Annotated in this window: 48 protein-coding genes and 2 tRNA genes (2 of these 50 running past the window's edge); 26 read left to right on the top strand and 24 right to left on the bottom strand. The window is 66.4% G+C overall.

All coding sequences use genetic code 11. From position 1 onward, the window contains the following. Nucleotides 1–1,141 carry the 3' portion of an acyltransferase family protein gene (locus QMF22_RS01890; protein WP_283449803.1) on the top strand. It extends 14 nt beyond the left edge of the window, so only the last 1,141 of its 1,155 coding nucleotides appear in the window; the start codon falls outside the window, past its left edge; the stop codon is at nt 1,139–1,141. Between the two features lie 6 nt (nt 1,142–1,147). Here the strand turns inward: QMF22_RS01890 and QMF22_RS01885 are convergent, their stop codons facing one another. Further along, entirely contained in the window at nt 1,148–1,618 is a 471-nt protein-coding gene (locus tag QMF22_RS01885; RefSeq protein ID WP_283449801.1) for a RidA family protein, read from the bottom strand. Nucleotides 1,619–1,620: 2 nt separating this feature from the next. After that, nucleotides 1,621–1,788, bottom strand: a complete 168-nt coding sequence (sp36, locus tag QMF22_RS01880; RefSeq protein ID WP_167395121.1) for a Sp36 family protein — start codon at nt 1,786–1,788, stop codon at nt 1,621–1,623. Between the two features lie 71 nt (nt 1,789–1,859). Here sp36 and QMF22_RS01875 point away from each other — a divergent pair, with 71 nt between their 5' ends. From QMF22_RS01875 to QMF22_RS01800, 16 genes are all read left to right on the top strand, one after another. Next, nucleotides 1,860–4,442, top strand: coding sequence for a transglycosylase domain-containing protein (locus QMF22_RS01875; RefSeq protein ID WP_283449798.1), 2,583 nt, complete (start codon nt 1,860–1,862; stop codon nt 4,440–4,442). Next, the gene (locus QMF22_RS01870; RefSeq protein ID WP_283449795.1) at nt 4,439–5,431 is read left to right on the top strand and encodes a metallophosphoesterase; all 993 of its coding nucleotides are present in this window, start codon (nt 4,439–4,441) and stop codon (nt 5,429–5,431) included. The genes QMF22_RS01875 and QMF22_RS01870 overlap by 4 nt, the downstream gene beginning before the upstream one ends. Before the next feature lie 63 nt (nt 5,432–5,494). After that, nucleotides 5,495–5,568, top strand: a tRNA-Pro gene (locus QMF22_RS01865). A 134-nt stretch (nt 5,569–5,702) separates the two neighbouring features. Next, nucleotides 5,703–7,196: a DHA2 family efflux MFS transporter permease subunit gene (locus QMF22_RS01860; RefSeq protein ID WP_283449793.1), complete on the top strand. Its 1,494-nt coding sequence runs from the start codon at nt 5,703–5,705 to the stop codon at nt 7,194–7,196. 30 nt (nt 7,197–7,226) lie between these two features. Beyond that, nucleotides 7,227–7,700 carry a VanZ family protein gene (locus QMF22_RS01855; protein WP_283449791.1) on the top strand — a complete coding sequence of 158 codons (474 nt, stop codon included), beginning with the start codon at nt 7,227–7,229 and terminating at the stop codon, nt 7,698–7,700. A gap of 46 nt (nt 7,701–7,746) precedes the next feature. Next, nucleotides 7,747–8,625 carry a hypothetical protein gene (locus tag QMF22_RS01850; protein WP_283449788.1) on the top strand — a complete coding sequence of 293 codons (879 nt, stop codon included), beginning with the start codon at nt 7,747–7,749 and terminating at the stop codon, nt 8,623–8,625. Nucleotides 8,626–8,672: 47 nt separating this feature from the next. Next, nucleotides 8,673–9,767: an acyltransferase family protein gene (locus tag QMF22_RS01845; protein ID WP_283449787.1), complete on the top strand. Its 1,095-nt coding sequence runs from the start codon at nt 8,673–8,675 to the stop codon at nt 9,765–9,767. Further along, the gene (locus QMF22_RS01840; protein ID WP_283449784.1) at nt 9,764–10,330 is read left to right on the top strand and encodes a YdcF family protein; all 567 of its coding nucleotides are present in this window, start codon (nt 9,764–9,766) and stop codon (nt 10,328–10,330) included. Before QMF22_RS01845 ends, QMF22_RS01840 begins: the two co-directional genes overlap by 4 nt. 143 nt (nt 10,331–10,473) lie before the next feature. After that, nucleotides 10,474–11,913 carry an O-antigen ligase family protein gene (locus tag QMF22_RS01835; RefSeq protein ID WP_283449782.1) on the top strand — a complete coding sequence of 480 codons (1,440 nt, stop codon included), beginning with the start codon at nt 10,474–10,476 and terminating at the stop codon, nt 11,911–11,913. Nucleotides 11,914–12,012: 99 nt separating this feature from the next. Continuing rightward, nucleotides 12,013–13,050: a glycosyltransferase gene (locus QMF22_RS01830; RefSeq protein WP_283449780.1), complete on the top strand. Its 1,038-nt coding sequence runs from the start codon at nt 12,013–12,015 to the stop codon at nt 13,048–13,050. Further along, nucleotides 13,047–15,974 carry an oligosaccharide flippase family protein gene (locus QMF22_RS01825; RefSeq protein ID WP_283449778.1) on the top strand — a complete coding sequence of 976 codons (2,928 nt, stop codon included), beginning with the start codon at nt 13,047–13,049 and terminating at the stop codon, nt 15,972–15,974. The genes QMF22_RS01830 and QMF22_RS01825 overlap by 4 nt, the downstream gene beginning before the upstream one ends. Beyond that, nucleotides 15,971–17,200, top strand: coding sequence for a glycosyltransferase (locus QMF22_RS01820; RefSeq protein ID WP_283449776.1), 1,230 nt, complete (start codon nt 15,971–15,973; stop codon nt 17,198–17,200). Before QMF22_RS01825 ends, QMF22_RS01820 begins: the two co-directional genes overlap by 4 nt. Further along, nucleotides 17,197–18,246 (top strand): polysaccharide pyruvyl transferase family protein, encoded by a 1,050-nt coding sequence (locus tag QMF22_RS01815; RefSeq protein ID WP_283449774.1) that lies wholly within the window; start codon nt 17,197–17,199, stop codon nt 18,244–18,246. The genes QMF22_RS01820 and QMF22_RS01815 overlap by 4 nt, the downstream gene beginning before the upstream one ends. Then, entirely contained in the window at nt 18,243–19,289 is a 1,047-nt protein-coding gene (locus tag QMF22_RS01810; protein ID WP_283449772.1) for a glycosyltransferase family 2 protein, read from the top strand. Before QMF22_RS01815 ends, QMF22_RS01810 begins: the two co-directional genes overlap by 4 nt. Nucleotides 19,290–19,475: 186 nt before the next feature. Then, the gene (locus tag QMF22_RS01805; RefSeq protein WP_283449770.1) at nt 19,476–21,242 is read left to right on the top strand and encodes a right-handed parallel beta-helix repeat-containing protein; all 1,767 of its coding nucleotides are present in this window, start codon (nt 19,476–19,478) and stop codon (nt 21,240–21,242) included. 521 nt (nt 21,243–21,763) lie between these two features. Further along, complete coding sequence (locus tag QMF22_RS01800) at nt 21,764–23,686, top strand: right-handed parallel beta-helix repeat-containing protein (protein ID WP_283449768.1); 1,923 nt, start codon at nt 21,764–21,766, stop codon at nt 23,684–23,686. Here QMF22_RS01800 and QMF22_RS01795 read toward each other — a convergent pair. From QMF22_RS01795 to QMF22_RS01765, 7 genes are all read right to left on the bottom strand, one after another. Continuing rightward, the gene (locus QMF22_RS01795; protein ID WP_283449766.1) at nt 23,681–24,991 is read right to left on the bottom strand and encodes a glycosyltransferase family 4 protein; all 1,311 of its coding nucleotides are present in this window, start codon (nt 24,989–24,991) and stop codon (nt 23,681–23,683) included. The two genes, QMF22_RS01800 and QMF22_RS01795, sit on opposite strands and share 6 nt — an antisense overlap. Continuing rightward, a complete protein-coding gene (locus tag QMF22_RS01790) occupies nt 24,988–26,082 on the bottom strand; it encodes a hypothetical protein (RefSeq protein WP_283449764.1) in 1,095 nt (364 codons plus the stop codon). The genes QMF22_RS01795 and QMF22_RS01790 overlap by 4 nt, the downstream gene beginning before the upstream one ends. Then, entirely contained in the window at nt 26,079–27,065 is a 987-nt protein-coding gene (locus QMF22_RS01785) for a glycosyltransferase (protein ID WP_283449762.1), read from the bottom strand. Before QMF22_RS01785 ends, QMF22_RS01790 begins: the two co-directional genes overlap by 4 nt. Nucleotides 27,066–27,151: 86 nt before the next feature. Then, nucleotides 27,152–28,627, bottom strand: coding sequence for a tyrosine-protein kinase domain-containing protein (locus tag QMF22_RS01780; RefSeq protein WP_283449760.1), 1,476 nt, complete (start codon nt 28,625–28,627; stop codon nt 27,152–27,154). Nucleotides 28,628–28,732: 105 nt separating this feature from the next. Continuing rightward, nucleotides 28,733–29,650 (bottom strand): alpha/beta hydrolase, encoded by a 918-nt coding sequence (locus QMF22_RS01775; protein ID WP_283449758.1) that lies wholly within the window; start codon nt 29,648–29,650, stop codon nt 28,733–28,735. Next, the gene (locus QMF22_RS01770) at nt 29,647–30,702 is read right to left on the bottom strand and encodes an acyltransferase family protein (protein ID WP_283449755.1); all 1,056 of its coding nucleotides are present in this window, start codon (nt 30,700–30,702) and stop codon (nt 29,647–29,649) included. The genes QMF22_RS01775 and QMF22_RS01770 overlap by 4 nt, the downstream gene beginning before the upstream one ends. 215 nt (nt 30,703–30,917) lie before the next feature. Then, entirely contained in the window at nt 30,918–31,685 is a 768-nt protein-coding gene (locus QMF22_RS01765) for an HAD-IIB family hydrolase (RefSeq protein WP_283449753.1), read from the bottom strand. 83 nt (nt 31,686–31,768) lie between these two features. Here QMF22_RS01765 and QMF22_RS01760 point away from each other — a divergent pair, with 83 nt between their 5' ends. Continuing rightward, the gene (locus tag QMF22_RS01760; RefSeq protein WP_283449751.1) at nt 31,769–32,395 is read left to right on the top strand and encodes a flavin reductase family protein; all 627 of its coding nucleotides are present in this window, start codon (nt 31,769–31,771) and stop codon (nt 32,393–32,395) included. A gap of 108 nt (nt 32,396–32,503) precedes the next feature. Here the strand turns inward: QMF22_RS01760 and QMF22_RS01755 are convergent, their stop codons facing one another. The 7 genes from QMF22_RS01755 to QMF22_RS01725 all read right to left on the bottom strand — a co-directional run bounded on the left by QMF22_RS01755 (nt 32,504) and on the right by QMF22_RS01725 (nt 41,262). Next, entirely contained in the window at nt 32,504–34,714 is a 2,211-nt protein-coding gene (locus tag QMF22_RS01755; RefSeq protein ID WP_283449749.1) for an acyltransferase family protein, read from the bottom strand. Between the two features lie 112 nt (nt 34,715–34,826). Continuing rightward, nucleotides 34,827–35,897: a Gfo/Idh/MocA family protein gene (locus QMF22_RS01750; RefSeq protein WP_283449747.1), complete on the bottom strand. Its 1,071-nt coding sequence runs from the start codon at nt 35,895–35,897 to the stop codon at nt 34,827–34,829. Further along, nucleotides 35,894–36,868: a Gfo/Idh/MocA family protein gene (locus QMF22_RS01745; RefSeq protein ID WP_283449745.1), complete on the bottom strand. Its 975-nt coding sequence runs from the start codon at nt 36,866–36,868 to the stop codon at nt 35,894–35,896. The genes QMF22_RS01750 and QMF22_RS01745 overlap by 4 nt, the downstream gene beginning before the upstream one ends. 30 nt (nt 36,869–36,898) lie before the next feature. Next, the gene (locus QMF22_RS01740) at nt 36,899–37,741 is read right to left on the bottom strand and encodes a carbohydrate ABC transporter permease (protein WP_283449743.1); all 843 of its coding nucleotides are present in this window, start codon (nt 37,739–37,741) and stop codon (nt 36,899–36,901) included. Next, the gene (locus tag QMF22_RS01735; protein ID WP_283449740.1) at nt 37,734–38,693 is read right to left on the bottom strand and encodes a carbohydrate ABC transporter permease; all 960 of its coding nucleotides are present in this window, start codon (nt 38,691–38,693) and stop codon (nt 37,734–37,736) included. The genes QMF22_RS01740 and QMF22_RS01735 overlap by 8 nt, the downstream gene beginning before the upstream one ends. Continuing rightward, a complete protein-coding gene (locus tag QMF22_RS01730) occupies nt 38,690–39,967 on the bottom strand; it encodes an ABC transporter substrate-binding protein (protein WP_283449738.1) in 1,278 nt (425 codons plus the stop codon). The genes QMF22_RS01735 and QMF22_RS01730 overlap by 4 nt, the downstream gene beginning before the upstream one ends. After that, nucleotides 39,964–41,262 (bottom strand): ROK family transcriptional regulator, encoded by a 1,299-nt coding sequence (locus QMF22_RS01725; protein ID WP_283449736.1) that lies wholly within the window; start codon nt 41,260–41,262, stop codon nt 39,964–39,966. Before QMF22_RS01725 ends, QMF22_RS01730 begins: the two co-directional genes overlap by 4 nt. Before the next feature lie 175 nt (nt 41,263–41,437). On the opposite strand from QMF22_RS01725, the gene QMF22_RS01720 reads away from it, so the two are divergent. From QMF22_RS01720 to QMF22_RS01710, 3 genes are all read left to right on the top strand, one after another. Next, on the top strand, nt 41,438–42,382 hold the full coding sequence (locus QMF22_RS01720) for an ROK family protein (RefSeq protein ID WP_283449734.1): 945 nt from the start codon (nt 41,438–41,440) through the stop codon (nt 42,380–42,382). Then, nucleotides 42,379–43,164 carry a DeoR/GlpR family DNA-binding transcription regulator gene (locus QMF22_RS01715; RefSeq protein WP_283449732.1) on the top strand — a complete coding sequence of 262 codons (786 nt, stop codon included), beginning with the start codon at nt 42,379–42,381 and terminating at the stop codon, nt 43,162–43,164. The genes QMF22_RS01720 and QMF22_RS01715 overlap by 4 nt, the downstream gene beginning before the upstream one ends. Before the next feature lie 70 nt (nt 43,165–43,234). Next, the gene (locus tag QMF22_RS01710; protein ID WP_283449730.1) at nt 43,235–44,554 is read left to right on the top strand and encodes an N-acetylglucosamine-6-phosphate deacetylase; all 1,320 of its coding nucleotides are present in this window, start codon (nt 43,235–43,237) and stop codon (nt 44,552–44,554) included. 94 nt (nt 44,555–44,648) lie between these two features. Here the strand turns inward: QMF22_RS01710 and QMF22_RS01705 are convergent, their stop codons facing one another. From QMF22_RS01705 to QMF22_RS01675, 7 genes are all read right to left on the bottom strand, one after another. Then, nucleotides 44,649–45,434 (bottom strand): glucosamine-6-phosphate deaminase, encoded by a 786-nt coding sequence (locus QMF22_RS01705; protein ID WP_283449728.1) that lies wholly within the window; start codon nt 45,432–45,434, stop codon nt 44,649–44,651. A gap of 59 nt (nt 45,435–45,493) precedes the next feature. Then, entirely contained in the window at nt 45,494–46,546 is a 1,053-nt protein-coding gene (locus tag QMF22_RS01700) for a YeiH family protein (RefSeq protein WP_283449725.1), read from the bottom strand. A 125-nt stretch (nt 46,547–46,671) separates the two neighbouring features. Then, a complete protein-coding gene (locus tag QMF22_RS01695) occupies nt 46,672–47,982 on the bottom strand; it encodes a UDP-glucose dehydrogenase family protein (protein WP_283449723.1) in 1,311 nt (436 codons plus the stop codon). 214 nt (nt 47,983–48,196) lie between these two features. After that, nucleotides 48,197–49,084 (bottom strand): aminodeoxychorismate lyase, encoded by an 888-nt coding sequence (locus tag QMF22_RS01690; RefSeq protein ID WP_283449721.1) that lies wholly within the window; start codon nt 49,082–49,084, stop codon nt 48,197–48,199. 202 nt (nt 49,085–49,286) lie between these two features. Beyond that, nucleotides 49,287–50,207, bottom strand: coding sequence for an anti-sigma factor (locus QMF22_RS01685; RefSeq protein ID WP_283449720.1), 921 nt, complete (start codon nt 50,205–50,207; stop codon nt 49,287–49,289). Beyond that, nucleotides 50,204–50,788, bottom strand: coding sequence for a sigma-70 family RNA polymerase sigma factor (locus tag QMF22_RS01680; protein ID WP_283449718.1), 585 nt, complete (start codon nt 50,786–50,788; stop codon nt 50,204–50,206). The genes QMF22_RS01685 and QMF22_RS01680 overlap by 4 nt, the downstream gene beginning before the upstream one ends. Nucleotides 50,789–51,234: 446 nt before the next feature. Then, nucleotides 51,235–51,864, bottom strand: coding sequence for a DNA-directed RNA polymerase subunit beta (locus QMF22_RS01675; RefSeq protein ID WP_283449716.1), 630 nt, complete (start codon nt 51,862–51,864; stop codon nt 51,235–51,237). A 95-nt stretch (nt 51,865–51,959) separates the two neighbouring features. Here QMF22_RS01675 and QMF22_RS01670 point away from each other — a divergent pair. Beyond that, nucleotides 51,960–52,032: transfer RNA gene (locus tag QMF22_RS01670), tRNA-Lys, on the top strand. Nucleotides 52,033–52,097: 65 nt separating this feature from the next. Here QMF22_RS01670 and QMF22_RS01665 read toward each other — a convergent pair. Next, the gene (locus tag QMF22_RS01665) at nt 52,098–52,637 is read right to left on the bottom strand and encodes a pyridoxine/pyridoxamine 5'-phosphate oxidase (RefSeq protein ID WP_283449714.1); all 540 of its coding nucleotides are present in this window, start codon (nt 52,635–52,637) and stop codon (nt 52,098–52,100) included. A 265-nt stretch (nt 52,638–52,902) separates the two neighbouring features. Here QMF22_RS01665 and QMF22_RS01660 point away from each other — a divergent pair, with 265 nt between their 5' ends. The 4 genes from QMF22_RS01660 to QMF22_RS01645 all read left to right on the top strand — a co-directional run. After that, on the top strand, nt 52,903–53,385 hold the full coding sequence (locus QMF22_RS01660) for a hypothetical protein (protein ID WP_283449712.1): 483 nt from the start codon (nt 52,903–52,905) through the stop codon (nt 53,383–53,385). Between the two features lie 100 nt (nt 53,386–53,485). Then, nucleotides 53,486–53,974 carry a hypothetical protein gene (locus QMF22_RS01655; protein ID WP_283449710.1) on the top strand — a complete coding sequence of 163 codons (489 nt, stop codon included), beginning with the start codon at nt 53,486–53,488 and terminating at the stop codon, nt 53,972–53,974. 56 nt (nt 53,975–54,030) lie between these two features. Further along, nucleotides 54,031–54,504: a hypothetical protein gene (locus tag QMF22_RS01650; protein WP_283449708.1), complete on the top strand. Its 474-nt coding sequence runs from the start codon at nt 54,031–54,033 to the stop codon at nt 54,502–54,504. Then, nucleotides 54,501–57,671 carry the 5' portion of a LamG-like jellyroll fold domain-containing protein gene (locus tag QMF22_RS01645; protein ID WP_283449706.1) on the top strand. The gene runs 927 nt beyond the window's last position, so the window shows 3,171 of its 4,098 coding nt (coding positions 1–3,171); it begins with the start codon at nt 54,501–54,503; its stop codon lies off the right edge, out of view. Before QMF22_RS01650 ends, QMF22_RS01645 begins: the two co-directional genes overlap by 4 nt.

The raw sequence follows: 57,671 nt of genomic DNA, 5'->3' as shown, positions 1-57,671 counted from the left end.
GACACCCGGGCGCGGTCGCCTCGGCCGGCTGGATGCGCTGCGCGGGGTGGCCGCCGTTGTTGTGCTGGTGCACCACGTGTCGATGACGGTGCCGCAGATCGCCGCAGCCTACGAGTCGAGCGCCGACCTGACCGTGTTCTCCGTTGGCTGGTGGGCCACCCTGTCCCCGCTCAAGGTGTTGCTGGCCGGCCCCGAGTTCGTGCTGGTGTTCTTTGTGCTGAGCGGCTTCGTGCTCGTGAGGTCCCCGTTGGCTGCCCGCTGGAACGGCCCGCGGTACGACTGGGTGGCCTACTACGTGCGCCGCGTCATCCGTTTGGCCGTACCCGTGCTGGTGTCGGTGGGCCTGGCTGTCATCTGGATTGTGCTGGTGCCGCGCGCAGTGGGCACGGCCGGCGGGCCGTGGCTGGCCCGGCAGGACACTCCTGACCTGGGCCTCGGTAACCTGCTGAGGGAGGCCAGTATCATCGGCGAGACCCGGCGCCCGGACATCAACCCGCCGCTGTGGTCCCTGGTCTGGGAAATGTGGTTCTCGCTGCTGCTGCTCTGGGCCGCTTTCTGGTGTGCCCTCGCCAGCCTCGGCTACGTCACAACCACTCAGCCGCTCATGTATCTGCCGCCGTTCGCACTCGGCGCCCTCCTGGCTGCCAACTTTGACGAGCTGCAGCGGTGCAGCGAGCGGCTGGTCGAACGGCTCAGGGGTCGCCTGCTGGGATGGGCTCTGACCGCGCTCGGCCCGTTCCTGCTCGTGGCCTATTGGATGCTGCGTCCGCTGACGAGCGGCGCGTGGAGCGACGTCACCCTGTCGCTGCGGGTGGCCGGCGCGTTCGTAATCGTGGCGACCGTGGCGTTCTGGCCGGCTGCGCAGCGGGTCAGCGACCGAGGGCAGCTGGTACGCCGACTGTTCGCCTGGCTGGGCTCGATCAGCTTCAGCCTCTACCTGGTGCATTTTCCGATCGTGGTGGCGTTCGCACTGCTCGCCGGACCGGGTCGCTGGTGGCTGGGCGCTCTGGTGTCGGTGCCGCTCAGTCTGCTGATGGCGCAAGCGATGACGCGGTGGGTCGAGCGACCGGCGCAAATATATGGAACGCGAGCCGGGGCATCCATTTCAGAGCGGATGCCCCGGCTCGCGCCGCGCACGTAACCGCCGTCAGGCAAACGCGACGACGAACTCCACCTCGACCGGGGCGTCGAGCGGCAGCACCGCCACGCCAACGGCCGAACGCGCATGCCGGCCGATGTCGCCGAAGATCTCCACGAGAACATCGGAGGCTCCGTTGACCACGGTCGGCTGACCGGTGAATGACGGGTCGGAGGCAACGAAGCCGGTGACCTTGACCACCTGGGTGATGCGGTCGAGCGAGCCGATGACGCTCTTGATAGCGGCGAGGCCGTTGAGGGCACAGATGCGGGCATATTCCTGGGCGTCAGCGGCGGGAACGAGGCCCTGACCGTCACCGACCTTGCCGGCGGCGGGCAGCGCGCCGGACACCATGGGCAGCTGGCCGGCGGTATAGACGAACCCGTTGCTGATCACGGCGGGCAGGTAGGCAGCGACCGGCGGCACGACACTCGGCAATTCCAGGCCCAGTTCGGCCAGGCGTGCTTCGATCTTCGACACGATCAGGCCTCTTCCTTGGCGGCGAGCGGGCGCTTCAGGTAGGCCACCAGGCCGCCTTCGGGGCCGGTTACCACCTGCACGAGTTCCCACCCGTCAGAGCCCCAGTTGTTCAAAATGGCGGCCGTGTTGTGGATCATCAACGGCGTTGTGAGGTACTCCCAGGCGGGCATAAGTCTCCTATTGAGGCGGTCGTTCAGATTTGTCGTTTACGCTCAAGTGTATGTCTGCCAAAAATCGAACCGTGAGCGGGGCTCTGGGGGGTTTCCTGGGTTTCGTCGGGATGAGCGCCGTTGCCGGCATTCTCGTGACCGCCGCCGTCGCCCCCGCCGTTGCCCTGTCCGGCATAGCCGCAACGAACACCATCAACGTGTTCGACAATCTGCCCGAGTATCTCTCCATCGATCGGCTGGCGCAGAAGAGCAACATTTACGCCTCGACCAACGCCGAGGATCCGGTGGGCACCCGCGTGCTTCTCGCCTCGTTCTACGAACAGAACCGGGTTGACGTCGCTTCCGACGCGATCAGCCAGTTCGCCAAGGACGCCGCGATTGCCGGTGAGGACCCGCGTTTCATGGAGCACGGCGGGGTCGACATTCAGTCCAGCTTCAATGGCGCTGTGCAAACCCTGGCCGGCGGTGGCACCCGCGGTGGTTCATCGATCACTCAGCAATATGTCAAGAACGTTCTGGTCCAAAAGTGCGAGGTCATGACCGACGCCGATGCGGCGAAGGAGTGCTATACCGACGCGACCCAGACCACGGCCGATCGCAAGCTGCGCGAGATGCGCCTTGCCATCGGCCTGGAGAAGAAATACGAGAAGGCAGACATTCTTCGCGGGTACCTCAACATCGCCGGCTACGGCGGAACGGTCTACGGCATCGAAGCCGCCGCCAACTACTACTTCAACACCACCGCACTCAACCTGACCCTGCCGCAAGCGGCGAGCCTGGTGGCCATCGTGAACAACCCGGTCAAGTTTCAGCTGGACCACCCTGACAGCGAAACCAACGGCGCGGCCAACGGCTACGCCGCCAACAAGGTGCGGCGCGACTACATACTCACCGAGATGCTCAAGTACGACAAGATCAGCCAGGCCGACTATGACGCGGCCGTCGCCACGCCGATCGAGCCTGTCATCACCGTTCCCAGCACGGGCTGCCAGACCGCTGGCGGCAGTGCGTATTTTTGCGACTACGTCACCAAGATTCTCAAGACCGATGTGACGTTCGGCGCGACCGAAGAAGAGCGCCTCGCAAACTTCAAGCGCGGCGGATTCAACGTCTACACCACGCTCGACCTCGACCTTCAGAATGCCGCCGAGACCTCCCTAAACAAGTACGTCCCCAAGACTTATCCCGGCTGGGATGTCGGCGGGGTCGTCTCTAGCGTCAAGGTGGGTACCGGTGAGGTGCTCGCCATGGCGCAAAACAAAGACTACAGCCAGGTGCCACAGCCAGCCGGCAGTGACTTCACCAGCATCAACTACAACACCGACTTCGCTATGGGCGGTTCCGGCGGATTCCAGCCCGGTTCAACATACAAGGTCTTCACGCTCGCCGAATGGCTGAAGGAGGGGCACGCCCTCACCGAGCGGGTCGACTCGCGGGTCAAATCGAACTGGGGAACGTTCCAGGACAGCTGCCTCGGACCACAGAACTATGACGCCCAGGGGTTCAGCCCCCGCAACGACGGTGGCGAGGGCGGCCCCAATGAAACGGCACTGCACTCGACCACCCGGTCGATCAACACCGGCTTCATCGGGATGGCCAAGAAGCTCGACCTGTGCGGCATAAAGAAGACCGCTGAGGCCTTCGACGTGCACGCGGCAGACGGAGGCAAGCTCGGCCAGAATGCGTCGTCGGTCATCGGTACGAACTACATCGCCCCGCTCACCATGGCCGTCGCTTTTGCCGGCATTGCCGACAACGGCATGACCTGCACGCCCATCGCCATCCGAAGCATGGTCGGGTCTGACGGAGCCGAGTTGCCGGTACCGAAATCAACCTGCACCCAGTCCGTCACACCCGAAGTCGCTGCGGGCATGCAGTACGCCATGGCGACCACGACCGTTGGCGGCGGTACTGCCGCTGCGTCCGGCTCCCGCACCTCGCCCAAGGTGCCGATTATCGGCAAGACCGGAACGACCGACTCGGCAAAGGACACCTGGATGAGCGGCGCCAGCACCAAGGTTGCCACCGTGGTCGGAGTGGTCAACGTGAGTGGCTCGTTCAAGAACCAGCGCACCTTCAGCATGAATGGAGTCGGAGCGCAGTACATCCGTCACTACGTCTGGCCTGACGTGATGAGCGTCGCCAACGCCAAGTACGGCGGAGATGCCTTTCCCGAGGCCTCGTCCAACGTCATCAACGCCGTAGCCGTTCCGGTTCCCGACGTGCGCGGCAAATCCATGGCCGAAGCCAAGACCACCCTCGAAGCGGCTGGCTTCTACTTCGTCGACGGCGGCGTAACCAGTTCGGAGCTGCCAGCGGGAACCGTGGCCAGCACGGATCCGGCCGGCGGATCGGCATCCACTCGCGGTGCCACAGTCACGGTGCGCTCGAGCGATGGCACGGGCGTGACCATTCCCGACGTCATCGGCAAAACCGAAACGGATGCCCGCGCTATTCTCAGCGGCGCTCCATACACGTTTACGGTGGCCAAGCTCGAACAGGCCACCGAGGACAAGGCGCAGGACGGCAAGGTCCTGGCGATCCAGCCGGGCGTCGGCGCGGCGGGCCGACCTGGCGATGGCGTGACCATCGTCATTGGAAAATACACCGCCCCAGCCCCCGCCACGGCAGCCCCCGATAAGAAGAACGGATGACCGCGCTCCGTCGCCTGGGCGAGGGCGGTCGGCTCGTCGGCACGTCGCTCGCGGCAGCGGGCGCCATCGGACTGGCCGCCTTCGCCTGGGGCGCGCTCGTGGAGCGCACCCGATTCACCCTGCGAGAGGTGAGCGTGCCGGTGCTCGCTCCGGGGTCGGCGCCCATTCGGGTGCTGCACCTCTCCGATCTGCACATGGCTCCGTGGCAGAAGAACAAGCAGGAGTGGGTGCGCAGCCTCGCCGCGTTGAAGCCTGATCTTGTGGTCGACACCGGCGACAACCTCGGGCATGAAGACGGCGTCACGGGCATCGAATATGCCTTGGCACCGTTTCGGGGTATTCCCGGAGTCTTCGTGAACGGCTCCAATGACTACATCGGACCGCAGTTGAAGAACCCGTTCACCTACTTTGGCGGACCGTCCAGCCGGCGCACTGTGCGCCGCGAGGAGCTCGACACCGATGCCCTCCGCCGGGTGTTCGCCGATCTCGGTTGGACCGACATCAACAACGCCGCCGAGTCCCTCGACCTGAACGGCACTCACGTGGAGTTCTTCGGCGTCGATGACCCGCACATCGGCCGAGACCGGCTCGACCTGATCACACGGGCGATTGACGACCTGCGGGCCAACGATCCGCTCGGCGATGACGTCTGGCCCGACCCGGAAGAAGCCGCGGCCCCGCGGTCCACGCTGACGGTGGGCGTCGCGCACGCGCCGTACCAACGCGTGCTGAACTCCTTCGTGAATCACGGCGCCCAGCTGATCCTGGCCGGGCATACCCACGGCGGTCAGGTCTGCGTTCCCGGTTTCGGGGCGCTCGTGACCAATTGCGACATTCCGCGCCGCCAGGTGAAGGGCCTGAGCCTCTGGAACCACGGCCTGCGCACGGCGTTCCTGAACGTCTCGGCCGGCCTCGGTACTTCTATCTATGCGCCGGTTCGCTTCGCTTGCCCGCCCGAGGCGACCCTTCTGACTCTGACCGCAGCCTAGCTGCCGACTCAATTCGTCGTGGGAGGCGCAGAGCGCCTATACTGATTGAGGCCCACGGGCCATCGGGGTATGGCGCAGCTTGGTAGCGCGCGTCGTTCGGGACGACGAGGTCGCAGGTTCAAATCCTGTTACCCCGACAGCAGTAGATAAGTCAGTCTCAAACGAAACCCCCACTCCAACCGAGTGGGGGTTTCGTTGTACGATCGTCTGTCGGCATCAGCGTCACTCTTGCCGAGGATCGCCGGGAGACCGGTGCAAAAGGATCTCACGCATGACTTCTCTGCCCGCGACTCCGGCAGCTCCCGTCGTCTCCCGCCGCGCCTGGCAGGCCCTGATCGTGCTGCTCGCCGGGATGTTCATGGCCCTGCTCGACACGACCATCGTGAACGTGGCGCTGCCGAGCATCCGCACGAGCCTCGATGCCAGTGAGGCTACCCTGTCGTGGATCATCTCCGGTTACGCCCTCGCCTTCGGCCTCGCGCTCATTCCGGCGGGCCGGGTGGGCGACCGGTACGGCCACAAGTGGGTGTTCTTCAGCGGCCTGGCCCTGTTCACACTGGCCAGCCTCGCCTGCGGACTCGCACAGAACGACCTGCAGCTCATCGTCGCCCGGGTCATTCAGGGCCTGGCCGGCGGAATGTTCGTGCCGGCCGTGACCGCCGTCATCCAACTGATGTTTCCGCCAATGGCCCGTGGCAAGGCCTACGCCATCATGGGCTCGGTCATCGGTGTTTCGACGGCCCTGGGCCCGATCGTCGGCGGACTGATCATCGAAGCCTTCGGAGTCGAAAACGGCTGGCGACTGGTGTTCTGGGTGAACCTGCCGATCGGTCTTCTCGCCCTCATCGCCACGGTCTTTCTCCTGCCCGGCGGCGCCGCGCTCCCCCAGAAGCCACAGAGCTCGCGGGCGGGCATCGACTGGCTGGGCCTCGTGCTCATCTCGGCCGGCCTGGTCGCGCTCCTGGTGCCGCTGATCGAGGGGCAGGACCAGGGCTGGCCGCTCTGGACCTTCCTCACCCTCGGTGCCGGAGTGCTGCTCGTGGTGGCCTTCGGCGCCTGGGAAGTGTCCGTCGCCAAGCGCAGCGGCAGCCCGCTCGTGCCTCCGCACTTGTTCTCCCACCCGGCTTTCACAGGTGGTGTCATTCTCGCGCTGGTCTACTTCGCGGCATTCACCAGCATTTTCTTCACCATTTCCATTCTCTGGCAGGCCGGCCTCGGTCATAGTGCCCTCGAGTCGGGCCTGGTCTCCATCCCCTTCGCGATCGGAACGATTCTCGGTGCCTCGCAGAGCGACCGACTGGCCAAGCGCCTCGGACGCACCATTCTCGTGGTCGGCGTTGCCTTCGTGACGATCGGCCTGACCTGGATCTGGCTGGTCATGCTCCTGACCACCCCAGGCGACCTGACCAACTGGCATTTACTGCCGCCTCTGTTCATCGCGGGCCTCGGCAGCGGATTCTTCATCGCCCCGAACGTGTCCTTCATCGTCGCCACCGTCGACCGTTCGGAAGCGGGCGGTGCGAGCGGCGTGGTCGGCGTGATGCAGCGCGTCGGCAGCGCGGTCGGCATCGCCGTGATCGGCAGCGTCTTCTTCAGCACCCTGACGGTTACCGGCCCGGGAGCGGATGCCCTCGCCACGGCTTTCACCCACAGCGCCACCATGGCGATGGCGGTGAGCGTTGGTTTCGCCCTGCTCGCGCTCGTACTCGTTTTTGCCCTGCCGAAACGCGTCGCCGGCAACGGCCCGGCCGCTGCCGCCGGGTAGGGCAAAGCTGACGAGTGTGCAGGACCTGACATGACTGTGATTCGACGACGTCGGCATACGCGGCTGCGCCGCGGCGCCCTGTGGATCACCTTGGCCTACCTGGTGCTGCTCACCCTGATCGCATTCTGGCCCACGCCGGTCGACCGCGGCATGCACGGGTCAATCGGGGCTTTCGTGACCTGGTTGCACGCACACGGCATGCCGAACCGGTTCGGTTACGACACCATCGAGTTCACCGCCAACATCGCGCTGTTCATTCCGGTAGGTCTGCTCGTCGTGGTACTCGCCGGAGCGCGCCGCTGGTGGCTCGGCCCGGTGGCCGGCGCCATTATCAGCGCCATGATCGAGCTCGGCCAGCTGGTTCTTCTGCCGGAACGGTTCGCGACCGTGAACGACGTCATCGCCAACAGCCTCGGTGCACTTTTCGGCACTGTTCTCGCGCTGATCGTACTGCGGTTCACCCTGGGACCACACCCGACGCCCCGCCCGATTCGCCTTCGCTAACTTCTCCGGTTGGACCTCGCCGTTTCTCTCTGCTACCTTCGGCAGAATGAAGCGACGAGAGTTTCTCACTTTGTCAACTGCTGGCGCGGCCACGCTCGGTTTCGGTGCGCTCGGCGCCCCCTCCGCGTTCGCTGCGACCGCTCCGAAGCTACCCGGAGAGGTCTCGCGCCTGTCCAACGTACTCACCCAGAAGGGCAAGAAGCTCTACGACAACGTTGAAGTGGACATCGGCGGGGACCGAGCCCGCCTGTTCATTCCGCAGACAATCTCGATGAACTCGACCGCCGCCATCGGTGCCGTGTGGTTCTACCACGCGGCTTCCAGCTCTCACAACGCGCTGAATGGCGGCTTCAAATATCCGGGCGAACTGGTAGTCGACCAGAACAGCATCGCCATCTGCATCAATGCCGGCGGCACCCAGTACACCAACTCCATCGCCACCACTGCCCAGAAGAACGCCTGGACTTACTTGAACTCGCTCTACACCGTGCGCCGTAACTTTCTGCGCGCCACCTCTTTTGGCGGGTCGCTCGCCTGCTACACCTACGGTAAGAAACTCATCCCCTACATTCGCGGCCTGTACATGGTGAACGGCCTCTACGACAACGAGTGGCTCTACGCCTACGACACCAAGAATCAGGCGCACGTCGGCGACGCCTACGCCGACAACCCCACCCTGATCAAGGGCACCAACCCGGCACGCATCAGCGCAACACCGTGGACCAACAGTCGGGTCAAGGTACTCGTCTCCGACGATGCCCACCCCGATGACGTCGTCGTGCCAAGCAAGAACGGCCTCGCCCTGGTCAACAAAATCAAGCTCGTCGCCGCCGACACCCAGGTGATGTATCACACGCTCGGCCATGAAACGCCGGGCTTCGCCCACACCGACATGATCAAAACCTTCGCCCAGTGGTCGGTATAACACCGTGGTCGGTCTGACGCACTGGTCGATCTAGCAGGGAGGCACTTGTGGCCAGCACAATCGATCGCACCAGGGTCGACTGGGTCGACGGCGCCAAAGGCATTGCCATTCTGCTCGTAGCCCTGGCGCATGCCGTGCAGTGGACGGTGCTTTCCGGCCTGGCCCCCGAGCTGTGGAACAAGATCAACCTGGTGTTCATCGTGTTTCGCATGCCGCTGTTCTTTCTCGCCTCCGGCCTGTTTGCCGGCTCGATCATCAAACGCACCTGGCCGGCCCTGTGGCGCACCCGGCTGAGCCTGCTGGTGTGGGCGCTGCTGCTGTGGACGGTCATCCGTTTCGTCTATTTCTCGCTGCTGCCCAACCCCGCGGGCTTCGATGAAACCAACCCGATCGACCTGTTGCTCGCCCCCGTGCGCCCGAGCAATGGCCTGTGGTTTCTCTACGCCCTCGCTTTGTTCTTCGTGGCCGCGAAACTGATGCGTAATCGCGTCGACTGGCGGGTGCAAATCGGCGTTGCCGCAGTGCTATCGGTGTTGTTCTTCGCTCGTGCTGACACCGGAAATATCGCCTGGAACGGCATCGGCCGCTACTTCGTGTTCTTTCTGCTCGGGTGCTACCTGCGCGAGTGGATCCTCGCCTTCGTCAACCGGCCCAGCCGATTCGGCGCCCTCGGGCTCGGGCTGGGGTTCGGCGCGGCCTTTCTCGTGCTCGCCGGCGTCATTCTCACCGTCGACGCCCGGGTTCCGTTCATCACCGGCAGCCTGGTACTGGTGAGTCTGCTGGCGCTCGGCGCGGGCTTGCTCCTGGCCCGGTTCCTGGTGGGCTTTCGCGCGTTCACCTGGCTGACCTACGTGGGCCGCAACACCCTGCCGATCTACGTGGTGCACGTACTCTTCGTCTCGGCCCTGACCAGCCTGCTGCTGCTCGCTCGCGGCCAGGCCTGGCTCGAGCGCCTCGGCCCGGTGCTGCCTCTGCTCGTCGCCGGGGGTGCCGTCGCCGCCTCGCTCGGGTTCTGGCGGCTGGTGCGCGATCTGCCGGTGCTGCGCTACGGATTCGCGGTGCCGTCCTGGTTCTCCGGTCGCCCTCCGGTCGCGGCGGTGGAAGCCCGACCAGCAGAGCGGATGCTGCCGCGCAGCGAGTGAGACAACCCCGCCGGCAGCGCGCGCTGATCGTGCTCACCGGGCTCGTACTCCTGACCGTAGGGCTCCTGGCCGTCAACACGCGAACCGTCATGTTCCCCCGCCAGGACCAACCGGTCGCCGCCGACGCCATCGTCGTGCTCGGCGGACTCGGCAGCGCCGCCGTGGTGGCGAAGGCCGTGCATCTCGCCGAAGCCGGGTACAGCGGAGAGATCTTCATCTCCGACGCGTTCGGCGGTGATACCCGGCCGGCGAATCTGTGTGCGCGAGCCGTGCCGGTACCGGGCACGACGATCGCCGTGGAGTGTTTCGATCCACACCCCACAACGACCCGCGGTGAGGCCGAAGCCATCGCGGCGTTTGCGACCGAACGCGGCTGGAACAGGGTGATCGTGGTCACCTCGAGCTACCACGTGAGCCGGGCCCGGGTGCAGATCAGCCGCTGCTACGCGGGGGAACTAGCGGTGATCGGCGCCGAACAGCCCATGGATCCCGGCAAATGGGCGTACCAGTTCGTCTACCAGAGTGCCGGATTTCTGAAGGCGCAGTTCCCGCCGTCCTGCTGATCCAAAAACCGCTTTTTCTGCCGCTCCGCTGGCGCTGAGGAAAATTCACGTGTTATCGTTGCGGCTATTCGCACCAATAGTGCTGCGCAATACCCGAAATATTCACTGCGCCAACACTGCGCCACTACCACCCGAGGCGGCCGATGTTTGATTCCACCCTGCGCCGATTGCGCAGCACGCCGGTCGTTCTGGTCGTGCTCGCCGCACTTATCGTCATTGTGGCCAGCGTCGTGATGCCCCGATACATCACCACGCTGGGCATAATCGTGATTCCGCTCACCCTGCTGGCCTTCACCGCCGTCGTCACCCTGTTTCTACTGCCGGCGCACATTCTGCCGGCCGTCGCGCTTGTAACGTTCGCGCTGGTTCCGGCGCGCGTCCTGCCGCAGGACGGCCCGATCGGCGCTCTGCCGCTCACCACCATGATCATCGTCATCTGGGCCATACGGCGCCTGCTGCCGACGAAAGCGGATGCCGGCCCAGCGACCCCGCCGGCCCCCTTCCGATCGGCCACCCGCTACTTCGCGCTGCTGTTCCTGGTATGGACGCTGTTCACCCTCACGCGCACCACCGACCTACAGGCGAGCCTGGGCTGGATGATCAGCTTCAGCGCTGCCGTACTGCTGCCGCTGTGCATCGGCACCAGCACCCGAGAGGCGTACTGGATTCGCCGCACCTGGCTGCTGCTCGGTGCCTGGCTCGGCGCCTACGCCGTCATCGAAGGGGTGCTGCGCTTCAACCCGATCTGGGGCACCCTGTTCTCGGTGCTCGGGCTGACCGATCACCAGCACTGGTCCGTGTATCGGGCCGACGCGTCGTTCGGGCATCCGCTCTTCGCCGCCCTGTTCTTTGCGGTGGCCTGCGCCCTGGCCATTGGCGTCTGGCTGCAGGAGAACTCCAAACCGGCGCTCGCCGCGGCCGTCTTCAGTGGTCTCGGCCTGGTCGCGACCGTCTCTCGCGGGGCGATTCTCTCCGCCGCCATCGCCGTGGGTTTCGCCTACGCGGTGTCGCTCGTGCTGCGCGGCGAGAAGCGCTGGGGCAAATTCGCCCTGCTTGCTGGACTCTTCGTCGTCGCCGTGGTGGGATTGTTCCAGTTCGACGCCTTCACCGCCCGCAACAACTCTGTCGAGGCCGAACTGTCCTCGCAGGCCCGCGACCTTGGCGTGTGGGTGTCGGTACAGGCCGCGAATCTCACCGGCTGGATCGGGTCAGGCCCCGGCACGTCCGGCATCACCGGGCGCCTGTTCAACGAGGTCACCATCGAGAATTCGCTGCTGCAGCTGCTCATCAGCATCGGCCTGCCCGGCGTCGTGCTGTTCCTGCTCATGATCGGCTCAGCCGTCGCGCACGCGCTGTCCCGCCGTGCGGTCGGCGCTGCCGCCGCCCTCGTGGCCTACACGGTGTGCATCGCCGGCTTCAACGCGATCGACGCGCTGCGCCCCATGCACCTGTTACTGGGCCTGCTGCTGATTCTGGCGCTGAACCCCAGCAGGACGAATGCCACCGGCCCGCTCGAATCCGGCCGTGCACCCGCTGCACGGCCGGCATCAGTGCGCCCCAAACGGGGGTATGCACGGCTCTGACGCAGAAGCTACCTGCACGCTACGCTAAACCGACAGATTCTCATGTTTGAGTCGATCCGTTTAGCCGATCCGTTTCACCGGCCCGTAAGGGGAATGGGCATGATGACAGCATTTAATGCACACCTGACTGTTTTACAATCGCTGAGTCCGCCCGACGGCACCACTCGGTACGTCAACCAGGTCGTCGAGGGCGCTCCCGATGCGGTGACCATGCGATTCTTCTCCTGGCGCACCGCGCTGCTCGGCCGCTATGACGTCTTTCACGTGCACTGGCCCGAGCTTCTCATCCGCGCGCCGCGGCCCCTGAAAGCCCGGCTGCGCCGCGGTGCGCTGTACGCCCTACTGCTGCGCGCCAAGCTGCAACGCATTCCGATCGTGCGCACCGCGCACAACCTGACCCCGCACGAGGCCGGTCACGATGCCGAAACTCGCGCGCTGGACGCGCTCGACGCCCGCACGGCCCTCGTCATCCGGCTCAACCCGACCACACGGGTCCAGCCCGAGTCCCGGGCGGTCACCATTTTGCACGGCCACTATCGCGACCGTTTCAGCGGCATGGTGCTGCCCGATTCGGTGACGGGGCGCATCCTCTATTTCGGTTTGATCCGCCCATACAAGGGCGTCGAAACGCTGCTGCAGGTGTTCCGGGCGCTGCCTCGGCCCGACCTGACGCTGCGCATTGTGGGCCGGCCGTCTAGCGGGCTGGGTGAAATCATCAGCACCGAAGCCGCCCGCGATGCGCGGATCAGCTCGGTGCTGCGTTTCGTCTCCGACGAGGAATTGGTGATCGAGGTCGGCGAGGCCGAACTGGTCGTGCTGCCCTATCGCGAAATGCACAACTCCGGGGTGCTGCTCGTGGCGCTGTCGCTGGATCGACCGGTGCTCGTGCCGTCGACGCCATCGAACCTGGCCCTGGCTGAGGAGGTCGGCCCCGACTGGATCTACCTGTACGAGGGCGAGCTCACTCCGCAAATTCTGGTGGGTACCCTCGAGCGGATGCGCGCGGCCGGCTCGCGCCCGCGGCCGCAGCTCTCGGGGCGCGACTGGAAGACGCTCGGCCTGCAGAGCTATCACACCTACCTACGGGCCCTGCAGCTGACCGGGCGCACGGTGCGTGCCGGACGGAGCATCCGTTGACCGCCACGATTCAGCCGGGAAGCCCCGAAAAGCCCCGCTCGACCGCCGGACTTGGCCGCACCGCGGGGCGCGGAGCATCGACCACCCTGGTCGGCCAGCTTATTCGCATCGGCGTGCAGCTCGGCGGTATCGTCGTGCTCGGCCGACTGCTCGACCCGAGCGACTACGGCCTGGTCGCTTCGGTCGCTGCCATCATCGGCGTCGGCGAGGTGCTGCGCAACTTCGGGCTGTCGTCGGCCGCTATTCAGGTGCGCGACCTGAGCCGGCACCAGAAGGACAACCTGTTCTGGATCAACAGCCTGATCGGGCTCGCGCTCATGCTGCTCGCGGTGCTGTTCAGCCCGCTCATCGCCACCCTATACGGCGACGACCGGCTCGTGCTGCTCACCCAGGTGCTCGCCGGAACGTTTCTGCTGAACGGCCTGGCCACCCAGTTTCGCGCTGACCTCAACCGCAATTTTCATTTCGTGGCCCTGGCCGGGTCGGAGATCGGCGCGCAGGTCGGCGGCCTGGCCGTTGGCATCGTCATGGCCCTGAACGGCTTCGGCTACTGGGCTCTCGCCGGGCAGCAGATCAGCCAGGGCATTCTCACCATTATCATTCTCATTCCGGTCACCAACTGGTTTCCCGGCTGGTATCACCGCGCCGCGCCCATGCGCCACCTGATCGTGTTCGGGTCGAACCTGGCCGGCACCCAGTTGCTCGGATACGCCAGTCGCAACACCGACACGATCGTGATCGGTGCCACCCTCGGCGCCGGTCCGCTCGGCCTGTACAACCGGGCGTTCCAGCTGCTGCTGCTGCCGCTCAACCAGATCAACGGTCCGTCTACCCGGGTGGCCCTGCCGGTGCTGGCCAGGCTGCAGGACGACCCGCCCAAGTACGACCGGTTCATTCTGCTCGGGCAGACCATCATGCTGCACGCGGTCACCATCGTGCTCGCCTTCTCCTGCGCGCAGGCCCTTCCGATCATCAGCATCGCGCTCGGCAGCCGGTGGCTGGGTTCCGCACCGATCTTTCAGATTCTCGCCATCGCCGGGTTCTTCGAAGCCGCCGCCTACGCGACCTATTGGGTGTTCCTGTCGAAGGGCGCGACCAAGCAGAACCTGTATTTCGCCCTCACCACTCGGCCGTTGCTCGTGGCGTTCGTGCTGATCGGCTCGCTGTGGGGCGTCTACGGCGTAGCCGCCGGGTACTCGATCGGCGTGGCGCTGATCTGGCCGATCGGCCTCTGGTGGATCAGCCGGGTAACGGATGCGCCGGCGCGCGCCATGTTCCTGGCCGGCGTGCGCGCCATTCTCGGTTACGGTTTCGCCACCGGTGTCAGCTGGGCCGCCGTGCAGTGGATTCCAATTGAACTGCCGTTCGCTCGCGTCGCCCTCGGCGGGATCGCGCTGCTCGCCGCGATCGGCCTGGTCATGCTGATCTGGCCGATCTTTCGCCGCGATGTGCGCTCGATCACCCAGGCGCGCAGCTTTCTGCGTTCGGCGAAGGCGTCGAAATCGGGCAGCCCCAGCCTTGACACCAACACCAACACCGACACCGACCAGCTGTCCCCCGCCCGCAACCCAGCGCGTTCCCGCACGGCCGGCCGCACCCGGCTGCGCATCATGCGCCGGCTGGACCGGGTCACGCACGGCCTGGCCGCGGCATCCGCTCTGCCGTATCTGCGCGATCGTGCCGCGCTGCGCCGCGCGACCAACCAGCTGCGCCCGTTCGACGCCCGCGCCCCGCGCTGGCACGTGCTCGTCGCACCGCCCGGCGAGGGCAATATCGGCGACCAGGCAATGGTCGAGGCTTATCTCGAAAACGTGGATGGGCCGGTGCAGGTGCTCGTGCGGCGGCCGGCCGACGTGCGGATTCCCACGCAGCATGCCTCGCGGGCGCAGCTCGTGCCGATTCCGCACCTGATCTACGGCGTTGGACGGGTGCACCGCCAGTCCATGGCACTGTTGGCTCCCGTACTCGACGGCGCCCTGTCGCTGACCGTGATCGGTGCCGACATCATGGACGGCGCGTACAGCGTGCGCGCCTCATCGCGACGAGCGGACGTTGCCAGTCTGGCCCGCAGCGTCGGCGTCGAAGCGCGCATTCTCGGCTTCAGCTGGAACGGCCGCGCGAATGCAGGGGTGCGCCGGTCGCTCGCCCGGGCCGGCCGGATGGGAACGCGGTTGCAGCTGCGTGACCCGGTCTCCAGCGAGCGTGCCCGCGCTGATCGCTTCGAGAACGTGGTGGATGTCGCCGACTCCGTGTTCGCCGCCCGCACCAGTTCCCGCCTGGCCGTGACGGAATATCTCGGGGCCACGCCGGCCCGGTACGCCGTGGTCAACGCGAGCGCGCTGGTCGGCCGCAGCTTCGACCAGACCACGGAGTACGCCCGAATCGTCACCACACTGCTGGAGGCGGGGCTCCGCGTGGTGTTACTGCCGCACGTCGTGCGCACCAGCGGTGACGACGCGGCCGCCTGCCGAGCCGTATTCGACCGGCTTGCGGTCTCTGGCGCGCAGACGGATTCCCGGGTGGTCCTGGTGAACCGGCTGCTCAGCCCGGCCGAAGTGCGCGGGCTGTGCGCCGGCGCCGACATCGTGCTGACCGGACGCATGCACCTGGCCGTGCAGGCCATGTTCCACGCGGTACCTGCCGTTGCCCTGTCCACCCAGGGCAAGGTCGCCGGCATGATGCGGCTGTTTGACACGCAAGAACTATGCGTCGAGCCCGGCATCGGCCTGGCCGAGCGCATGATCCCGGTGGCTCTGGCCGTGCTGGCCGAGCGAGAGAGCTATCGCGATCGGCTTGCCGCGCGGCTGCCCGAGGTACAGCGCCTGGCCGCCCTGAACTTCTCGGGATTACCGAGTGTAACGCGTTCCCAATCCCCTGCCCTGACGGCCCCTAGCCCGACTCCCCACAGACAAGGCCCCGCATGACGCTCTCCTCCCAGACCCCGCCCGACTATGCGCGCGGGCACCCAGCCCTCCGCCGCATCCTCTTTGTCATTCCGTCACTGCACGGTGGCGGGGCAGAATTCGTAGCCCGCACCTGGATGGGCTGGCTCGCCGACCAGGGCTACGAGGTGAGCGTGGTGCTCACCGCCGCCGAGATGAAGCCAGAGTACCTACCTGACGGGGTTGAGGCCTTTTCCCTCTCTGCCCAGCACGGCCATGCGCGAAAAGCCGCCGCGCTGCGCCGCCGCCTGCTCGACTGGCAGCCCGACGTGGCGATCTCCCTCCAGGCGCACCCCAACCTGGTGCTGCTGACGGCGGCCCGCCTGATCCCGGTGCGACTGCGGCCCCGCGTGCTGGTGAGCGAGCGCAACCTGGTGTCGCTCGGACTGCCCGGATCGGGCCTCGCCCACCGGGTGAAGATCTGGTTCGCTAAGCGCCTGTATCGGTGGGCCGACCACGTGATCGCCATCTCGCACCCGGTCGCCGCTGAAATGGTCGCGGCTTTCGGGGTGCGCGGCGACCGCATCACCGTCGTCGCCAACCCCGCGACTGCGAAGCTGCGCGGAACCCCGCGCGGGTCGGGTACGACCGCGGCGCGGGTCGAGGTGAGTGGTGACGGTACCGCTCCGGCCGAAGCCGGTGGCACTACCATTCTGGAGCGATCCGAGCGCCGCCCCGGATCGGCCAATGGCATTCAGATCGTGCTGGCCTGCCGACTGGTCGCGCAGAAGCGTCCGCTGCTGGCCATTGCGGCCGCGGCCGAACTCGCCCGTAGAGGTGTGCCCGTGGAGGTCGTCTCCTTCGGCGGCGGCCCGCTGCTCGACGACGTGCAAGCCGCGGCCCGGCAGGAGAACGTGGTCTTTCACCACCGCGGCTGGGTCGAGAACTGGTTCGACCACTTCGGCGACAACGCGGTGGCCCTGCTCACCTCGAGCCGGGAAGGGTTTGGCAATGTGCTGGTCGAGGCCGCAGCGGCCGGGTATCCGGCGGTCGCCGTGTCGGGGGCGCTCGGGGTAGCGGATGCCATTGTGCCCGGCATCACGGGAGAACTCGCGCTGTCCGCGCATCCCGTTGACCTCGCCGACGCCATACTGCGGGCGGCCGAGCTGCCGCTCGACAACATCGAACCCTGGCTGGCCCGATTCTCGGAGGAAGCCAGCGGCTCCGACCTGGAACGAGTGCTGCTGCGGGTCGTGGAGCACGCATGAGAATCTTCGCCTCGGCCATGGGCCAAATCGACAATGTCGGCGACACCGTGCTGCGGAGGGCCTTTCTCGACGCGCTGAGGGGGGCCGGCGAGCTGCAGGTCTTTGTTGGATCCCGCGAGGATTCCTACCTGAGCGGGCTCGGCCTGCATGACGAAGACCGGGTGTACCGCACGAGCGGCGAGTGGCGACGCGAGATTTCGCGGTCGACACTGCGGGAGGCATCCGTGTATGCCTTCAACGCCGGCGAAATGGAGCTACAGCGTGGCTACGCGCTGCGCTACCTGCGGCTGGCACCGCACCTCGCGCTCAACCGGCTACGCGGCGGGCATGCCGTGCACGCCGGGTTCGGCGTGCGGCAGAAGACCGGCTGGCGCATTCCGGTGGCGGCGACCCTGCGCCTGTGCGACCTGGTGGCCTGGCGCGACGCCTACAGCCGTTCCGCGATGGGGCTCGGCCGTATCGCTCCCGACTGGGCCTTCGCCACGGGAGCAGCGGATGCCGACCTGCTCGCCTCCACCGCGGATCGCCCGCTTCTCGCGGTCTCGGTGCGCTACAACGGGCGACGCCCCGACGAGGCCTGGCTCGCGGCGCTGAAGCGTCTGGCCGACACTCTCGGACTCGAGATCGTCACGGTGTCGCAGATTGAACGCGACGGGCCCCTCGCCGAAGAACTCGCGGTCTCGCTCGGCGGCACGGCCCTGGTCTGGGACGGCCCGGACCATGCAGCGCAGGAACTTCGCCTGCGCGAGGTGTACCAGCGGTCGCTGCTCGTCGTGACTGACCGGCTGCACGCCGCCGTGATCGGCCTCACCGAGGGCGCGCTGCCGCTGGTGATCGCTGACGCTGGGCCGTCCAAGGCGGCCCGCACCCTTGACGCCGTCGACATCAAGGGTGCCACGATCGGCTGGACGCTCTCCGACCCGGCGGCGCTCGAGCGCCGGGCTCGCGACGTGATCAGCCGCCGGGAGCCGATCCTGCGCCACGTTGTGGAGGCCCGCGCGTCTCTGCGGGAGCTGACCGACACCATTCGAAAGCTCACGGCGTGAACGGCGCGCACGCCGCGGGGCGGCCGGAGCGGCCCGGAGCGAGCGGGCATCCGGTCGTGAGCGTCATTGTTCCGGCCTACAACGCGGCGGAATTTCTTCACGACGCCATCGAACGCCTGCTGCTGCAGACGATCGCCGTTTCTGCCGCCGGGTCGGTCGAGATCATCGTGGTCGACGACGGCTCAACGGATGCGACGGCCCAGATCGGCACACGGGCTGCGTCCGCGCACGCCAGCGTTTCCTATTTTCGGCAGGAGCAAAATGGCGGAGTCGCCCGGGCCCGTGCCCGCGCCGTGGCCGAAAGCCGGGGTGAATTTCTGTGGTTCGTCGATTGTGACGACGACTGGGCTCTCACGGCGCTCGAGAAACTCGTGGCGACGGCCCGGTCAACCGGCGCCGACGTGATCGTCTGCGGCGCCGAATACGTCTATCCCGGCCAACGACGCCCGTTAGCTGCGCCGCCGCAGAATGGTCCGATCAGCGGCGCCGAGGCTTTTGGAATGTTGCTAGACGGAGACCTCACCGGGCATCTGTGGAACAAACTGTTCCGCCGGGAGCTCACGCGCGAGATCGAGTTCACCCCGGCCCGGGTGCACTCCGACCTGGCCATGGTGGCCCAGCTGTTCGCCGCGGCCGATCGTGTGGCCGTTATCAGGGATGTGCTGTATTCCTATGTTGTGCGCGGTGGGTCGATCATCCGCTCGGGATCGCGCCGGGCTGAGTCGCTGCTGCTGGTGGAGCAGGCCGTCACCACCGCGGCGATCACCCTCGACACCCGCATCATCGGTTCCAACTCCTACGGCTACTTTCGGCTGCGCTACGTTCTGCTCTCCGGGCTGAAGGATGCCCTGAGCGGCCCGTACGACGCCGACGAACGCGACGAGATCGTCGCCGAGCTGCGGTCCCGGCTCACCTGGCGGCTGGTGCTGCTCGCTGCGCGTCGTCGCGACTGGAAGCGGCTCGCGCTGGCCGGCTCGGCGAAGGTCAGTGTGCCGCTGCACCGCCGGGTGCTGCGCCTGGCCGTCGAGCACGGCGCAGCCTGAGCCTGAGCCTGAGCCTGAGGAGGATGCAACGGGCCAGCTGCGCGGGGTCGTCACGCGGAGGCGCTCCATTCTGGGCATTTTCACAGGAAAGTGAAACGAATTCGACTTTGGCTCTCGATAGGCTCGGAGCCACAGTTCGCTCCGAATAGTCCCCTACGATCTCGGTCTTCGAACGCTGAATACGCAGTGCAGTCGCAACGACCAGGCCAGCATCCGGCACCAAGAGACCCGTCGAAAGACGTGCTCGCTACTTCCCCGGAAAAACGAGAACCTGACCGAATCACAGAGATCGACGAACCGACCCTCGGGCAAGAATTCACCCACGCCTGCCCTGCGACGGCACCGCGAGCATCCGCGCCAATCGCGCACCAGCTGTCCATTCGCGACCCTGACTCTCCGGAGGACTCCACCGTGCCCCTGTTCCGCAACCGCCCCCACCGCACGCCGACTTCCCGCACACTCGCCCGCCCGCGCGCATACGCCCGCCACGCCCTGATCACTGCACTCGCCTTCACGGCGGTCGGCGTGGCTGTTCTGGCCCCGATGACCGTCCCCAATCCGGGCATCGAGTCCGCCGCCGCCGGACCGGCCCGAACTATCATCGACAGCTCCTCGGCCAAGATCACCTATACCGGCGCCTGGCGCAGCACCCGCAATTCCGCCGACCGCGGGGGCTCCGTGCGGTTTCAGTTCAGTGCCGGCAGCGCGTCGATGACGTTCACGGGAACCAGCGTCGCCTTCATCACCCGCACCACCAAGAGCTCGGGAAAAAGCACCGTCTCGATCGACGGCAAGGTCGTCGCCACGGTGAACGCGTACTCCGCCAGAACCGTGCACCAGAAGACCGCGTTCAGCACGAGCAGCCTGTCGAGCGGAACCCACACCATCAAGATCAGTCGCACCGGCAAAAAGGATGACCGCTCGAGCGGCACCAACAGCATCGTCGACGCTTTCGTCGTGAACACGAGGACCAGCGTGGCCCCGGCTCCGGAACCCGCTCCTGCGCCTGTGCCCGCGCTAGCGCCGTCGACCGGAGTGCACCGCTATGCCGACTGCCCCGCCGCGACGACGACGGTGTACACCGCCGACGAGCTCACGGCGGCCGTCGACCGCGCACGGCCCGGCACCGTCATCAGGATGGCCCCCGGTACCTACAGGGGCCAGATCGACATGCACGCCAACGGCACCGCTTCCAGCCCGATCTGGGTCTGCGGCTCGCGCGACGCCGTGATCAACGTTGGCGGCATCCAGGACAACCACGGAATCCAGGTCAAGAACTCCTCCAACCTGGTGATCGCGGGCATGACCGTGACCAACAGCCTCAAGGGCATCAGCGTGATCAGCGGCACGAACGTGACCATCGCCGACACCCGCATCGACCACATCGGCTATGAAGGCATCCACCTGCGCGCTTTCACGACCGGCAGCACGGTCGTCGGCAACACCATTTCGAACACCGGCAAGCGCGACTCATCCTTCGGCGAGGGCATTTACATCGGAACCTCGGAGAACAATTGGTGCGCCCAGACCGACTGCAAGCCCGACCGCACCGACGGGACCCGGGTGCTGTCCAACCGCATCAGCCTTACCGGCGCCCAACCGATCGAGGTCAAGGAAGGCACGTCTGACGGCGTCATTCGCGACAACGTGATTGACGGTGCGAATGCCATGAGCGATGCCGAAGAGTGGGTCAAGGTCAAAGGCAACGACTGGACCATCGAGGGCAACCGTGGCTCCAATAGCCCGATGCACGGCTTCGCGGTCAACGGCAGTGTCGACGGCTGGGGCCTGCGCAATACCTTTACCGACAACTCCGGGGCGGTGAACGCCGGTGGTTACGCCTTCTTCATCCACGAAAAGGGCAGCAAGGGCTCAAGCAATACCAACGTGTCCTGCTCGAACTCGGTCACCCGCGCGAGCGAGGGATTCTCCAACATCGCCTGCACGCCCTAGCAGCGCCAGCCGCCCGGCGCGATACGAGAGAAGACCCCCCAGCCGCAACCGGTTGGGGGGTCTTTTTTGCGTGTGCCAACTCCACCGTCGTTGCGAGTGACAAAAACTCAAGAGTCTCAAATCCACTCTAGGCACTTTCACAGGAACAGCGGGTGGCGCCCCACAGCGAGCGCCCTCGGCCGACGAAATCTTTACCCCCCATCTGCGGGGCATCGCCCACAATGGGCAATAGCACTGATCAGGGCCAAATCCCCGAGGCTGTCTCACCTTTGCGGCCCGGACCACGTGCGAGCGCGCGGGGCCTCCCGCGCGCGCCCGTGCGAGGGACGGTCGCGGCATCCGCTCAATCTGCGCCCACAAACCCATTTACACACGGGTAATACGCAGCACTCCGAACGCTAATTGACGAAGTGATCACGGCGGCACCACCGCCGCAGATCACGCAGATCATGTGCGTTTGCGAATCCTTTCGGGTTCACGGACGTAACCATCCAGTCCATGAACATCCGGAAGGTTTCATCATGTTGTTCCCCCGCATCTCACGACGTGCCAGCATCGCGGCCATCGCCATCGCCGCGCTCGTTCCGCTCACCGCGATGATCCCCGTCAGCGTCTCTGCGGCATCGGCCGCCACTGCGCCGGCCGGCACTACTGTCGTCGACAGCAGCTCCTCGCAGGTCAAGTACTCGGGCACCTGGCTCTCGACCGGCTCGCCGTCGGACAATGGCGCATCGATCAAGTACACCTCGACCACGGCGAGCGCCTCGCTCACCTTCACCGGGTCGACCGTGGCCTTCGTGACCCGCATGACCAGCAGCTCCGGCACGAGCGACATCGCGATCGACGGCAAGGTTGTCGCCACGGTCAACGGATACTCCGCCACCACGAAATACCAGCAGAGCCTGTTCAGCACCTCGAGCCTCTCCAGCGGCACCCACACCATCAAGGTCACCCGCACCGGCAAGAAGGACGCCCGTTCGAGCGGGACCAGCAGCATCGTCGACGCTTTCGTCACCCTGACGCCGGCCGGCAGCACCGCTCCCGCACCAGCTCCGGCGCCAGAGCCCACCCCGGCAGCCCCGACCTCCACCGTTCCGGTGCAGGCTCCGGCCGGCTCGACCACTTTCGACAGTGACTCCGCACAGGTCACGTACTCCGGCACCTGGCGCACCTCCGGCTCGGCCAATGACTCGGGCGGCGGCGTGCAGTTCACCACGACCGCGGGCAGCGCCTCGTTCACCTTCCAGGGCACGAGCGTCGCTTTCATCACCCGCCTGACCAGCAGCTCGGGCACGAGCAACGTGGCCATCGACGGCGCGACCGTCGCCACGGTCAACGGCTACTCCGCCACCACCGCTTACCGCCAGAGTGCGTTCAGCACCACGAGCCTCTCAGCGGGAACGCACACCATCACGGTGACGCGCACCGGCCAGAAGGATGCCCGCTCCACCGGCACCAGCAGCATCGTCGACGCTTTCATCGTGACGGCCGTGCCGAGCACCGCGCCGACCCCGGCACCGATCAGTACCCACCGCTACGCTGACTGCCCCGCTGCCACCGTGAACGTGGCCACGGCCAGGGAACTCATGGCCGCCGTGGCACAGGCTCAGCCCGGCACCGTAATCAAGCTGGCCCCCGGAACCTACAACGAGCAGATCAACATAACCATGAACGGAACCGCCTCCAGCCCGATCTGGGTCTGCGGACCGCGTAGCGCCGTGATCAACGTCGGCAGCATCCAGGACAACCACGGCATCCAGATCACCAACTCGTCTAACCTCGTTGTTGCCGGCATGACCGTCACCAACAGCCTCAAAGGCATCAGCGTGATCCGCAGCAACCACGTCACCGTCGCCGACACGCTCGTCGAGAACGTCGGCTACGAGGGCATCCACGTTCGCGCCTTCAGCACCGACAACACCGTCGTCGGAAACACCATCCGCAACACCGGCAAGCGCGACCCGTTCTACGGCGAGGGCATCTACATCGGAACCTCAGACGCCAACTGGTGCGCTCAGACCAACTGCCAGCCCGACAACACCGACCGCACGCTGCTCATGGCCAACAACATCAGCCTGACCGGTGCCCAGCCGATCGAGGTCAAGGAAGGTACCTCGAACGGCATCATCCGCGACAACGTGATCGACGGTGCCAACGCCATGCCGCGCGCCGAGGAATGGGTCAAGGTCAAGGGCAACGACTGGAGCATCTACAACAACACCGGCAAGAACAGCACCATGCACGGCTTCGCGGTCAACGGAAGCGTCGCCGGCTGGGGACTGCGCAACGTCTTCTTCGGCAACACCGCCCCGGTCGGCGCCGCCGGCTACGGCTTCTTCGTGCACGAGCAGGGCAGCAAGGGTGCCAGCGGCACAAAGGTCTACTGCTCGAACACCGTCACGGCCGCCGGTTCCGGCTTCGCCAGCCAGGCCTGCATTTCATAACACACGGTCCGCTCGCCGGTCGAGCGCAGCCTTCCAACTGCGCTCGACCAGCGGAAAGACAGCGGCCGCCGAATAGGTAGTCTCAAAGGCGGATCTAGCCAGATCCGCCTTTTTGGCGCGCCAGGCGGCATCCGTTATCGCGTGCCGGAGGGCTGCCTCGAGGGAGTCGGCGTCGCCGGGTTCCACGATCATGCCCACACCGTTTGCGAGCACGGCCGGCACGCCACCGACCCGGGTCGCCACGACACAGTTTCTGCGGGCCATGGCTTCGAGAATGAACATGGGCATCGCCTCGTCGCGGGAGGGCAACACGGCGATCGCCGACCGCTCCAGCAACTTCATCAGCGCCTCGTGGCTGAGCGCCCCCACGAATTCGCCGCGGGTCAGCGGCACTGCGGGTTGGTCGACGATGGGGCCAGCGATGACCAGTTTCCAGAGCGGATGCTGCGGCGCAAGCCGCTGCCAGACCGCGACCAGCACATCGACGCCCTTACGCGTGCTGACCGCACCGCCGAAGACCACGAGGGGTTCGATCTCGCGCCGCACCCCGTCGGCGACGGCATTCGGCACGAGCACGACACGCTCCAGCGGCACGAACTCGGCGGCCGCGGCCTGCGACTCGGCGGACAGGGTCAGCACCACGTCGGCCGCGCGCAGGACACGCCCGACCAGTCCTGGCCGTTTCACGGCAAAGTCGGCGAAGGAGCTGCCGTGCAGCTGAGCCACCGTGGCGAACCCGCGCGCGTGGGCCAGGGCCAGCAACGCGCCTTCGCGCGCGAAGGACCCGCCCTGCGACAGGTGCGCAATCACCACGGTGCGCTCGGGCCTGGCCAGGCGCAGCACCTTCCAGAAAGCGGATGCCGCGAGCCCGGCCGCACGCACCCCGCCACTGCCGTTGCGCGACGCGATCATACGCAGGTCGAAGTCAGCGAAGGAGTGCGCCAGGTAGCCATTGACGACCTGACTCATACCGCCGGCGACTTCGCCGCTGCGCCCGACGTGCACGGCGAGCAGGCGTTCAGACTGCGCAGCCGAAGCGACCGGCGCGAGCGTCGGCCCGGGAACGGTGCCTGGGTGAATCTCGGTGCCGGAATCGGTGCCGGAGTCGGTTCGGCTGCCGGTTCGAGAGTCGGGAACCGCCGCAGCGGATGGGTGAAGGATGGCGATCGGTTCCGTCTCGATCGATTCGGTGTCGCCCAGATTAGACACGACGGGCTCGGCCGCAGCCTCCCCGGCACCGCCGGTCCCGACGTGGTTCGATACTGTCCCGATCGGCTCGGTGTCGCCCGCTTCGGCGAGGCTCACCGCACGCTCTCGGTCGTGAGCACCTGGTCGAGCAGGCGGCGCACGGTCTGCAATTCGTTCTGCGCCTCGGTCAGGCCGGCCAGAATAGCCGTGCGACGGCCCAGCAGATTCTGCAGCCGTGCGGCGATTTCGATGGCAGACAGCCCCGCGCTGACAATGCTCACGTCGTGCAGTCCGGCGGCGGCGAAATGCCGAGCGATCTTATCAGACTTGGGATCGACGAGGAGCGCGGCCGGAACCGCCCCCTCGGTCAGGGCCCCGACGAGCACGTGCAGGCGGTCACTCACGGTGAGCGCCGCACGCCGATACAGAGCACGCAGGCGCTGTTCCTGCTCGTCGTGGCCGGTGCCGTTCCAGCGCAGCGCCTCACCCCCGAGGTCGGCGGCCAGTTGAACGCACTTGTCATCATCGCGGAGCACCTGGGTGACACACCAGATCTGCAGGCCGTTGTCGGCCGCGACGGCACGCACCCCGGCGAGCCAGGCGGCGCTCGGGTATTCGAGATCGGAGCGCATCGACACGACGAGCACGTCGCGGCCCGCGCTGCCTGAATCAGCACTGCCCGCCCCGGCGAAGGCCAGGTCGGGCATGATGCTGCCCTGCCCGAGATACCCGGCTGTCGCCGCATCCCGCCACAACGACACGTTCGACAGTGCGATGGAAGGCCCCATCAGTGCTCGCGGCAGCGGTGCGAAGTTTCGGCTGCCCACTCCGACCCGGGCGACGCGACCGTGTCGGGCACGCACGAGTGCGAGCACCGGCAACATGGCGAGGTGCTCTTTCATCCCCACCAAGGTCAGCTGGATCTCGCCCGGTTTGAACACGTACGAGGCGTGGCCGCGGGCCGCACTGGCCAGCGCCGCGGCATACCACCGGCGAAACGAACGATACTGCACGTCGCCCGGGGTGAGGCCGAGCCCTTCGGCATACCCGTCGGGCGCCTCGCCGACGTAGACGTGCAGCGGGCCGCTCGCTCGCAACCAGTCGAGCAATTGGCGGCGCAGCAGAATGTCGCCGATGTTGTCGTACTGGCCGCGGGCGGGCACGAAGATGTCGCGCAGCATCCGCTGGGGAGAGCTCCCCTGGCTCATCGGTCGCTGGGCAGCGGAATGCGCACACCGGTGTCGATGGCACGACCGGCAGCGAAGCGGATGACGTCGGCCGTAAGATCGGGCGAGTCAACGGCTCGGGCGACGCCGAGATATTCGGCGAGCTCCGCTATCTGCATCTGGTGGTCATCGACGTGTTCACCGCGGTGCTTGCGGCGGGTCACGAGCACCGGAAAAATGCCCATTTCGAGCAGTCCCATGAAGGTGCCGACACCGGCGTGGGTGATCACGACGTCGGAGTTCAGGGCCGCATCGACGAACTGTGCGGTCGGCATCATCTGGTGCACCTGGCCGGGAAGGTCAGTGCGGTTGGTGGTGAAACCGAGCTGCCAGACGGTGCGCTCATCGGCCAGGCCGCTGGCGAGCACGGCGTCGACGAGGGAGTCGAAGCGGTAACCCTCGATGGTGCCGAGGGTGACGAACAGGCGGGGGCGCTCCGGCGCTGGCCGAATCAACGAATGGTAGGTGGACAGCACGCTCGGGTGCGTTCGCCACCGGTTGGTGGCCCAGGCTGGATGCTGGGTACGAAGGCTGACCAGGTGGCTGGCGGCGAGCATCCGCCCGCTGAGCGATGGCCCCTCGACGCGCGAGACACTCTCGATGTAGAGGCTCGGCACGCCGCTGATCGCGGCCTGCGGCAGCGCCGCGACGGCGAGGCCGGCACCGGTGCTCACTGCCCCCTCAAACGCTTCGTGTTTGAGCACACGTCGAACGATGCCGGCCGCGCGCATCATGCCGAGGTAGTCTCGCGGACGCACATACGGCACATGGATGCGGCGCTGGCCGGCCAATAACGACCGGCTCTGCATGGAATCAAAGGTGACCCAGAGCGAACTGGGCGAGGCGCCCAGCCCGGGTGCCAGCCGCACCAGCTGGGCCAGGTGCCCGCCGGTGGAGGCGACGAGCAGAAGCTTTCGTTGCTGGGAGGGCGACGAATCGATCGGGTAAGACGAGTGCACGGACACTGAGGCTCCCTTCGAGTAAAGCCTTTGTAGAACTGATTCGAACGTGCGTCTTCGAACGTGCGCCAAACAGAATGGAACGGGTGGATCTACCAGGTGACGCGGGTGGGGGTGTCTGCCGGGGCAGACTCGCTGTCGGGCGCGGTCGAACGACTCGCGTCGTTCGTCGCCGCGTCGACCGCTGGAGTGGCACGGGGTGCCGGGCGGGAAGTAGCCGCGAAACCGGCGCCCTGCACGAGCGCGTCGGGACCGCGAGTGGGAACCATGGCCAGCACGACACCGAGGGGCGTCGTGCCGACCGCTTCGAGTGCGTCGAAGGCGGCGAGCAGCTCGGGTTCGCGCACCCGGTTCGCGCCGACGACCAGGATGGTGCCGCCGGTCCAGCGGCTGAGCACGGCAGCGTCGGTCACCGCGAGTACCGACGGGGCGTCGATGAGCACGTAGTCGTAGCTGCTGCTGAGCACGTCGAGCACGGTGCCCATGGCGGTCGATCCGAGCAGTTCACTCGGGTTCGTCGGAATTTTGCCCGACGACAATACGGTGAGCGGATGCTGCGTACCCCACGATTGTAGGGATTCCTTGAGCTGCACGTCGCCGAGGAGCACCTCGGTCAGGCCACGATCGGCGTCGAGGCCGAGGTAGTCGGCGAGCCGGGGCGTGCGCAGGTCGGCGTCGATGACGGCGACGGTCGCACCGCTCTCGGCCAGCACGATGGCGAGGTTCACGAGCGTCGTGGTCTTGCCCTCGCCCGAAACGGAGGACGTCACAACGAGGCTGCGACGACCGGTGTCGGCGTCGGCGAACTCGAGATTGGTGCGCAACACCCGGAACGCTTCAGCGCGGGCGGTGGAAGTACCGTCGGGCGAGATGATCGGGTTGGCGCGGGCTTCGAGCGGAATTCCGCCGAGCATGGGAACGACGGTGAGTCGTTCGATGTCGTCGCGGTTGTAGATGCGGCGGTCGAGCAGCCCGAGGATGAGCGCGGTGATCAGTCCGACCAGCAGCCCGATCAGCAGCCCTACGGCGAGGTTGAGGTAGAGCTGAGGCAGCGCGGGGTTATCGGGGGCGACTGCGGGGTCGAGCACGCCGACCGTGACCGGGCTGGCACCGCCGTCGGCGGGCGTCTCCAGCTGGTTGATGACGACGTCGGCAAAACTCTCCGAGACGGCCTGCGCGAGCTGCTGGGCGGCATCCGCTGTGGAGGCAAGCGCTGCGATCTCAATGACCGCTGAACCGGGCTGCGTTGTGGCCGTCACGCGCTTGACCAGGTCGACCGCGCTCTCATCGAGGCCCAGGCTTGCGATCACCGGGTCGAGCACGCGGGGGCTCGTGGCGACGTCGAGGTAGTACGGCAGCTTCTGCACGACGAAGTTGTTGCCCTGCACGAGGTCACCGGGTGTTGAGCCGTTTTGAATCTGGGCGGCCACGAACACGCGGGTGGAGGCCTGGTACTGCACGGGGGTAATCAGCGCGGCTGCTGCTCCACCGACCAGGCCGAGCAGCATGAAGGCGACAATGAGAATCCATCGCTTTCGGAATATTCGAACCAGTCGTTTCAGTTCCATGGGCACTTCTCCCCGCGTGATCGACGCATCGTGCTTCGGGTGCACGATGACAGAAACCTATGTTGGCATAAAAATCCTCACTTTTGGACCGCCAGGCTTGAGGATTTAATCAGTCCGTGACGCGGAGTTAACTAGATTGTCGATCAGAAACTGACGAATACTCGCACGCGTGGTCTCATCGAGGAGCTCCAATGCGTGTCGTTTACCGGGTTTCACGTCGAGAGTGACCGGTACACCGACCGCTTTGAGCGCGAGGGCCATGGCCTCCCCCTGTTCGACGGGAACGAGTTCTTTTTTTGAAATGGCGATGTAAAACGGCGGGTCGGTCTTATCCACGGAGTACAACGGCGACGCCTCGCGGGAATTCGGGCAGTCGGTGAAGTCGGAACAACCCAGGTACTGCAGAATAGAGGCGATCGCCGTCTGCGACGGGTCGCCGAGCAGGAGTCCGTTCTCGGTGAGGTCGACCGCCGGCGACATCGCCACGACCGCCGCGACCCGATCACCGCTGGTGAGGCTGCCGGTGCCGTTGGTCCCGATCGAGGCGGCGATGATTGCACCAGCCGAACTGCCGAACAATCCGATGCGTTCGGGATCGATGCCGAATTCAGCGACCTGTGCGGGCTCCCTCAACCACTCGAGCGCGTCGGTGACGTCGTTCACCTGGGCCGGGTACGCGAATTTCGGAGCCAGACGGTAATCCACCGAGAAGGCCGCGATGCCGCCGTCGGCCAGCTCTGAGCAGAGCGCGGTCATGCCGCCGAAGTCTTTGGTGCCGCTGTCGAAGCCACCGCCGTGAATGAGAATCATGGCCGCGGTGGGAGTCTTCTTGCGTTTGGGCAGGCAGGCGTTCAGCAGTAGCTTCTGGCCTCGGGCAGTACCGTATTGCAGGTCGTTCTGCAGCGCTACCGAGTCGGTGTGCAGGTTGGCGACGGGCGCGGTGGGGGTGGCTGAGCATCCGCTGAGGAGCAAACCAGCAGCCACCAGCACAGCGGATGCCCCGATCAAGCGCGTTTTCTTCATAACAGGTCTCCGTTCAGATGAGCCCTACGCGAAACCGATTTGGTCTGGCGTTTGCGGAACGGGCTGACCCAGAGGAACGAGAACCGGCGCAAGAGCTTGGCGAGGTAGAGCGAGGCGACGAGCACGAGGGCAGCGAGCAGGAACGGCAGAGCATTGCCGGCTCGCTCGAGCCAGGGTGATTCGGCGAAGGGTGCGAGGAGCGCGAGGGCGCCGGCCACGAGAAACAGGTGAAGCAGGTAGATCTGAAAGCTGTATTGGCCGAGGGTGTTCATGAAGTTCAGCCATTTCACCCGCACGAGCAGGGTGGCCAGGGCCACGCCCATGGCGACGGCGACCGCGCTCTCGAGCAAAATCAGCCCGGGAACGCGGGAAAGGTGCAGCGGTACGAGCAGCACGGCGATGGCGATATACGCGGCCACGAGTACGACGGTGTTCCACACCCGCACCCGCGCGGCCAGACGGTAAATGGCGTGGGGAAAGTAGACCGCGGTGATGAAGAAGAGGAAATTGGCCGCGACGCGGTCCCAGCCCACGTTGTCGAGGTCGAGCACTCCCGGCGTCGTCGACAGCACGGCCACGACTGTGGCGAGCCCGATTTGCGCCGGGACCGGCAGTTTACGGAGCAGCCAGGCGAGCAGGGTGAAGATAGCCAGAGCCCAGATGAACCAGTAACTGCTGGTGGGCCAGACCGGGAGGAGCGCGATGTTGACCAGGTCGGTCGGCGATCGTTCCGTGCCTCGCAGGTGCGGAACAACGAGGTAGAAGACCACCCGAATGACCGACCAGAGCAGGTAGAGGTAGACCAGGGTGAGCAGGCGGCGGCGCCAGAGATCCTTGAAGTTCCAGGTGAGCATGCGCCGGGCGGTGAGACCGGCAATGAAGAAGAACACCGGCATCGGAAAGTAGCTGAGCACGAGGCGCAGTCGCGGCGTGCTGCCGGCCAGGCCGAGGTCATTGAGGAACAACGACGAGTGGTAGAGCACGACGAGAATGATGGCCGCGCCCTTGGCGAAGTTGATCCACTCGCGGTTCTCGGCCCGTATCTCTTTCACAAGCGAAATGTACACGAGAAAAACTCAGGATGGAATCTCGACCTCGATCGTCGGGCGCTTGCAGGCTGCGACGGCGCCCTGTTTACTGCCGTCCGAAGGCTCTCCCCCGTGGCGAATTCAGGAAATCGGCGACCAGCGTGGTTTGGCGGGCGGCGGCATCCGTCGGTTGCGGTCTTCCTGAATTAGCCACACAAAGAGTGGGATTCCGAGGAGGGTCAGACGGCCACGTAGCGGGGAATCAGGTCCTCGAGCAAGGCTGCGGTGTCTGGCCAGCCTTCGACGGCCATGCACTCCACGCCAAGAACCTTGACCGGGTAGTCGTTGCCGTTCTCGTCGAGGCGATCGCCGACGAACAGCATGTCGTCGAGCCCGATCCCGGTGAGGTCGGCCAGGCGCTTCATGCCGTAGGCCTTGTCGATGCCCTGCCGGGTGATATCAACGGAAGTCGACCCGCCGGAGCGCACCTCGAGGTCGGGCAGCAGAGCCTGCACGGCTTCCCGCAGGGCATTCTTCTTCTCGCCGGTCGGGTCCCAGGCGATTTTGGACGCAACCGGGGCGGCCTGGCCAAGCGCGGAGAAGGTGATCTGCGACCCGCGGTCTTCGAGGATCGGACCCCAGGTGTTGCTTTCCCAGTAGCCGAGGTCGCGGGCGGTCTGCTCGACGGCCTGGAGCGCCCGCGCCTTCTGGTCGTCACTGAGGTTCTCGGCGTAGACCTGGGTCCAGCCCTGGGCGTCGCTCCGGTAGTACTGGGTGCCGCAGGTGGGCATGAGGTGCAGCCGGGCGAGCTTCTCTGCGCTGATCTCGGGCAGGTTGTCGATGATCTGCGCCTGGAACTGACCGAACTGGCCGCCGGAAATGACGCAGACCTCGCTGACACTGAGCAGCCTCACGAGCAAATCGATCATGGTCGGGTCGAGCGCGGACTTGGACGGCGCGAGGGTATCGTCGAGGTCGAAGGCCACCAGGCGGGGAAGAGTAGGCATCAGGCCACTCTATCGGCGCGGGCCGGTTGCCGGCCGGGCGCGGCGCCGGCCACGCGGGCGAAGCGAGTTGTTAGCCTGAGCGGATGCGCACAGACTTCGACCCAGAGACCCTGCCCCGCCGCGACTTCTACCGCCTGCTCAACTCGCTCGTGGTGCCGCGGCCGATCGCCTGGGTCTCGAGCCGGTCGGCGGAGGGTGTCGACAATCTGGCGCCGCATTCGTTCTTCACCGTGGCATCCGTTTCTCCGCCGATCGTGCAGTTCACCTCGGTGGGCGTGAAAGACACCGTACGCAATATTCGCGCAAACGGGGACTTCGTGGTGAACTTCACGCCCGAGGCGCTGTTCGACGAGGTCAACGCCACGGGCACCGACTTCGCGCCCGACGAGAGCGAGTTCGACCGCGCCGGGCTCACCCGGGAGCCGAGCTTGACCGTGGCCTCGATGCGGGTCGCCGAGTCCCCGGCCGCGATCGAGTGCCGTCTGCATTCGACCCTGGTCATGGGCGACTGCACGCTCGTGTTCGGTGAGGTCACCCACATTGCCATCGCGACCAACGTGGTCGACGAGGCCGGACATCCGCTCATCGACAAGCTGCGGCCGCTATCGCGCCTGGGCCTCGACGAGTGGGGCACGATCGGTGAGGTCAAGGAGATCCGCCGCATTCGCGCGAGCGAGTGGCCGCGCGAGTTTCGGCCGCGCGAGCACTGACCATGGGGTGACGCGGTCCAAGCGGATGCGCGCGCCCCAATTCGGTAGGCGCTACGACGATTACCGCAGCGCCTTCCGATATCGGGGGCGGTTGCAAGCGGCGAGCGGCTAGGTGGCCGGCGGGAACAGGGCCTCCGCGAGCAGCGGGCCGAGCTGGGTGCTCGCCTCGCGCACGAAATGCTGGCCGTCGAAGAAGACCGGCGTGTTGTCGATGACCGCCGGGCAGCTGTTGTCGACACACAACCACGGCACGACGTTGACGTACTGGGCGAAGTCGCCGAACTGTTCGATGGCTCCCTGTTCGGTCGCGACGACCTTCTGGTAGAGACTCGAGGGGCTGTAGGTGCAGTCCGCGGGGGCGCTCGTGAGGGTCTTGCACTCGGCGAACGGCGTGCTGGCCGGCGGCGGGGAGAGCACAGCGACGTGGTCGGTCGCGCCCTGTAGGGCCGTGATCGTTTCGGCGGTCGCGGTCTGCCACTCGGTGAGGGCTGCGGCTCCCTCGTTGCCGCTGGCCAGGCGCACGATGGATCCGGCCAGGCTCGACATAATCACGAGATCGGGCGAGAGGCGCGCGACCTCGGCATAGACCCAGGCGTGGTGGTCGTCGCAGGTGGCGGCCGACGCGTCGGAGGCGTTCTTGGGTGCCACCGAGATGTTGACGGCCGGGCAGGAGAACATGGTCAGCGACTGCACGTTGTAGCCGAGCGGTTCGAGTGCGGCGCGGATGGCAGGCATGTAGCTGATGGCCATGGAGTCCCCGAGCAGCACTGCGGTTTTGGTGGCCGCTGGGTCGCCGTAGAGGCACCCGACGGCGTTCTTCTCGCTGACCGAGAGGCAGTTATCGTCGACCCATTCCGGGGCGCCGGAGCTGTCACCGAGGGCGTCGAACGCGGGGGTGGTCGCGGGCCAGGCTGTCGCGGCCAGGGCGGCGGTAATCTCGGTCTGGCGGGTGGCCAGCAGGGTGGCCGGTTCGGCGGGCGGCTGCACGCCGAGGTCGGCGACCGGGGCCGGGTCGGCTTGGGGGGCGGAGGACGTCCCGCCCTTCAGCGCGATGAACGAGACCGAGACGATGACGAGGGTCACGACGACGAGGGCGCCGATCCAGGCCTGGGCGGGGGTGATGCCGGGGCGGCGTGTGGTGGTGGGGCGGCGCATCCGTTCTCGCTTTCGGGTTTGGGCAGTTTCGAGCCACAGCGAATGGCGAATGGGGTCTTCGACGAAGTGAAAGGAGAACACGGAGAGGGCCACCATGAGTACGAGGGCCAGCGGCAGGTAGACCGGCGAGTCGGTGGCGAAGACGGTGGCAAGCAGAATCACGACCGGAAAATGCCACAGATAGAGGGAGTAGGAGATTTTTCCGACATAGCGGCTGACCGGGTTGGTCAGCGGAAACAGCAGGCGCTGTTCGGGCTGTCCGATTCCGGCTGCGATGACCAGGGCGGCTCCCGCGACGGGCAGCATTCCCCAGGGCGCCGGAAATGGGGAGTCGCGGCTGATCAGCAGAAGGCTGGCAACGATGAGTGCGAGGCCGAACCAGGCGAGCAGTGGTCGCAGTAAAGCCGGCAGCTTGGCCAGGCCGGGAGCGGCGGCGGCCAGGAGGGCGCCGATGCCGAGTTCCCAGGCGCGGGCCCCGGTGGAGAAGTAGGCGATGGCCGGGCTGGTCGAGGTTTCGAAGAAGCTCCAGGCCAGAAAGGCGAGGGTGATGACGCCGGTGGTGACGGCAACGGTCGCGATCAGGGCTCTGGCACTGAGAGTGCGGCGGCCGGCGAGGGCGAAGATCACGATGAGCAGGAACGGCCAGACGAAGTAGAACTGTTCCTCAACCGCGAGCGACCAGTAGTGCTGCAGTGGGGAGATAGCGTTGGTGGCCTGCAGGTAGTCGGTTCCGACGAAGGCGAAGTGCCAGTTAGCCACGAACAGGGCCGAGTAGACGCCGTCCCACAGAGTGCCCAGGGCGCGGGCGCCGGGCAGCAGCAGGTAGCCGATCGCGACCGTGACGACGAGTACGAGGAGCGAGACCGGCAGGATTCGGCGGATGCGGCGGCGGTAGAAGTCGACGAGGGAGACACGGCCGGTGCGGGCGTGTTCCTTCAGCAGAAGGCTCGTGATGAGAAAGCCGGAGATGACGAAGAAGATGTCGACGCCGATGAATCCGCCGGACGGCCAGCCGAGCAGATGGTCGAAAATGACGACAATCACGGCGACCGCGCGCAGGCCCTCAATGTCGCCGCGGAAGGTGCGCGTGGCGGACTTGCCGCCGGTGCGGCCGGCCGGGTCGGGTGCGCGCTCCTGGCGCTCCAGGGTGGACTGAACGGACATGTATAGCCTCCGACTCGGGTTTCGGAACTGGTACCTGTTCGGCCCGACTTTCGGGCACGCCCTGCGATTATGACGCAAGCTCAGCTATCGAGGCAAACCCGTCGGCCGAGTTTTACCTGATCGACACAACCTCGCCGGTGCGCGCCGACTCCTGCGCGGCAAGCACGATTTTCAGCGAGCGGATGCCCGCGGCCCCGTCGGGCTGCCTCGCCCGCCCCGCACGCACGGCGTGCACAAACTCGTTCAGAAGTAGCGCATCAGTGTTCGTGCCGTAGGCCAGAAATACGGCGCCATCGGGTGTTGTGCCGCCCACGTGCTGGGCGAATGGATCGATGTCAGCGATGCCGAGCGTGCCGACGACCTGCAGGGTCAGTCCACCCCAGGTCGGTGCGTTGTCGGGCTGGCTCCAGGAGCAGTCGATCGTGGCGACGAAGCCGCCAGCGTAACCGATCGTCACCAGTCCCCCGGTTTCGGCGCGCACCTCGGGCTTGTCGGCGTGCAGTATGCGGTTGGCCACGGCCCGCACCGTCACCGGAACGAGGCCGGTGAGGGCGTCGAGCAAATCGGCGACGTGCACGATGTGATCGACCATGGCACCGCCGCCGGAGAGCTCGGGGTCGGTGAACCAGGCCCGGTCCCCGACCGGTATCTGCCCGTTGTTGGTACCGGTCGCCGCGAGCAGCGTGCCCAGCCCGCCGGTTCCGGCGAGTTCGCGCAGCCGGGCGAACGCGGGCGAGAACCGCACCGGGTAGGCGGTCATCAGCGTGACGTCGGCAGCATCGCAGGCGGCCTGCATCGCAAGGGCATCCTCGAGCGTCGTCGCGAGCGGTTTCTCGCAGAGCACGGCCGCGCCTGCCCGGGCGGCCGCTTCGACCAGGGGGCGGTGCCGGGCGTTCTCGCTCGTCACGATGACGGCGTCGGGCTGCCAGGCCAGCAGCTCGGCGTAGCTGTCGACGTAGCTCACGCCGAGGTCGTCGGCGAGGTCCTGGCCGCGCCGTTCGCCCGGCTCATTGCCGCCGTCGGGGTCGGAGGCGCGCAGCTCGATGTTCGGCATTGTCTGGAGCAGCCGGGCATACCCGGCGGCGTGCACGTGGGCGAACGACATCAGGGCCACCCGCAGCGGGCGGATCCCCGGCTCAGACAGCGGATGCGGCGGCGCACCGGGCGTCGACGCGGCGCTCATGCCGGTACCGCCTGGCTCGCGACCCGCACGCTCCGCCCTGAGGCGATGGACTCGTTTGCGGCCGCTGCAAGCTCGACCGCGCGCGTGGCGTCGTCGAGGTTGACCCGCGGGGCAGCCCCGCCCAGGGTCGCCGCGGCGAACTCCCGCAGTTCGGTCAGGTACGGGCTTTCACCGAACGAGGTGTCAGGACGCATGGAGTGGCCGCCGGATGCCGGCGATCCGAGGTCGAAGCGGAGCGAGGCATCCGTTCGGGAATCGTGTTTCAGCACCCCGCTCGAACCGGCGATGGAGAACGATGTGGCGAAGGTGGTTCCGGGCGCGCCCCAGACGCCGGTGACATAGCTGAGCGCGCCGCGCTCGTGGGTGAGCACGACCTGCGCGGTCTCGCATCCGTCTGCCGAATTTTTGACGGCGTAGACCTCGGTGACCTCGCCGGCGATCCAGCGGGCAATGTCGAGGTCGTGGATCATCTGGTCCAGCACGATTCCGCCGGACTGGGCCTCGTCAGCGAACCACCCGGCCCAGCTGGGGAACTCGCCGATGCGGCTGAACCGAAGGATGGCCGGCTCGCCGATTTGTCCGGCAGCGACCGCGCTCTGAGCGAGGGAGTACTCGGCGAAGTAGCGCACGACGTGGGCGGGGTGCAGCTGTTTGCCGACGAAGGCGGCGAGCTCGGCGAGGGCGTCGGCATCCGTTGTGTTGAGCGTTATGGGCTTTTCGCAGATGACGTGTTTGCCGGCGCGCAGGGCACGTTCGACGAGGCGATAGTGCGTCGGGGTGGGCGTGCAGATGTCGACGACGTCGCAGGCCCCGAGTAGGTCATCGAGCGAGTCGGCGACCGCGATGCCGTACTGGGCCGCGGACTCGGCTGCGCCCTCGAGCGAGAAGACGGTGACGTTCGCGCCGAGGGCGAGCCAGGCCGGAATGTGCACGTGGGTGATGCCGCCGGCGCCGATGAGGCCAATGTTCATGACAATTCCTGACAGGTATATAGAGGTGCGCTACTTCGAGCCGCTGAAGGCGAGGCCCTCGACGACGCGACGCTGCAGAATGATGAACAGGATGAGCACGGGCGCCATCGCGAGCACACTCGCTGCCATCATGACCGGGTAGTCGGTCGTGATACTGCCGGCTAGGGTGGCGAGGCCGGCCGAGACCGGCATTTTCTCGGCGTAGGTGGTGACGACGAGCGGCCAGAGCAGGTCGTTCCACGACCACAGGGTCGTGATAATGACGAGGGCGCTGATTCCCGGTGTGGCGAGCGGAAGCATGATCTTGTAGAAGATCTGGAACGGGTTGGCGCCATCGAGGCGGGCCGCTTCTTCGAGTTCGAGTGGCAGGCCCAGAAAGATCTGCCGCATCAGGAAGACGCCGAAAGCGCTGAAGATACCGGGCAGGGCGATACCGATGAAGGTGTTCAGCAGGCCCAAATTCTGGATGATCTGGAACTGCGGAATGAGGTACACCTGCGGCGGCACCATCAGAATCGAGAGGATGACGGCGAGAAAGACTCCGCGACCGCGGAAGCGCATGCGCGCGAAGGCATATCCGGCCATGGAGCAGAGCACAACCTGGCCGATCACCCGGATGACGGTGATGCCGACCGAGACGCCGAACTGGTCGAAGAACGGCAACTTGGTGAACACGTCGACGAAGTTGCCCCACTGCAGGTCGCCCGGCCAGAAAGTGGGCGGGACGCTCATCACCTGGTCGTTGGTGGACAGCGAAATGACGAGCTGCCAGATGAACGGGAACACCATCACGAAACCGATGATGCCGAGCACGAGGTGGGTGCGAACGCTGTTCGCGCCCTGCTGGGCCGGGGAAAGGGATTCTTTAGACATAGTTCACCCACTTTTTCTGCATGCGGAACTGGAAGAAGGTGACGATGCCGATCACGACGAGAATGAGCATACCTATCGCGGCGGCATAGCCCTTGTCGTTCTGGATGAACGCCTGGTTGTAGAAGATGTAGACGAGCGACTGGCTTTGCACCAGGGCCGGGTTGTACTGGCCCATGATCGCGTAGAGCAGGTCGAACAGCTGGAACCCGTTGATCACCGAGATGATCGTGACGAAGAACAGGCTCGGCGTCACGAGCGGCACCGTGATCGCGGTGAACTGCTTCCATTTGGTGGCGCCGTCGAGCTGCGCCGCCTCGTAATACTCGGGCGAGATGTTCTTCAACGCGGCGCCGAGAATGATGATGCCGAACCCGAGTGAGGCCCACATGCCGACGATGCCGACCGAGACGATCGCGAAGCCGGGCGTCGAGGTCCAGTAGGGTCCGTCGATGCCGACCAGGGAGAGCAGCCAGTTCAGGATGCCGAAATCGCCGTTGTAGATCATGCGCCAGACCAGGGCGACCGCGGTGGGCATCGCGATGTACGGCATGAAGAACAGCACCCGGTAGAACGAGGCGAACTTGAGGCCGGGCTGGTTGACCAGGTTCGCCATGAGCAGCGCGATCGGAATACCGGCCAGCACGATGACCGTATAGACCAGCGTGTTGATCAGGGCCTGGCCAACGTTTCCGTCGGCCAGCATGGTCTGGTAGTTGTCGAGTCCGATGAACTCTTCGCCGCCGAACGGCCCGGTCTCGGTGAAGCTCAGGTAGCCGGTCTGAATGATCGGCCAGATGTAGAAGCCGAGCACCCCGAGCAGCGTGGGAAGTACGAACAGCCACGGCCAGTAGCCGTCGAAGTTCTTCTGCTTTTTCTTGGGTGCAGGGCGCACCGGGGGCACTGCGGCGGGAGCACGGCTCTCTTCGGTCGTGCTCCCGGTGCGAAGGGTCATTCTGCGGCCAGCGCCTCGTTCATTCGAGTGGCAAGCTCGTCGGCGACGTCTTCGACGGTGCGCGCACCGGAGAAGGCCTGCGGCAGCAGTTCATTCTCAATGGAGGTCCAGGCTGCAGTGTCCTTCGAGACCGGGAACGGGTAGGCGTAGTTGTCGGCTTCGTCGATGAAAACCTGCAGGTCAAAGTGGTCGACCGAGTCGAGGAAGGCCTGTCCGGCGCCGATGAAGGCGGGGTTGGCCGCCCCCATTTCAGCCTGCAGGGTCTGCGCCTCTTCGCTGCCGAGGTAGGCCTGGAACGCCTGCGCTGCGCCCTTGTTCGCGCTGTTCGCCGAGACGACGTTGGCGAGGCCGTGGATGACGGTGGCCTGCTTCTCGTCCTGCGGCAGTGGGGCCACGTTGAGGTCGAGGGTGTTGCTCGCGGCGGCCAGTTCAGCGACGCTCCAGGTACCCGACCAGAAGAACGCCGTCTTGCTGCTGGTGAACCACGCGTTGTGCGGGGTGTCGGAGAGCTGCTGCAGGTTCGGGCTCGACCCGTCCGCGATGAGGTCGGCCCAGAACTGCAGGCCCCTGATCGTTTTCGGATCGTCATACCCGCTGGTCGTGCCGTCGTCAGAGAGGATGCTGCCGCCCGCCTGCAGAATCGTGTTGTAGTAACCCTCCTGGCCGCCGGTCAGGCCGGTGGCGACGCCGTAGATGCCCTGATCGGCGAGGTTGTCGCTCACGGTCTTGGCGGCGGTGTGGAAGTCGTCCCAGGTCCAGGTGTCATCTGGGGTGGCGACGCCGGCTTCGGTGAGGATGGCCTGGTTGTACCAGAGGGCGACGGTATCGAAGTCCTTCGGCATGCCGTACTGCACATCGTCGTAGGAGTAGAGGTCGTTGAGTACCTCCACATAATTGGCCGGGTCGACCGAACCATCATCGATGACGTTGGTCATCGGCTCGAGCTGGTCGTTCGCGGCGTAAAGCTGAAAGTTGGGGCCGTTCATCCAGAACACGTCGGGCAGGGTGTCCCCCGACGCCTGCGTCTGCAGCTTGGTGAAGTATTGCGCCCACGGGGTGATGTCGATCTTCACCTCGATGTTCGGGTAGATCTCGTTGAACGCGGCGATATTGGCTTCGAGCGCCGGAACCTGGTTTTCGTCCCAGATGGCGTAGCTGATCGAGGCCGCTGAGTCTGCGGTGACTGCCTCGTCGGATGCTGCCGGTGCGGAACACGAGGTCAGCGCGAGCGCGGCGACGAGCGCGAGAGGCGCCAGCCTGGTGAGTTTTCTCATGGGGTTCCCCTGTTGCGTGGTGGACGAACGATGGATTGAGTGTCGGCGAAGGCCGTGAGGAGTGCGCCGAAGGAAGTAACTCCAATCGGGAAGTCGCCGGCCAGGTCGGCTGCCACCGCGTCGTGGCTTGCCGGCGGTCTCGGCACGACGAGACGCGGTACGGCGATGTCGCTCGAGCCGTACAGCCGTTCCGACACGAGTTCGAGGGAGCGCACGAGGCTACCGACCGCGACGCCGTTGCGGCCGAGGGTCGACGAGACGAGCGGCGGCTGCGTGCTGCGGGTGACCAGCTGCCCCAGCTCGCCGTGCAGCGCTCCGAGCAACACCGGCCCGGAGGCGGAAAGCCCGCCGCCGATTACGATGAGGTCGGGGTCGACGGTGAGGCCGACCACGGCGATTCCGCGAATGATGCGGTTCGCGAACCGGGTGACCATGGCGAGGGCGTCGACGTCGCCCGCGTCGGCGGCAGCGAAGACGTCTTCGGGGCTGCGCCCGAGGAACGCATCGAGAACGCTCGTCTCGTGCACGTCCCGATAACCCCAGCCCGTCGACTCGAGATCGCCCACCTCGCCCGCAGCGAAGTTACGCCCCCGATGCAGGATTCCGCCGAGAATGATGGCGGCGCTGATTCGATGGCCGACCATGATGAAAACGACATCATCGGCGTTCTGGGCGGCGCCGGCGTGCACTTCGCCGAGGGCGGCCAGGTTGACGTCGTTCTCGATGGTGACGGGGCAGCCGAGAGAGTCACCCAGCGCCTGGGCGAGGTCGTGGTCGTTCCACTCGGGCAGCACATTGCTCTGCAGAACGCGGCCGGAGGCATCCACTATTCCGGAGATTCCCACCGTGACGGCAGTGAGCCGGCTGGCATCCAGCTGACCGAGTGCGCGCCCCAGGGTCGCAGCGGCGAGGGTGAGGAGTTCGGCGCCGGTGATCGTTTCTTCGATGTCGTGCAGCGCTGCGGCGACGACGGTGCCGGCCAGGTCGCTCACCAGCACGGTGACCCGGTGCAGGCCCAGGTCAATGCCGGCGACGTAGCCCGCAGTGGCGTTGAACACCACGCGACGAGCCGGGCGGCCCTTCACGCTCGGTCCGGCCCCTGGTTCGTGGCTGACCAGGCCTTGGGTTTCGAGATCGGCGACGATTGATTCGACGGTTGGGCGGGACAGTCCGGTGATACGGGCGAGCTCGCTCACCGTGAGCACGCGCTGGTCGCGGAGCGCGCCGATGCAGGTTGCGGAATTGCGCTGGCGAAAGGCGAGCATCTCGCGTTCGTGGTGTCCGGGCAGGGCCATAGCGATTCCTTCCTCACTCCGTAGTGAGCATTTATGCAAGTCGTTTACATAAATGCGAGTGGTTTCACCCTAGGCGCGGCCGCGCGCCGTTGTCAACAATCCGTCGAGTTTCTGCGACCGGTAAGGTGATTGTTCAGACCCACTTTCGATCATTACCAATCAGTCTCGGACCCTCATGCCGCTCCCGTCATCGCTTCCGCCCGGCGCCCCGGTGTTCGCTTTCGACATCGGCGGCACCGACATCAAGGCCGCCCTCATCGATGACACCGGGCGCCTGGTCGGATTGCGCCGGAAATCGACGATTGTCTCGAACGACGGCACAGCGGATGCCGTGCTCGGCCAGGTGCAGCAGCTCGCCGCATCACTGACCCGCGACTTTCCCGGCGTCACGCCGCAGGCCGTCGGCCTGATCGCCCCCGGCATCATCGACGACGCCGAGGGCATCGTGCACCGTGCGGTCAACCTGAACTGGACCGAGGTTGCGGTTCGGCAACTCGCCGGCGCCGCCCTGGGCCTGCCCGCCACGTTCTCGCACGACGCCCGGGCCGCCGGCGCTGCCGAATTCGAACTCGGCGCCGCCCGCGGCTACGACGATGTCGTCGTGATCGTGATCGGTACCGGCTTGTCTTGCTCGCTCTTTCTCGGCGGCCGCCCGCACAGCGCCGGTGGCTTCGCCGGCGAGCTCGGGCACTCGATCGTCGATCCCGTCGGGTTGCCCTGTGCCTGCGGCGCGAGCGGATGCCTCGAAACACTCGCCTCCGCCGGCGCCATTGCCCGCCGCTACGGACTCGCGACCGGCACTCCCCCGGCCGGAGCGCGGGCCGTGCTCGCATTCGCCGAGGCCGGCGACCCGATCGCCCGGCGGGTCTGGAAAGATGCCCTCGACGCCCTCGCCCTGACCATCTGCCAACTCGCCGCCGTACTCGCGCCCGAAACCATCATGATCGGTGGTGGCCTCGCCCAGGCGGGGCCGGCCCTGTTCGAGCCGCTTCGGCAACGGGTGGCGGCGCGACTGAGTTTTCACCGGCATCCGCTGCTGGTACCGGCCGTGCTCGGCGAGAACGCCGGCCTGCTCGGCGCGGCCCTGAAGGCCCGGGCGCTACTGAAGGAGACCGCATGAACCGCGCCGAACGACTCGCCGCCGTGCTCGACCTGCTGGCGGATTCGGGGCAGGTGGAGGTCGACGACATCATCACCAGGCTCGGCGTATCGGCCGCGACAGTGCGCCGCGACCTCGACACTCTGGCCGAGCAGCAGTTGCTCACGCGCACCCGCGGCGGGGCTATCGGGCAATCCGTTGCCTACGACCTGCCCGCGCGGTACAAACAGGAGCGGCACGCGCCCGAGAAACTGCAGATCGCCCGGGCGGCGAGCGCCCTGGTAGTGCGCGGCGACGTGGTCGGACTCTGCGGCGGCACCACGAGCACGGCCATCGCCGGAGTGCTCAGCTCGCGCGCCGATATCGCGCAGGCGAGTCCGCACGCGAACCTCACGGTGGTCACCAACGCGATCAACATCGCCGCGCAGCTCGCGATGCGACCGCAGATCAAGACCGTGGTCACCGGCGGCGTGGTGCACGCGCGTTCCTACGAACTCGTCGGCGCCTACGCCGAATCGGTGCTGTCGCAGGTGCGGCTCGATCTGGCCTTCATCGGGGTCAACGGAATCGACCCGGTCCTGGGGGCCACCGTGAACGACGAGCGCGAAGCCGCCGTCAACACCCTCATGGCCGGACGAGCGTTGAAGGCGGTGCTCGTGGCGGATTCGAGCAAGATTGGCCGGGTTGCCTTCGCCTCGCTCGGCGCGCTCGCCCAGTTCGGCGCGCTCATCACCGACTCCGGCATCTCGGCGGAACAACTGTCGGCGTTCGGCGAGGCGGGGCTCGAGGTGATCGTCGCATGATTGTGCTCTGTGCGCCGGCGTCCGGCCGACTGGCCAGGGACGGCTTTCTCTTCGGCACGCGGGTGTCGTCGTGAACGCCACCAGGATCATCCACTCAGCGCGGCTCGTGTCGGGTGGAACGGTCACCTCCGATGCGTGGGTCGCGTTCACCGGCGACACCGTGTCGGCGGTGGGGACGGGCAACGGGTGGCATCGACTCGCCGGTGCGGACTCGGAGGCAGGCTCAGGCTTGAGCTTGAAACCCGGCCCCACGACCGGCTCGGGGTGGGACTCGGCGGCCGGCGGGGCCGCATCCGCTGAGAACATCGTCGATGCCCGCAGCCGCTGGCTGACGCCAGGCTTCATCGATATTCACTGCCACGGGGCGGGCGGAGCCGCGTTCGATGACGGCGCCACCGGTATTCGCACGGCCCTCGCCGTGCACCGCGCGCACGGCACGACCCGATCGGTGCTCTCGCTGGTGACCGCGAGCCTTCCCGACCTCGAAACTCGGCTGGAAACCATCGCTTTGGCGGCCTCGGACAACCCGCTCATTCTCGGTGCGCACCTCGAGGGCCCCTTTCTCGATCACGCCTTTCGCGGCGCGCACGATCCGGCACTGCTGCGTGAAGCGGATGCCGCCGCCACCGATCGCCTGCTCCTCGCCTCCCGCGGGTACCTGCGCCAGATCACGCTAGCGCCCGAACTGCCCGGCGGGCTGGACGCGATCGCGCGCTTCGTTTCCGCGGGGGTAGTCGTCGCGGTCGGACACAGCGCCGCCGACTACGCCATGGCCTCCGCCGCCTTCGATGCCGGTGCGTCGGTGCTCACACACGCGTTCAATGCGATGAACGGCATCCATCACCGGGCGCCGGGCCCGGTCGTCGCCGCGATGCGGTCGGGCGGGGTCACGCTCGAGGTCATCAACGACGGGGTCCACGTGCATCCGGAGGTGGTGCGGCTCGCGTTCGCCGGCGCTCCCGGGCGGATAGCGCTCGTCACCGACGCGATGGCTGCCACCGGCTTCGGCGACGGGTCGTTCCGGTTGGGGACGCTCCTGGTCACGGTCACAGACGGGGTCGCGCGGCTGGTCGGGGCAGAGGGAACGCGCTCGGCAGTAGGACCGGGCAGCAGCAGCGTGGGCGGCGATCCTGCTGACGCGGGCGCAGCATCCGCTCTCGGAGCGATCGCAGGGTCGACGCTCACGCTCGATGAGGCGCTACGGCGTGCGGTTCAGGTCGTCGGACTGCCGATCGCCGAGGCGGTGACCGCTCTAACCGAGACACCAGCCCGCGCCATCGGCCGCGCGCACGATCTGGGGCTGCTTGCGCCCGGATTCGCCGCCGACGCGGTGCTGCTGGGCGACGATTTCACGGTCGAGGCCGTGTTCGCGGCCGGGCAGCGGCTGTAGAGCGCCGCCTGGCCGTGCGCAATGCCGGTAAATTTCGCGACACGCCGGGATTTCAACGTGACCGGCATAACGTACGAGCGAATGCTCGTACGGCTCAGATTCCCTGCCAGACCGGCTTGTTCGCCCAGATGTAGCGGTAATAGTCGAGGTTGGAGAGTTCTGCGGCGGCGGGTTCGTCAAGAACGACGGTCACGTGCTCGTGCAGTTGGATGGCCGAGCCGGGCTGGCTCGCGGTGACCGGGCCCTCGACGGCGGCGTGTATCGCGGCGGCCTTCTCGGCACCGAACGCGAGCAGTACCAGGTGACGGGCTCGCCGAATGGTGCCGAGCCCCTGTGTGATGCAATGCATGGGCACGTCGTCGGGCGAGGCGAAGAACCGCGCGTTGTCGGCACGCGATTTGGGGGCCAGCGTCTTGACGCGCGTGAGCGAGGCGAACGAGGATCCGGGCTCGTTGAATCCGAGGTGGCCCGTGCGTCCGATGCCGAGAATCTGCAGGTCGACGCCCCCAGCGGCCTCCAGCGCGCGCTCGTAGTCGGAGCCGGCGTGCTCGAGACTCGTGGTGTCGCCATTCGGCACATAAATATTGGCCGGCGTCAGCCCGAGGGGCCGCACGACGTCGCGGGTGATCACGGTGCGGTAGCTTTCGGAGTGCCCGGCGGGCAGGCCGACATATTCGTCGAGCGCGAATCCGCGCACCCGCGACACGTCCATCGGATCCTTTCGCAACGATTGGGCCAGCGCCGCATAGACCGGCAGCGGTGTCGAGCCGGTCGCGAGCCCGAGGACGGTGTCGGCCTTCGCCTCGATCAGGCGTCGAATCGTTGACGCCACCAACTCGCCGCCAGCCCGCTTGTTCTCAACAACGACGATTTCAGCCATGCGGGCGCTCCTCATATGATTGTTTCTGACTCTAAAGTATCAGAGACAATCATTATGAGTCAGGAAAGTTGCACGGCTCCGAAGGCAAGAGCAGCGATGAGCGCCCAGGACAGCAGGCCAACGGCGAGCGCCCGACCTCCGGTGCGCATCAGCGTGCCGAGGTTGACGGCCGTGCCAAGAGCGAAGAGCGCCATTGCTAGAAAGGCAGTCTGAAGCAGATCACCGGCCTCGAGCAGCGCCTCCGGCAGGGGAACCAGGGTGCGCAGCAGCATGGCACAGATGAACCCCGCGACGAAGAGCGGAAGGATCGGCGGCCGCTTCGACCGGGCGCGCCGGGCGGCTGCGTCGGTGACAGTCGGGGCGTCGGCGGCAGGCGGACCAACGGGAGCGACAGCATCCGCCTCGAAAGTGGCAAGCCGATGGCGCCGGGCGATGGACGCGACGGCCACGACCGGGGCGAGCATGAGCACGCGAGTGAGTTTGACGACGAGAGCCACGGCGAGCGCGCCCGAGCCGGCGATTTGCGCTGTCGCGACGACCTGGCCGACGTCGTGCACGCCGGCACCGACCCAGTGTCCGAATTGCAGAGTGCTCAATCCGAGCGGATGCCACAGCAGCGGCAACACGGCGATCGCGAGGGTTCCACACAGGGTCACCAGGGCGATCGGGGTGGCGGTCTCTTCATCTTTGGCCTTGACGACGCCGCTCATGGCGCCGATGGCGGAAGCGCCGCAGATGCTGAATCCGGTGGCGATGAGCAGAGGTTGATGCCCTGGCAGGCCGAACCAGCGGCCGAGACCGAGGGTACCGGCGAAGGTCACGAGCACGATCGCGACGGTAGAGACGATGGTCGCCCAACCGAGAGCGGCGATGTCGACGAGGCTGAGCTTGAGTCCCAGGAGCACGATTCCCAGCTGCATGAAGGGTTTGGCGGCGACCGACAGCCCGGGCGCGAGGGCACCGGCGAGCATCGGACGCGCGTCCGGGATCTGTCCGACGACGATTCCAAGCACGACGGCCATGGTCAGCAGCGGGATCTCGGGGACGACGATGTGCGCGCCCCAGGCAGCGAGGGCGGCGAGGGCCGCCACGAGTACTCCTCGAAGCCACATTCTTCCGAGTCTAGGCCCGAGTGCGTTTGCGGACTGGGCCCGGGCCCCGTCCACGGGCCCAGTTTACAAACTGGGCCCGTGTTCAGAGGGTGGGCCCGGTTTCCGTGCCCGGGCCCCAGAGAGGGCTAGGGGCGACCGAGCCCGTGGTAGGTCCAGCCGGCCGCACGCCAGACGGCCGGGTCGAGGGCATTGCGACCGTCGATCACGGTCTTCGTCTTCACGAGGGCACCAGCCCAGACCGGGTCGAGATGGCGAAACTCGGGCCACTCCGTGACGAGCACGACGGCATCCGCTCCCCGCAGGGTGTCCTCGAGAGACTCCGAATATTCAAGTTGCGGATGCCGCGCCCGCGAGTTCTCGATGGCCTGCGGGTCGGTCGCCACCACGTCGGCACCCAGGCCGCGCAACTGCACGGCCACGTCGAGCGCCGGCGAGTCACGCACGTCGTCGGAGTGCGGCTTGAAGCTGAGGCCGAGCACCCCGACCTTGGCGTTGTAGACGCCGTCGCCAAGCGCCCCGACGGTGAGGTCGACGACGCGTTGGCGGCGACGCAGGTTGATCTTGTCGATCTCCTTGAGGAAGGCAACGGATTCGCCGCGCCCCAGCTCTTCCGCGCGCGCGGTGAAGGCACGGATGTCTTTGGGCAGGCATCCGCCGCCGAAACCGACGCCGGCACCCAGGAAGCGGCGGCCGATACGGCCGTCGTAACCGATGGCATCCGCCAGCTGGGTGACGTCGGCACCGGTGACCTCGGCGATCTCGGCCATGGCATTGATGAAGCTGATCTTGGTAGCGAGGAACGCGTTCGCGGCGACCTTGACCAGTTCGGCCGTGGCGTAGTCGGTGATGACCAGGGGGGTGTCGGCGGCGAGCGCTGTGGCGTAGATCTCGTTGAGCAACGCGGTGGCATGCTCGCCTTTATCGCCCGGAGCAACGCCGTAGACCAGGCGGTCGGGGCTGATGGTGTCCTGCACGGCGAATCCCTCGCGCAGAAACTCGGGGTTCCAGGCCAGGGAGGCACCGCTGCCGGCCTCGATGAGCCCGGCCAGGCGCGCGGCGGTTCCGACGGGAACGGTGCTCTTGCCCACGACGAGGTCGCCGTCGGCAAGATGCGGAATGAGCGATTCGATCGACGCATCGACGTAGCGCAGGTCGGCGCTGTAGCTGCCGGGCTTTTGCGGGGTTCCGACGGCGATGAAATGTACCTGCGAGCCGGCGGCATCCGCTATGTCGGTGCTGAAGCGCAGGCGACCGCTGTTCATGGCGGACGTGAGCACCTCGGGCAGGCCGGGTTCAAAGAAGGGGGGCTTGCCGATGGCAAGTTGGGCGATCTTGGCAGCGTCGACATCGATACCGATGACCTCGTGCCCCAGCTCGGCCATGGCCGACGCGTGCACGGCGCCCAGGTAGCCGCATCCAATGACAGAAATTCTCATTTATTCCTCTCGGTCATCCCAGAGCCTAGTGGGCCAGGCCGGTCCCCCCAATTCGGGCAGGTTAACAAGCGGATGCCCGCCCGATACGCGGGCGCGCCGTCCCGGCTCCCGGGCCCTGACCGTGTTCGCCGCGCCCGTTATCGCTCGGCGTGCCAGATATAGCGGGCGCGGCCACCGGCAGCTGGCGCGGTGACGGGCGCGGCGAAACTCCCGACTAGGCCGTGCGGGCCAGCAGGTAGGCGTTCAGGGTGTCGGTCAGCGCCTGATCGGCGGGAAACGGCTCGCCGTCGAGGGCGACCACGGACACGGCCAGGCGCACGCTGGAGACGAGCCAGGCGGCATCCGCTTGGCGAAGCTCGTCAAGCGTGACGTCGCGGTATTCGACCGCAGAACCCTGCGCGCGCAGGTAGTCGAACATGCTCTGCTGCGTGGTTCCGTGCAGAATGGCACCGCTCGGCGCGGGCGTCACATACTCGCCGTTGATAAACAGCACGACACTCGAGGTCGGACCCTCCATGACGAAGCCGTCGGTGGTGAGAAAGATGGTGTCGTCGGCGCCGCGCCGGTGGGCCTCGCGAATGGCGGCCATGTTCACCGCATAGCTGAGCGTTTTCGCGCCCATCAGCAGCCAGGGTGCCTTTTCGGCGACTCCGCGCGGGTAGCCGCGGTCGAGGGTGATCACCCGCACGCCGCTGCCGCGCACCGCAGTGAAGTCCGACGCCGCGGCCGCGTGCAGCCAGGCCGTGGGTGCCGGACCGTGCTCGACGCCGCGGCTGAGCACGAACTTGAGCGCGATCTCGCCCCGCTGCGGTATGCGCGACACGGCGTAGGCGATCGCGGCACGCCACTGCTCGGCATTCGGCACCGGAAGCTCGCAAATGCGCGCAGAGTTGCGCAGCCGGCTGATGTGCGGCTCGACCTCCTGCGGGTGGCCGTTGACGACGGCGAGGGTTTCGAAGATTCCATCGCCGCGCTGCGTGCTCAGCTCGCCGACTCGCAGCGCCGGGGCGGTCGACTCCATCTCGTGGAACGTGTCGCTGAAGTCCTGCTGCAACGAGTCGGCGGGCACTGGGTCGATCAGCAGGGTGAAAGGCAGTCTCATGGTTTGAGCCTACTTCGCGCCTGGCGTGGGTGGGCATCCGCTCAGGTGAAGCGGATGCGGCCGCCTCGGCCCGCGTGTCGCCCGCGAGCGCTCGCCAATCTTCGCAATTTTTTCGTGGAAAGGACAAATTGCGCCCCCGCACAGGCTGGCGGCGGCCAGCGAGGCCCCGCTGAGGCCGCCTCCGTCAGTTAGCTCTGGAACGTTAGCTCTGGAACGCGACGATCGGGTTGGTCGTGGGCTGGTCGGATCCGCCGTTGGGTTCCACGGTGACACCCACCTGATCGCCGGCGTGCATCGTGCCGTCGAGCACTCGCCACGCCGTACCGTCGCCGGTCGAGTCGAAGGTTCCGGCCGAAGCTGCGCCGTCCCCGTTGATGTACCAGAGTTGATAGTCCTGATCACTCGGCAGCACGGGCAGCTTGTCAACCAGCACCGCGGAGATTCCGAGTTTGTTGGACCAGACGAGGGTGGCTTCCTGGCCGTCGGCGGTGGTCGTCGCAGCGCGCTGCGAGTCGTCGGCCGCGTTGATCTGGGCGAGTCCGGAGGCCTGTTGGGACTCGAACTGGTTGCTGTTCAACACCTGACCGAAGAAGGATCCGCCGATGAACAGCGCGACCGCGGCCGCGGCGGCCAACATGAACTGTGCCGGACGCTTGAACCAGCGGGCTTGGGCCCGCTCGGTTGCCGTTCGGTGCGGGCCGGACGCGGTACCGGAATTGATGTCCGTGACCGCTGACGCGGAGCCGGCGGGCGCGCCGCCGCCGGAGGTCGGCGTCGTGGAGGTTGGCTTGGCCGGCAGGGTCGAGGTGACGACCGGGGCAACGACGGGAGCTTTGTGGGTAGCGGAGGCGGGGGCATCGGTTGTGCCGGCCGTGAGCGGCGGAAGCTGCGGGGTCGACGCGAGCAGGGACATGAGGTTCGCCTTGAGCGCGCTCGAGGGCTGCACGGGGGCCACCGCGAGGCCGAGGGCCACGGCGGTGTCGTTCAGTTCTGCAGCCTCGATGCGGGCCCGCTCGGATTCGGCGAGGTGCGCTTCAAAGGTGGCCGTGTCGTCAGCGTCGAGGGCGTGCAGGGCGTAAGCGCCGGCCAGATCGGCCGGGTGCTGCTCGTTGCGGCCGGTCATGATGCCACGCCCAATTCGTCGCGCAGGCGGATGAGGCCGTCGCGGAGCCTTGTCTTCACGGTGCCCAAAGGGATGTGGAGTTGCTCGGCGACCTCGCTGTGACTGTACCCGCCGTAATACGCGAGGCTCACAGCCTGACGCTGCAGCTGTGTCAATCGAGTCATCGCCTTCTCCACCCTTTCATGTTCGAGTCGTACTTCAACAGTTTCCGCAACGTGATCGTAGGCAACGGCCAGATCACGGATTCCGATTTTGGTATCGCGGTCACGTCCGGCCTGCGACGACCGAATTCGGTCGACTGCTCGCCGGTGTGCCATGGTCAAAATCCAGGTGCTCGCTCCACCACGAGTCGGCTCGTAGCGCGACGCCGACTGCCAGATCTCCAGGAAAATCTCCTGGGTCACCTCTTCCGACTGTGCGTGATCGACGAGCAGACGCTTGACGAGGCCAAGCACCCGCGGGGCGATCTGGTCATACAGTTCTCCGAAGGCCGATTGGTCGCCGTGGGCTACTCGTGCGAGCAGCTCCTCCTTGGTGGCAGGGGCTGCCGGCGCGATGTCTCCGGCGGAATCAACAGTCATGAGATCTAGCATGTCAGGTCTTTTCCCGTTGCATGACTAGGGTTCGGTGCGGAAAGGGTAACGGATTGGTCACCGTGGCAGAAACTTCGCATTAAAGCGGATGCCTGCGGCGCCGCTGCGGGCTGTAGCAGGGTCTGCGCGTCGCCGAGGCGGGCATCCGTTGTGTTCCACGTGGCACGTGTTCTTTGGGCAGAGTAAAGGTCGGGCCGCAGAGCACCTCTCGGCGCGAGGCCGCTCGAAGCGGCGAATAATGGAACCCGGGATTACTGCGGCCCGACCAGACTCCAGTGTATTCGAGCTGGGCGGTCGGCGGCGAATGTTCGCCGTTGGCGCACAGGTTGCACGGGCGGGCCCACCTTAGGAAAGTGGGCCCATGATTGATCATGGTCCCAGTTTCCGGGCCCGGGCCCGGAAAGCGGGCGGGGCAACTACACGCCCGACTCGGACTACTCCAGGGAGTCGCGGCGCCAGAGGCGCGCGCAGGCGGCGAACTCGGCCGCGGTGGTCGAGAACCGCAGCGCCCGGGTCGTCAGCTCAGACGAGCGGTGCGGCTCGGTCAGCTCGAGATCATCGGCGATGCTCGTGGCCCCCAGCGCCGTCACCCGGCAGTATGCGGCGCCACGATCCAGCGCCACCGCGAAGTCGCCCGTGAACAGGCCGCGCAGAATCTCATCGGCCAGCACCATGATCTCCGCCGGCCCGGTCGGCACCGCGGCGCCGGCGACCAGCGGATCGATCGTGGCGGCAGCATCCGTTCCCCGCTGGTAGAGGTAGGCGCACCCCTCCGGATCCTGCCGAATCAGCATACGAATCAGGTAAATGCGCCAGAGTGCGCCTGGCAGGCTGCGCGGCGTGGCACGCGACCATAGCTCGGCGACCGCATCGATGCCGTTTTCGTCGGTGTAGGCAACCAGTCGCTCGACCGTCTCGGGGTCGGGGTCGCTGCGTACTCGGTTGAGCAGCGCCTGCGCGGTCTCGTGCGCGACGCGGCTGATGGCCGCCGGATCGTCGCCGCCCTGAAATGCCTCGAATTTGATCCCCGCGAACAGGGTGGGCTTGTGAAAGTTGTCTGCCACGGCGGGTTCTCCTTCGGGTTTAGACGGCGGTTTTTTGCTGTCCCCCACGCTACCCAGAAAAGCTGAGCGCGAATCCACGGTAGATTAGAACCTACGGGCCTCTAGCTCAGTTGGTAGAGCAAAGGACTTTTAATCCTTGGGTCGTCGGTTCGAGCCCGACGGGGCCCACAATATCCGCGTAAAGACGCGGCAGATGCGCACTGAATCCGCTGGATTCGGTGCGCATTTGTGTTTCAGCGGTCATAGCGGTGACGGATGTGGTGACGGTCACTGCTCGCCTGCCAGAACTCGACCTCGGTGGGGTGCAGGGCATACAGCTGCCACTCCGGGTTGGCCTGGCTGTCAGCTCCCGGGCGTTCCTCCCAGTCCAGAGCGGATGCCTCAGCCGACAATAAAAACACCTCACCCACCACGCGCACCTGCCTCCCCAGGGTGGCCCAGTAGAAGTTCATGGCCGCCTGGGGGTTGGAGGCGAGCTCGCGCCCCTTGCGGGAGCCCCGTGTGCTTGCGAACTGCCAGGCTCCGAAATCGACGCCCGCTGCCGCAGGCTCAATGTTCTTCAGAATGAGCATGCGCGACGACACGGCCGACTCCGCCGTGGCGGTCGCGAGGCTGAACGCGTGCGGCTGGAGCACGCCGGCCGCGAGCGCGTGCTCGAACCAGTTAAGAAAGAGTTCGACCGGATCGCTGGGCGCCAGCACCGGATCGAAGGCGGGCAACAGGTCGGGAAAGTCGGGCAGGACGCGCAGTCTGCGCCGCAAGGAATCGCTCACGCCGCGATCCTATCGCGCGCGGCTTCGACCACGCTCAGCGCGCCAGGCACGGCCCCGCGCCGAACCTCACATTGCCATTATCGGCATCAACGAGACCACTGGGTAGGGCCGAAAGTCCTGACTAGCGCCCAAGAAACCACCCAGTAGTGGGACTGTCGGCGCCCACCGCAAGACCGTAAATTTGAACTATCAGCACCGTGCGATTTCGATGACGCTATCCCCTGCTCGATGAATTCTTCCGCCTTATTCGCTCAGGAGCAGAACCATGCGTAAATTGTCCAAAAAAGCATTCGCCGTTGCCGTGACGACGGCCGTTCTGGTCGGCGGCTCCGGCGTAGCTTTCGCCTTCTGGACCGCGGGCGGCTCGGGAACCGGCACGGCGACGGCCGGCACCGTGACGGCCATCACCGCGCAGCAGACCACCACCGTGGCCGGGCTCATGCCGGGCGTCGCCGCCCAGACCCTGAGCGGTACCTTCACCAACTCGAACACCAGCCCGGTCTACGTCAGCACCGTGACCGCGAGCATCGCGAGCGTCGTCAAGGACGCCGGTGCCGTCACCGGCACCTGCGGCGCGTCCGACTTCACCCTCGCCAGCCCCGTGATGACGGTCAACGCGGAGGTTCCCATCGGCGGCGCCGGAAAGGGAGCCTGGACCGGAGCCACCCTCGCGTTCAACGACCTGTCGACCGTCAATCAGGATGCCTGCAAGAACGCGACGGTCAACCTGCTCTACACAATCGCCTAGGAGAGACACCGCACATGAATCGGGGTTGGGCCGGGCGGCCTGACCTTCTTCGTGCGGTAACGCGCCCACGACTGTTCACCGCCAGACCGAGGAATTCACGATGAGTGCCGCCGCGCGCAACCGCTTCGTACTCGGCAGCGCCCTCGTCGTCGCCACGGGGATGGTCATTTTCTGGGTGTACTCGCCCGGCTTCAGCATTGCGAATTCCGAGTTCGACATCAACGCGCACGCCACCATCATCGGGCCGTTGAGCCCGGGCGTTTCGGTTCCGATCGACCTCAAATTCGACAATCCCCACCAGTTCAACCTCGACGTGACCGATCTGCGGGTGCTCATCGATAACGTCGATGCACCGAATGCGGATGCCGACCACCCCTGCACTGTGGTCGACTTCGAGGTGTCGCAAATCAGCCTGGCGGTCGCTTTGACCATTCCCGCGCACCTCACGCGCGCGCTCAGCGAGCTCGACCTGCCCCGGGCGAGCTGGCCGCAGGTGGGGATGCGCCGTTCCAAGAATAACCAGGACGGCTGCAAGGGCGCGCTGATCACCCTGGACTACTCGGCCGCCGGAGCGGCGACCCTGCTGTGAGCCCGCACACCCTTCCGCAGCTTCCGCAAGAGGTACGGCGCAGAATTCCCAAGGAGATGATCCTTGCCGGGGTGTTCTTCATGATTGCCATGAGCCTGGGCGGCGTGGCGTACTCGCTCTGGTCGGCGTCGGGCCGGGGTACCGGTACCGCCACGGCCGGCACCACACGTCCGGTCACCCTCCGCGACGCGACACCCGCAGCAACGCTCTACCCGGGCGGCGCCACAAACGTCGTTCTGCGCGCCACAAACCCCAACGGTTTTGTGGCGCACATCGGGTCGATCTCGCTCGACACCAGTCGCGGAACCAGCGCCATCGTCGCCGACAGCGCGCACTCGGCCTGCGCCACCAACGCCCTGAGCTATTCCGTACAGACCAACGGCACTGCCGGTTGGAGCGTTCCGGCCCAGGCCAATGCGGTGCCGGGCTCGCTTGCCATCTCGCTGCCGAACGCTTTGTCGATGAGCGCGGGCGCGGCATCTGCTTGCCAGGGCGCGAGCTTCACGGTCTATCTGGTGGCCGGATCATGACGCCCGCCCGCCACCGCAAGCGGCTCTACAACGCGCCGTCCACCCGCACCCGTCGGTGGCGCCTGGTGCGCCGGCTGATTGCCGTGCCCCTCGCGTTTGCTATGGCCAGCGGTGTGGCGTGGGCGTATTGGAGCGCGGGATCCGTCGACGGCAGCAGCGGGGCATCCGCTGCCAGCAGTGTCAACGCCGGACCGACACCGACCGCGACCTCCGCAAGCAGCACGGTGACCGTGACCTGGGCAGCGTCGACGCTGGCCGACGGCACGACGGCCGTGAGCGGCTACAGCGTGAGCCGGTTTGATTCCACGGGCACGACCGCACAATTGATGCAGAGCTGCACCGGCACCATCGCGGCCACGAGCTGCACCGAAACGGGCGTACCGGCCGGCTCCTGGTCCTATCGGGTCACCGCCCTGTTCGCCACAAATTGGAAGGGCGCGGCGAGCGCGAAAAGCAATATCGTCATCGTCGACACGACGGCGCCAGTGAACTGGTTTGCCCTGTCGTCTGGCACCACCAATGCCTACAAATCAGGCAGCACAATCTACTATCGCGGTGCCCTGCCCGGGTCGTTCACACTGACAAACTCGGTAACGGATGTCGGCAGCGGCCCGGCCTCAAGCTCTACCGCAGCCCTCGGTGGCACCAGCACCGGCTGGAGCCACGACCCGAGCACGGTGTCCACGCCGACCAGCGGCCCCTACGTCTCCGCGGCTTTCACCTGGGCGGCCGGAACGACAAGTTCACCGACGGAGACGGTGACCGCCCGCGATGTGGCCACCAACACCACGCCGACCACGCTGACCTACCTCAACGACGCGTCCGCACCGACCGGGGGCGCCCCCGCCTACACCGCCGGCTATCAGCCCGGGCGGGCGGTCTATATCGACTACACCGGCTCTGACGCGGGCTCCGGTGTGGCAACGCAGCAGCTCCAGCGCAAGCAGTCCTCGCTGAGCGGTGGCATGTGCGGCAGCTACGGCGCCTGGGTGAATATGAGCAGCTCCGTTCCGACCGCGAGCTACACCGACACCAGCGTCGCTGCCGGCCTGTGCTACATCTACCAGTACGTCGTGACCGACCGAGTCGGCAACACCGCCACATTCCCCAGCTCGAACGTGGCCCTGATCGACTACGCCGGCGCCGTGGCTGCGACCTCGGGAATTGTCGGCCAGTGGCGGCTGGGCGAGGCGGCGGGCACCGGCTTGTCGTCGGATTCCTTCACCGGCCCGGCCGGGTATCTGAAAAATCACCTGAGCGAGCAGTCCGTGCAGTGGACGGAACTCGACAGCACCGATAGTCGAATTCTGGGCGGTCGTGCCATGCGGGTCGGCATCGGTTATTCCTTGAACTACCTGCCGATCTCCCGGTCGAGTGCCAACTACGCCGTCGAAGCCGACCTCTACAACGCCAGCACGCTGGCGGGCGATGTGATCGGCCTGGTCAGCCGAATGAACACGTCGAGCTACAACCTGTACGCGGGCGGCTGGTTCGGCAACGCGGACGGTACCGGTGCCTGGCGAATCGCCGAAGCCTCCGGCGGAAATTACACGCTCCCATCCTCCGCCACGAGCACTGCCCAGTCGGCACTGGTCGTGGGTGAGACCTACCGCCTGCGGCTGGAGGTCAGCGGCACAAGTTCGACGGTGCTCAACCTGTACGTCAACGGTGTGCTGAAGGCGAGCTACACGGATACCTCGTCACCGACCACTCCGAGCGGAGTCGCCGGCTTCATCGATGGGATCCCGGAAAACCGGGTGACCAAAACCACGTCCACCGGGCTGCAACTCGACCACTTCGAGGTCATTCCCCTCACCTACCCCCGAATCGTGCCGAGCGTCGGCAGCAATGTCGGTGACTACCTCAGCGGTCCAACCCTCGGCGCGGCCGGAATCGACGCGTCCCGCGGGGGAACCAACACGGCCGCGACTTTCGACGGCGTGGCCGACTACGGTTCGATCGCCAACCCGGTGAGCTCGGCGTTCTCGATTGAGCTGTGGTTCAAATCCACACAGGGCCTCGGCAGCGGATGCACGGCGTGGTCGCAGGGCGCCGGTCTGGTCGATGCGTCGTCAGCACTCGCCCCGTACGGCTTTGGTATCTCCCTCTGCGCGGACGGCTACGTTCTGGCCGGAACCGGCACGACCACGGTCAGGAGCCCTGCCGGCGGCTACGACAACAACGCCTGGCACCACGTCGTGCTCACCCGGGCCTCGAATGTGCTCGTGTTATACGTCGACGGCGTCAGCGTGACATCCTCGTCGGGCACGACGGCCTCCTTGGCCAGCCCGCTCAACATCAACCTCGGGCGACTGCAAACGGGCACCAACTACTTCGCCGGCACACTCGACGAAATCTCCGTCTACGGCACCGCGCTAAGCGCCGCGACCGTCAACAATCACTTTCAGCTCGGAAACTCCCCGGCCGCAGATATCAGAGGGCCGTCCGGCGGTTCGGTGGCCCTTGTCGGGCTCACCGGTACCGGCTCGGCGTATTCCACCGCCACGTCGCTCAGCCTCACCCTCAACCCGGGAACGGATGCCAGTGGGCTGGCTTCCGGCGCCCACCTCGACCGCGCGACGGCCACGTTGTCGTCGTCGGGTACCGCCGACGGCACCTGCGGCACGATGGGCAGCTTCGCCCTCGTCGCGACCGACCCGGCGGCATCCCTGATTGACAGGGTCACGAGCCCGGGCTGCTACCAGTATCGCTACGTCGTGCTCGATACCAGTGGCAACTCCACCACGTACACGAGCGCGGTCGTGAAGGTCGACAGCGCAGCGCCGTCGACGCCGACCTTCTCGTCGTTTGCGGCATCCGCTTCGACCAACAGCTATTGGAGCTCTACGACCGGCACGGTCTACTACCGGTCGGGCCAGACGTCCGGATCGTTCACCGCCACGGCGAGCGCCACCGACACCGTCTCCGGGGTCAAGGCCTACAACTTCACCGCCCCCGGCACCAACTGGACCTCGAGCGGCGGCGGAACGACCGGCGTGAACACGTATGTCTGGAGCGGTACGCCGTCGGGCGGCGGCGCCAGCGTGACCGCCACGAACAACGCTGGGCTCACCTCGGGCAGCGCCACCTTCACGCTGACGCCCGACAACACCGCGCCGAGTGGCGGCACAGTCACCTCTCCGAACGGTGCGACGACCAGCACGTCG

This window comes from Cryobacterium sp. PH31-L1 (assembly GCF_030063145.1).
GTDB lineage: Bacteria > Actinomycetota > Actinomycetes > Actinomycetales > Microbacteriaceae > Cryobacterium.
This window is presented reverse-complemented; position numbering and strand designations above follow the sequence as displayed.

What these genes read in the sequence shown, in the direction of transcription:
- sp36 (WP_167395121.1), bottom strand. Translation starts at nt 1,788, where the DNA reads ATGCCCGCCTGGGAGTACCTCACAACGCCGTTGATGATCCACAACACG.
- QMF22_RS01870 (WP_283449795.1), top strand. Translation starts at nt 4,439, where the DNA reads ATGACCGCGCTCCGTCGCCTGGGCGAGGGCGGTCGGCTCGTCGGCACG.
- QMF22_RS01860 (WP_283449793.1), top strand. Translation starts at nt 5,703, where the DNA reads ATGACTTCTCTGCCCGCGACTCCGGCAGCTCCCGTCGTCTCCCGCCGC.
- QMF22_RS01855 (WP_283449791.1), top strand. Translation starts at nt 7,227, where the DNA reads ATGACTGTGATTCGACGACGTCGGCATACGCGGCTGCGCCGCGGCGCC.
- QMF22_RS01850 (WP_283449788.1), top strand. Translation starts at nt 7,747, where the DNA reads ATGAAGCGACGAGAGTTTCTCACTTTGTCAACTGCTGGCGCGGCCACG.
- QMF22_RS01835 (WP_283449782.1), top strand. Translation starts at nt 10,474, where the DNA reads ATGTTTGATTCCACCCTGCGCCGATTGCGCAGCACGCCGGTCGTTCTG.
- QMF22_RS01830 (WP_283449780.1), top strand. Translation starts at nt 12,013, where the DNA reads ATGATGACAGCATTTAATGCACACCTGACTGTTTTACAATCGCTGAGT.
- QMF22_RS01820 (WP_283449776.1), top strand. Translation starts at nt 15,971, where the DNA reads ATGACGCTCTCCTCCCAGACCCCGCCCGACTATGCGCGCGGGCACCCA.
- QMF22_RS01815 (WP_283449774.1), top strand. Translation starts at nt 17,197, where the DNA reads ATGAGAATCTTCGCCTCGGCCATGGGCCAAATCGACAATGTCGGCGAC.
- QMF22_RS01800 (WP_283449768.1), top strand. Translation starts at nt 21,764, where the DNA reads ATGTTGTTCCCCCGCATCTCACGACGTGCCAGCATCGCGGCCATCGCC.
- QMF22_RS01790 (WP_283449764.1), bottom strand. Translation starts at nt 26,082, where the DNA reads ATGAGCCAGGGGAGCTCTCCCCAGCGGATGCTGCGCGACATCTTCGTG.
- QMF22_RS01780 (WP_283449760.1), bottom strand. Translation starts at nt 28,627, where the DNA reads ATGGAACTGAAACGACTGGTTCGAATATTCCGAAAGCGATGGATTCTC.
- QMF22_RS01775 (WP_283449758.1), bottom strand. Translation starts at nt 29,650, where the DNA reads ATGAAGAAAACGCGCTTGATCGGGGCATCCGCTGTGCTGGTGGCTGCT.
- QMF22_RS01765 (WP_283449753.1), bottom strand. Translation starts at nt 31,685, where the DNA reads ATGCCTACTCTTCCCCGCCTGGTGGCCTTCGACCTCGACGATACCCTC.
- QMF22_RS01760 (WP_283449751.1), top strand. Translation starts at nt 31,769, where the DNA reads ATGCGCACAGACTTCGACCCAGAGACCCTGCCCCGCCGCGACTTCTAC.
- QMF22_RS01755 (WP_283449749.1), bottom strand. Translation starts at nt 34,714, where the DNA reads ATGTCCGTTCAGTCCACCCTGGAGCGCCAGGAGCGCGCACCCGACCCG.
- QMF22_RS01750 (WP_283449747.1), bottom strand. Translation starts at nt 35,897, where the DNA reads ATGAGCGCCGCGTCGACGCCCGGTGCGCCGCCGCATCCGCTGTCTGAG.
- QMF22_RS01745 (WP_283449745.1), bottom strand. Translation starts at nt 36,868, where the DNA reads ATGAACATTGGCCTCATCGGCGCCGGCGGCATCACCCACGTGCACATT.
- QMF22_RS01740 (WP_283449743.1), bottom strand. Translation starts at nt 37,741, where the DNA reads ATGTCTAAAGAATCCCTTTCCCCGGCCCAGCAGGGCGCGAACAGCGTT.
- QMF22_RS01735 (WP_283449740.1), bottom strand. Translation starts at nt 38,693, where the DNA reads ATGACCCTTCGCACCGGGAGCACGACCGAAGAGAGCCGTGCTCCCGCC.
- QMF22_RS01730 (WP_283449738.1), bottom strand. Translation starts at nt 39,967, where the DNA reads ATGAGAAAACTCACCAGGCTGGCGCCTCTCGCGCTCGTCGCCGCGCTC.
- QMF22_RS01725 (WP_283449736.1), bottom strand. Translation starts at nt 41,262, where the DNA reads ATGGCCCTGCCCGGACACCACGAACGCGAGATGCTCGCCTTTCGCCAG.
- QMF22_RS01720 (WP_283449734.1), top strand. Translation starts at nt 41,438, where the DNA reads ATGCCGCTCCCGTCATCGCTTCCGCCCGGCGCCCCGGTGTTCGCTTTC.
- QMF22_RS01715 (WP_283449732.1), top strand. Translation starts at nt 42,379, where the DNA reads ATGAACCGCGCCGAACGACTCGCCGCCGTGCTCGACCTGCTGGCGGAT.
- QMF22_RS01705 (WP_283449728.1), bottom strand. Translation starts at nt 45,434, where the DNA reads ATGGCTGAAATCGTCGTTGTTGAGAACAAGCGGGCTGGCGGCGAGTTG.
- QMF22_RS01700 (WP_283449725.1), bottom strand. Translation starts at nt 46,546, where the DNA reads ATGTGGCTTCGAGGAGTACTCGTGGCGGCCCTCGCCGCCCTCGCTGCC.
- QMF22_RS01695 (WP_283449723.1), bottom strand. Translation starts at nt 47,982, where the DNA reads ATGAGAATTTCTGTCATTGGATGCGGCTACCTGGGCGCCGTGCACGCG.
- QMF22_RS01690 (WP_283449721.1), bottom strand. Translation starts at nt 49,084, where the DNA reads ATGAGACTGCCTTTCACCCTGCTGATCGACCCAGTGCCCGCCGACTCG.
- QMF22_RS01685 (WP_283449720.1), bottom strand. Translation starts at nt 50,207, where the DNA reads ATGACCGGCCGCAACGAGCAGCACCCGGCCGATCTGGCCGGCGCTTAC.
- QMF22_RS01680 (WP_283449718.1), bottom strand. Translation starts at nt 50,788, where the DNA reads ATGACTGTTGATTCCGCCGGAGACATCGCGCCGGCAGCCCCTGCCACC.
- QMF22_RS01660 (WP_283449712.1), top strand. Translation starts at nt 52,903, where the DNA reads ATGCGTAAATTGTCCAAAAAAGCATTCGCCGTTGCCGTGACGACGGCC.
- QMF22_RS01655 (WP_283449710.1), top strand. Translation starts at nt 53,486, where the DNA reads ATGAGTGCCGCCGCGCGCAACCGCTTCGTACTCGGCAGCGCCCTCGTC.
- QMF22_RS01650 (WP_283449708.1), top strand. Translation starts at nt 54,031, where the DNA reads ATGATCCTTGCCGGGGTGTTCTTCATGATTGCCATGAGCCTGGGCGGC.